Source organism: Halomonas sp. (assembly GCF_052095695.1).
GTDB lineage: Bacteria > Pseudomonadota > Gammaproteobacteria > Pseudomonadales > Halomonadaceae > Vreelandella.
In genome coordinates this window covers 3,772-55,805 of record NZ_JBQDLQ010000015.1, presented here as the reverse complement: position 1 = coordinate 55,805, position 52,034 = coordinate 3,772, and the positions used below count along the sequence as shown (strand labels likewise).

47 protein-coding genes and 2 pseudogenes are annotated in these 52,034 nt (G+C 53.8%); 29 read left to right on the top strand and 20 right to left on the bottom strand.

Features of this window, described 5'->3' with window-relative positions; genetic code table 11:
* The 6 genes from cyoE to ACTH5D_RS04945 all read right to left on the bottom strand — a co-directional run.
* Positions 1-658, bottom strand: a 658-nt coding sequence (cyoE, locus tag ACTH5D_RS04970) for a heme o synthase (RefSeq protein WP_441668940.1), incomplete at its 3' end; no start/stop codon positions are given.
* On the bottom strand, positions 616-939 hold the full coding sequence (gene cyoD / locus ACTH5D_RS04965; RefSeq protein ID WP_441668938.1) for a cytochrome o ubiquinol oxidase subunit IV: 324 nt from the start codon (positions 937-939) through the stop codon (positions 616-618). The genes cyoD and cyoE, both read right to left, overlap by 43 nt.
* Before the next feature lies 1 nt (position 940).
* Positions 941-1,552: a cytochrome o ubiquinol oxidase subunit III gene (gene cyoC / locus ACTH5D_RS04960; protein WP_441668936.1), complete on the bottom strand. Its 612-nt coding sequence runs from the start codon at positions 1,550-1,552 to the stop codon at positions 941-943.
* On the bottom strand, positions 1,552-3,528 hold the full coding sequence (cyoB, locus tag ACTH5D_RS04955) for a cytochrome o ubiquinol oxidase subunit I (RefSeq protein ID WP_441668934.1): 1,977 nt from the start codon (positions 3,526-3,528) through the stop codon (positions 1,552-1,554). The genes cyoC and cyoB overlap by 1 nt, the downstream gene beginning before the upstream one ends.
* A 3-nt stretch (positions 3,529-3,531) precedes the next feature.
* The gene (cyoA, locus tag ACTH5D_RS04950; RefSeq protein ID WP_441668932.1) at positions 3,532-4,473 is read right to left on the bottom strand and encodes a ubiquinol oxidase subunit II; all 942 of its coding nucleotides are present in this window, start codon (positions 4,471-4,473) and stop codon (positions 3,532-3,534) included.
* A 363-nt stretch (positions 4,474-4,836) separates the two neighbouring features.
* Complete coding sequence (locus ACTH5D_RS04945; protein ID WP_441668946.1) at positions 4,837-5,604, bottom strand: DeoR/GlpR family DNA-binding transcription regulator; 768 nt, start codon at positions 5,602-5,604, stop codon at positions 4,837-4,839.
* Between the two features lie 322 nt (positions 5,605-5,926).
* Here ACTH5D_RS04945 and ACTH5D_RS04940 point away from each other — a divergent pair, with 322 nt between their 5' ends.
* The 8 genes from ACTH5D_RS04940 (at position 5,927) to ACTH5D_RS04905 (ending at position 14,048) form a co-directional block, all read left to right on the top strand.
* Entirely contained in the window at positions 5,927-6,787 is an 861-nt protein-coding gene (locus ACTH5D_RS04940; RefSeq protein WP_441668930.1) for an outer membrane protein OmpK, read from the top strand.
* A 36-nt stretch (positions 6,788-6,823) separates the two neighbouring features.
* A complete protein-coding gene (locus tag ACTH5D_RS04935) occupies positions 6,824-8,107 on the top strand; it encodes a NupC/NupG family nucleoside CNT transporter (protein ID WP_441668928.1) in 1,284 nt (427 codons plus the stop codon).
* An 86-nt stretch (positions 8,108-8,193) separates the two neighbouring features.
* Positions 8,194-8,988 (top strand): deoxyribose-phosphate aldolase, encoded by a 795-nt coding sequence (gene deoC, locus ACTH5D_RS04930; RefSeq protein ID WP_441668926.1) that lies wholly within the window; start codon positions 8,194-8,196, stop codon positions 8,986-8,988.
* Positions 8,988-10,343 carry a thymidine phosphorylase gene (gene deoA, locus ACTH5D_RS04925; RefSeq protein WP_441668924.1) on the top strand — a complete coding sequence of 452 codons (1,356 nt, stop codon included), beginning with the start codon at positions 8,988-8,990 and terminating at the stop codon, positions 10,341-10,343. The genes deoC and deoA overlap by 1 nt, the downstream gene beginning before the upstream one ends.
* Entirely contained in the window at positions 10,340-11,584 is a 1,245-nt protein-coding gene (locus ACTH5D_RS04920; RefSeq protein ID WP_441668922.1) for a phosphopentomutase, read from the top strand. Before deoA ends, ACTH5D_RS04920 begins: the two co-directional genes overlap by 4 nt.
* 28 nt (positions 11,585-11,612) lie before the next feature.
* Positions 11,613-12,338 (top strand): purine-nucleoside phosphorylase, encoded by a 726-nt coding sequence (gene deoD / locus ACTH5D_RS04915; protein ID WP_441668920.1) that lies wholly within the window; start codon positions 11,613-11,615, stop codon positions 12,336-12,338.
* Between the two features lie 12 nt (positions 12,339-12,350).
* Entirely contained in the window at positions 12,351-12,788 is a 438-nt protein-coding gene (gene cdd / locus ACTH5D_RS04910; RefSeq protein ID WP_441668918.1) for a cytidine deaminase, read from the top strand.
* A 135-nt stretch (positions 12,789-12,923) separates the two neighbouring features.
* The gene (locus ACTH5D_RS04905) at positions 12,924-14,048 is read left to right on the top strand and encodes an aminotransferase class V-fold PLP-dependent enzyme (protein ID WP_441668916.1); all 1,125 of its coding nucleotides are present in this window, start codon (positions 12,924-12,926) and stop codon (positions 14,046-14,048) included.
* A gap of 67 nt (positions 14,049-14,115) precedes the next feature.
* Here ACTH5D_RS04905 and ACTH5D_RS04900 read toward each other — a convergent pair whose 3' ends face one another.
* From ACTH5D_RS04900 to ACTH5D_RS04890, 3 genes are all read right to left on the bottom strand, one after another.
* Complete coding sequence (locus tag ACTH5D_RS04900; RefSeq protein ID WP_441668914.1) at positions 14,116-14,805, bottom strand: CBS domain-containing protein; 690 nt, start codon at positions 14,803-14,805, stop codon at positions 14,116-14,118.
* 122 nt (positions 14,806-14,927) lie between these two features.
* The gene (locus ACTH5D_RS04895; RefSeq protein ID WP_441668912.1) at positions 14,928-16,397 is read right to left on the bottom strand and encodes a hypothetical protein; all 1,470 of its coding nucleotides are present in this window, start codon (positions 16,395-16,397) and stop codon (positions 14,928-14,930) included.
* Between the two features lie 102 nt (positions 16,398-16,499).
* Positions 16,500-18,818, bottom strand: coding sequence for a mechanosensitive ion channel domain-containing protein (locus ACTH5D_RS04890; RefSeq protein WP_441668944.1), 2,319 nt, complete (start codon positions 18,816-18,818; stop codon positions 16,500-16,502).
* Between the two features lie 214 nt (positions 18,819-19,032).
* Here ACTH5D_RS04890 and ACTH5D_RS04885 point away from each other — a divergent pair, with 214 nt between their 5' ends.
* Together ACTH5D_RS04885 and ACTH5D_RS04880 are read left to right on the top strand one after the other, a co-directional pair.
* Entirely contained in the window at positions 19,033-20,043 is a 1,011-nt protein-coding gene (locus ACTH5D_RS04885; protein ID WP_441668910.1) for an amidoligase family protein, read from the top strand.
* A gap of 42 nt (positions 20,044-20,085) precedes the next feature.
* Positions 20,086-20,778, top strand: coding sequence for a gamma-glutamyl-gamma-aminobutyrate hydrolase family protein (locus ACTH5D_RS04880; RefSeq protein WP_441668908.1), 693 nt, complete (start codon positions 20,086-20,088; stop codon positions 20,776-20,778).
* 6 nt (positions 20,779-20,784) lie between these two features.
* On the opposite strand, the gene tpx is transcribed toward ACTH5D_RS04880, so the two are convergent.
* Positions 20,785-21,285 (bottom strand): thiol peroxidase, encoded by a 501-nt coding sequence (gene tpx, locus ACTH5D_RS04875; protein ID WP_441668906.1) that lies wholly within the window; start codon positions 21,283-21,285, stop codon positions 20,785-20,787.
* 164 nt (positions 21,286-21,449) lie between these two features.
* Here tpx and ACTH5D_RS04870 point away from each other — a divergent pair, with 164 nt between their 5' ends.
* Positions 21,450-22,166 (top strand): glutamine amidotransferase, encoded by a 717-nt coding sequence (locus tag ACTH5D_RS04870; RefSeq protein WP_441668904.1) that lies wholly within the window; start codon positions 21,450-21,452, stop codon positions 22,164-22,166.
* A 14-nt stretch (positions 22,167-22,180) separates the two neighbouring features.
* Here the strand turns inward: ACTH5D_RS04870 and nfi are convergent, their stop codons facing one another.
* Both nfi and ACTH5D_RS04860 read right to left on the bottom strand, forming a co-directional pair.
* Positions 22,181-22,870, bottom strand: a complete 690-nt coding sequence (gene nfi / locus ACTH5D_RS04865; RefSeq protein WP_441668902.1) for a deoxyribonuclease V — start codon at positions 22,868-22,870, stop codon at positions 22,181-22,183.
* A 195-nt stretch (positions 22,871-23,065) separates the two neighbouring features.
* Positions 23,066-24,787, bottom strand: a complete 1,722-nt coding sequence (locus tag ACTH5D_RS04860; protein WP_441668900.1) for a DEAD/DEAH box helicase — start codon at positions 24,785-24,787, stop codon at positions 23,066-23,068.
* Positions 24,788-25,317: 530 nt separating this feature from the next.
* Between ACTH5D_RS04860 and ACTH5D_RS04855 the strand changes: the two genes are divergently transcribed.
* Positions 25,318-25,515, top strand: a complete 198-nt coding sequence (locus ACTH5D_RS04855; RefSeq protein ID WP_441668898.1) for a CsbD family protein — start codon at positions 25,318-25,320, stop codon at positions 25,513-25,515.
* 167 nt (positions 25,516-25,682) lie between these two features.
* Positions 25,683-26,165 carry a PRC-barrel domain-containing protein gene (locus ACTH5D_RS04850; protein WP_441668896.1) on the top strand — a complete coding sequence of 161 codons (483 nt, stop codon included), beginning with the start codon at positions 25,683-25,685 and terminating at the stop codon, positions 26,163-26,165.
* Positions 26,166-26,332: 167 nt separating this feature from the next.
* Here the strand turns inward: ACTH5D_RS04850 and ACTH5D_RS04845 are convergent, their stop codons facing one another.
* Entirely contained in the window at positions 26,333-27,325 is a 993-nt protein-coding gene (locus ACTH5D_RS04845) for a glutathione S-transferase family protein (protein WP_441668894.1), read from the bottom strand.
* 92 nt (positions 27,326-27,417) lie between these two features.
* Positions 27,418-28,341, bottom strand: a complete 924-nt coding sequence (locus ACTH5D_RS04840) for a LysR family transcriptional regulator (RefSeq protein WP_441668942.1) — start codon at positions 28,339-28,341, stop codon at positions 27,418-27,420.
* A gap of 515 nt (positions 28,342-28,856) precedes the next feature.
* Here ACTH5D_RS04840 and ACTH5D_RS04835 point away from each other — a divergent pair.
* A complete protein-coding gene (locus ACTH5D_RS04835; protein ID WP_441668892.1) occupies positions 28,857-30,560 on the top strand; it encodes a peptidoglycan DD-metalloendopeptidase family protein in 1,704 nt (567 codons plus the stop codon).
* A 143-nt stretch (positions 30,561-30,703) separates the two neighbouring features.
* On the opposite strand, the gene ACTH5D_RS04830 is transcribed toward ACTH5D_RS04835, so the two are convergent.
* On the bottom strand, positions 30,704-32,335 hold the full coding sequence (locus ACTH5D_RS04830) for a L,D-transpeptidase family protein (RefSeq protein WP_441668889.1): 1,632 nt from the start codon (positions 32,333-32,335) through the stop codon (positions 30,704-30,706).
* 105 nt (positions 32,336-32,440) lie between these two features.
* Here ACTH5D_RS04830 and ACTH5D_RS04825 point away from each other — a divergent pair, with 105 nt between their 5' ends.
* The 7 genes and pseudogenes from ACTH5D_RS04825 to ACTH5D_RS04795 all read left to right on the top strand — a co-directional run bounded on the left by ACTH5D_RS04825 (position 32,441) and on the right by ACTH5D_RS04795 (position 39,724).
* Positions 32,441-33,163 carry a murein L,D-transpeptidase catalytic domain family protein gene (locus ACTH5D_RS04825; protein ID WP_441668887.1) on the top strand — a complete coding sequence of 241 codons (723 nt, stop codon included), beginning with the start codon at positions 32,441-32,443 and terminating at the stop codon, positions 33,161-33,163.
* A 122-nt stretch (positions 33,164-33,285) separates the two neighbouring features.
* Positions 33,286-34,068: pseudogene (locus ACTH5D_RS04820) on the top strand (patatin-like phospholipase family protein); the annotation flags it as partial.
* A 354-nt stretch (positions 34,069-34,422) separates the two neighbouring features.
* Complete coding sequence (locus ACTH5D_RS04815) at positions 34,423-35,763, top strand: NarK family nitrate/nitrite MFS transporter (RefSeq protein WP_441668885.1); 1,341 nt, start codon at positions 34,423-34,425, stop codon at positions 35,761-35,763.
* A gap of 105 nt (positions 35,764-35,868) precedes the next feature.
* The gene (locus ACTH5D_RS04810) at positions 35,869-37,152 is read left to right on the top strand and encodes a nitrate- and nitrite sensing domain-containing protein (RefSeq protein WP_441668883.1); all 1,284 of its coding nucleotides are present in this window, start codon (positions 35,869-35,871) and stop codon (positions 37,150-37,152) included.
* Positions 37,153-37,262: 110 nt separating this feature from the next.
* Positions 37,263-37,949, top strand: coding sequence for an SDR family oxidoreductase (locus ACTH5D_RS04805; protein WP_441668881.1), 687 nt, complete (start codon positions 37,263-37,265; stop codon positions 37,947-37,949).
* 160 nt (positions 37,950-38,109) lie between these two features.
* On the top strand, positions 38,110-39,102 hold the full coding sequence (locus tag ACTH5D_RS04800; protein ID WP_441668879.1) for an LLM class flavin-dependent oxidoreductase: 993 nt from the start codon (positions 38,110-38,112) through the stop codon (positions 39,100-39,102).
* A 79-nt stretch (positions 39,103-39,181) separates the two neighbouring features.
* Positions 39,182-39,724 carry a GNAT family N-acetyltransferase gene (locus ACTH5D_RS04795; protein WP_441668877.1) on the top strand — a complete coding sequence of 181 codons (543 nt, stop codon included), beginning with the start codon at positions 39,182-39,184 and terminating at the stop codon, positions 39,722-39,724.
* Between the two features lie 50 nt (positions 39,725-39,774).
* On the opposite strand, the gene ACTH5D_RS04790 is transcribed toward ACTH5D_RS04795, so the two are convergent.
* Both ACTH5D_RS04790 and ACTH5D_RS04785 read right to left on the bottom strand, forming a co-directional pair.
* Positions 39,775-40,329 (bottom strand): DUF1415 domain-containing protein, encoded by a 555-nt coding sequence (locus ACTH5D_RS04790; RefSeq protein ID WP_441668875.1) that lies wholly within the window; start codon positions 40,327-40,329, stop codon positions 39,775-39,777.
* 89 nt (positions 40,330-40,418) lie between these two features.
* Positions 40,419-41,087: a GntR family transcriptional regulator gene (locus ACTH5D_RS04785; protein WP_441668873.1), complete on the bottom strand. Its 669-nt coding sequence runs from the start codon at positions 41,085-41,087 to the stop codon at positions 40,419-40,421.
* A 176-nt stretch (positions 41,088-41,263) separates the two neighbouring features.
* Between ACTH5D_RS04785 and ACTH5D_RS04780 the strand changes: the two genes are divergently transcribed.
* The 7 genes from ACTH5D_RS04780 to ACTH5D_RS04750 all read left to right on the top strand — a co-directional run bounded on the left by ACTH5D_RS04780 (position 41,264) and on the right by ACTH5D_RS04750 (position 48,964).
* Positions 41,264-41,848, top strand: coding sequence for a chromate transporter (locus tag ACTH5D_RS04780; RefSeq protein WP_441668871.1), 585 nt, complete (start codon positions 41,264-41,266; stop codon positions 41,846-41,848).
* Positions 41,845-42,375, top strand: coding sequence for a chromate transporter (locus tag ACTH5D_RS04775; protein ID WP_441668869.1), 531 nt, complete (start codon positions 41,845-41,847; stop codon positions 42,373-42,375). The genes ACTH5D_RS04780 and ACTH5D_RS04775 overlap by 4 nt, the downstream gene beginning before the upstream one ends.
* A gap of 122 nt (positions 42,376-42,497) precedes the next feature.
* On the top strand, positions 42,498-43,478 hold the full coding sequence (locus tag ACTH5D_RS04770; RefSeq protein WP_441668867.1) for a Bug family tripartite tricarboxylate transporter substrate binding protein: 981 nt from the start codon (positions 42,498-42,500) through the stop codon (positions 43,476-43,478).
* A 57-nt stretch (positions 43,479-43,535) separates the two neighbouring features.
* Positions 43,536-44,006 carry a tripartite tricarboxylate transporter TctB family protein gene (locus tag ACTH5D_RS04765; RefSeq protein WP_441668865.1) on the top strand — a complete coding sequence of 157 codons (471 nt, stop codon included), beginning with the start codon at positions 43,536-43,538 and terminating at the stop codon, positions 44,004-44,006.
* A gap of 13 nt (positions 44,007-44,019) precedes the next feature.
* Positions 44,020-45,516, top strand: coding sequence for a tripartite tricarboxylate transporter permease (locus tag ACTH5D_RS04760; RefSeq protein WP_441668863.1), 1,497 nt, complete (start codon positions 44,020-44,022; stop codon positions 45,514-45,516).
* A 1-nt stretch (position 45,517) separates the two neighbouring features.
* Positions 45,518-47,125: a gamma-glutamyltransferase family protein gene (locus tag ACTH5D_RS04755; RefSeq protein ID WP_441668861.1), complete on the top strand. Its 1,608-nt coding sequence runs from the start codon at positions 45,518-45,520 to the stop codon at positions 47,123-47,125.
* A gap of 159 nt (positions 47,126-47,284) precedes the next feature.
* Positions 47,285-48,964, top strand: coding sequence for an ABC transporter ATP-binding protein (locus tag ACTH5D_RS04750; RefSeq protein ID WP_441668859.1), 1,680 nt, complete (start codon positions 47,285-47,287; stop codon positions 48,962-48,964).
* A 120-nt stretch (positions 48,965-49,084) separates the two neighbouring features.
* Here ACTH5D_RS04750 and arfA read toward each other — a convergent pair whose 3' ends face one another.
* Positions 49,085-49,234 carry an alternative ribosome rescue factor ArfA gene (gene arfA, locus ACTH5D_RS04745; protein ID WP_441668857.1) on the bottom strand — a complete coding sequence of 50 codons (150 nt, stop codon included), beginning with the start codon at positions 49,232-49,234 and terminating at the stop codon, positions 49,085-49,087.
* 84 nt (positions 49,235-49,318) lie between these two features.
* Positions 49,319-50,137: a 2,5-didehydrogluconate reductase DkgB gene (gene dkgB, locus ACTH5D_RS04740; protein WP_441668855.1), complete on the bottom strand. Its 819-nt coding sequence runs from the start codon at positions 50,135-50,137 to the stop codon at positions 49,319-49,321.
* Positions 50,138-50,229: 92 nt separating this feature from the next.
* Between dkgB and ACTH5D_RS04735 the strand changes: the two genes are divergently transcribed.
* On the top strand, positions 50,230-51,489 hold the full coding sequence (locus ACTH5D_RS04735; protein WP_441668853.1) for an MFS transporter: 1,260 nt from the start codon (positions 50,230-50,232) through the stop codon (positions 51,487-51,489).
* 266 nt (positions 51,490-51,755) lie between these two features.
* Here the strand turns inward: ACTH5D_RS04735 and ACTH5D_RS04730 are convergent.
* A pseudogene (locus tag ACTH5D_RS04730) lies at positions 51,756-52,034 on the bottom strand (uroporphyrinogen-III C-methyltransferase); the annotation flags it as partial.

The following is a 52,034-nucleotide window of genomic DNA, read 5'->3' as shown; positions in this document are numbered from 1 at the left end:
CCCCGCGCACCACCGGCAGCACCGGAATCGATGCCCGTTGATAATCAGCGTAGCGAAAAATCGCAATCGCATAGGAGTGCGGCATCTGCCACAGGCAGAAGATCACCAGCAGCATCATCGCACCGCTGTCGAACTGCCCCATCACCGCACAGTAACCCACAACCGGCGGCATAGCCCCGGAAAGGCTACCGACTAAGGTGCCGTACTCTGAGCGACGCTTCATGTAGAGGCTATAAAGCCCTACATACACGCCCCAGCCGATCACCGCTAAGGCAACGGTTAATCCATTGGTGCCTAGCGCCAGACATACCACACCCAACACGCCCAGCAGCGCCGAAACGCCCAATGCCTGGGTGATTGAAATGCTTCCTCTCACCAGGGGGCGATGGCGCGTGCGCGCCATCAATGCATCAATATCGCGGTCAATGACGTTATTACACGCACAGCCTGAGGCGATTATTAAGGCAATTCCCACCATGACCGCGACAAGGCTCAGCCACTCAAACTCACCCTGCACGGCGAGAAAATAGCCGCCCAGGGTAGCAATTAAGTTGCCGCCAATAATGCCTGGCTTCGTTAGCTCAAGCAGGTCGCTCCAACGGCTAGGCGTTGTGATCAGCCGATCATCATGTTGAGATGCAGATGCTGCATGATCCACAACGAGCCTCCTATCACGAGGACGAGTATCGCTACGGTGAAGACGAAGGAAAGCATGTTCCAGCCGTCCTCAGACTTGAAGTTCAAATGCATGAACATAACAAGCTGTACCAATACTTGCAGAATGGCCGTTACAACGATAATACCGACGTTCATTGGCATACTGAAAGAACCCAGCATAACAGCGCCAAAAGGAATAATAGTCAGCACTAACGACAGTACAAGACCCGTAACATAGGACTTTACGGAGCCGTGATCAGACGAATGGCTAGAAGAGCTCATATCACAGCACTCCCATCAAGTAGACGAAGGAGAATACACAGATCCAAACGATATCCAGGAAGTGCCAGAACAGGCTCAAACACAGGATACGCGGACGCGTTTTGTCAGTCAGCCCTTTGGTCGACAGCTGAACCAGCATGACCAAAATCCAGATCATACCGAACGTAACGTGCAGTCCGTGCGTGCCGACTAGCGTGAAGAAGGCAGAAAGGAAGCCACTGCGATCCGGACCGTAGCCTTCGTTGATCAGGTGATGGAATTCGTAAAGCTCCATACCCAAAAAGCCAAGGCCTAGGATAAAGGTGATGACCAGCCACATTTTTACCTGGCCGACGCGGTTAGCATTCATTGCCAACACGCCCATGCCGAAGGTAAAACTACTAATCAACAGCGCAAACGTGCCGCCAAGAATTAACGGCAGCTCGAAAATATCGGCACCGGTAGGTCCACCCGCCGTGCCCCTCATGAGCACGGCGTAGGCTGCGAACAGTGACCCGAAGATCACTAGATCGCTCATTAGGTAGACCCAGAAACCAAACACTTTGGTACCAGCGGCATCGTGGTGCTCATGCTCTTCAGCATGGGCATCGAGATGTTGTGTTTCAGTAGCCATTACGCTTGGGCCTCCACACGTTGTTGATGGGCACGCTCGATCCGCTCGACCTCTGCTGCCGGTACGTAGTAATCGATATCGTCGTTGAATACCCGCATCAAGAAGCTAACCAGCATACCGATGGCACCAAAGCCTGCCAGCCACCAGATATGCCATACCATCGCAAAACCGAAGATCATCGCAAATAGGCTGATAATCGGGCCTGCGGCCGTGTTTTTCGGCATATGGATATCGGTATAAGGCGCTTCTTCTAACTGCTCGTTGCTACGCTGCTTTTGCGACCAGAAGCTATCGATATCGCCAACTTCAGGTAAGCGTGCAAAGTTATAAAACGGCGCAGGTGACGAGGTAGACCACTCAAGCGTACGGCCATGCCACGGATCACCAGTAACATCCGCATTCTTCTTACGATCACGAATACTGACAACGAACTGGATAATGGTGCATAGAATGCCTAGTGCAATAATAACCGCACCCACCCATGCAAGAATCATCCACGGCTGCCACTCGGCGTTCGGGTATGAGTTCATGCGGCGTACAGCACCGAAGAAGCTCAGTACGTAAAGCGGCATAAAGGCAACATAGAAGCCGACAAACCAGCACCAGAAAGAGCGTTTGCCCCACTTCTCGTCCAGCGTGAAGCCGTACGCTTTCGGGAACCAGTAGGTCAGACCCGCCATCATACCGAACACCACACCACCGACGATAACGTTGTGGAAGTGAGCAATAACGAACAGGCTGTTATGCAGCACGAAGTTGGCCGCAGGCACTGCCAGCATCACACCGGTCATACCACCGATAGTAAAGGTGATGATAAAGCCCAGCGTCCAAAGTACCGGTGAAGTCAATTCCAGGCTGCCACGGAACATAGTGAACAGCCAGTTGAACACTTTCACACCGGTGGGGATGGCAATAATCATCGTCATTATGCCGAAGAAGGCATTGACGTTCGCACCCGCCCCCATGGTGAAGAAGTGGTGCAGCCACACAATAAAGGACAGCAAGGTAATCGCGATTGTCGCCCACACCATCGTCATGTAGCCAAACAGCCGTTTACGGGCGAAGGTGGCGATAACTTCAGAGAACACACCAAAGGCAGGCAGAATCAAGATATAAACTTCTGGATGGCCCCATGCCCAAATGAGGTTGACGTACATCATCATGTTGCCGCCAAAATCATTGGTAAAGAAGTGCATGCCCAGATAGCGATCCAACGTCAGCATCGCAACGGTAGCCGTCAGGATCGGGAAAGAAGCAATGATCAATACGTTGGCGCACAGCGATGTCCACGTAAAGATCGGCATGCGGAACATGGTCATGCCTTTAGTGCGCATTTTAATAATGGTGACGAAGAAGTTGATACCGGTGAGCGTGGTACCCACCCCGGATATCTGCAACGCCCATATCCAATAATCCACCCCGACCCCGGGGCTAAACTCTATCCCCGATAACGGCGCGTAAGCTAACCACCCCGTTGTGGCAAACTCACCGACGAACAGTGAGATGTTAACCAGCAGCGCCGACACGGCAAACAGCCAGAAACTAAGGTTGTTCAGGAATGGGAACGCTACGTCGCGCGCACCAATTTGCAGCGGCACCACCAGGTTCATCAGACCAATCACCATCGGCATTGCGACGAAGAAGATCATAATGACGCCATGCGCGGTGAAGATCTGGTCGTAGTGATCAGGCGGCAGAATGCCCGACGACCCGCCCGCCGCAATGGCTAGCTGTGTACGCATCATGATCGCGTCGGCAAAGCCACGCAGCAGCATGATTAGCGCCACAATGAAGTACATGATACCCAGCTTTTTATGGTCGATGGAGGTGAACCATTCGTGCCATAGCCAGCCCCATTTACGGAAATAGGTCAGCGCGCCCAAGAGCGCCGCGCCGCCTAAAATCGCGATAATTCCCGATATCAACAAAATGGGTTCGTGATACGGAATTGCTTCTAAGGTTAGTTTACCGAACACGGTTTACTCTCCCGCCTCGTTGCTCAAAGATTGACGAGCTTCGTGGCTATCGATGGCTGGCGCACGATTTTCATCATGTGATGGGTTTGGGTCGGTACCTGAATGAAAGCTCGACACCAGACGCTCGTAAAATTCTGGCGTAACGCTTGAGAAGTACTCGACGGGATTAAACTCAGACTGCTCCGCTAAAGCTTCGTAGCCTTCTGGATAACTTAGCGTATTGGGTGATTGCGCAACTTCAGCAACCCAGGCATCGAAATTTTCATTTGACGTCACGTGTGCGTCGAAGACCATGCCCGAAAATCCAGCACCGCTATAGTTGGTCGAACGACCTGGATAAACACCGACTTCATTGGCGATCAAGTGAACATCGTTATCCATACCGGCCATGGCGTAGATCTGGCTGCCTAGACGTGGAATGAAAAACGCGTTCATCACTGTTCCAGAGCTCACCCGAAAACGCACGGGAGTATCAACCGGGAAAGCCAATTCATTAACGCTGGCGATGCCTTGTTCTGGATAGACGAACAGCCATTTCCAGTCCAGCGCTATGGCCTGAATTTCCATCGGCTCAACGTCGCTTTCCAGCGGCTTATGAGGATCAAGACTGTGGGACGTTTTCCAGGTTAACAGGGCGAGCACAACGATAATCGCGCAGGGCACGATCCAAATCACCGCCTCAATCAAATTGGAGTGCGCCCAGTCAGGTGTATATTTCGCAACGCTATTACTGCGTCGATAACGCCAGCCGAACAGCATCGTCATTGCAATAACGGGAATGACCACAATCAACATCAGACCAAACGATGTGAGGATCAGCGTGCGCTGCTCAGCGCCAACTTGGCCTTTCGAGTCTAACAGCGCCGAACTACAGCCAGCTAGGAAAAGGCACAGCGCAAGTAGCACCAAAGTGCCTCGCCTACGCCACAGTGAGTGTCGTTGCATGGTGTGATCTCATCAGAGGTTCAATAAACACTAGCCCACTATAAAGTAGGCTAACTATCACCCCATACTTTTCCCAAAGCATTATCCTTAAGAAACGCCCTACCGCCACGCTCTAAAAAGGCCGTACTATTCAGATCAGTACGCTAATGGCTGCTTCAACCGCCACGTTTGCAACTAAGCCGCGTAGCAGGCGGTATCGGTAGCATTGCTCCGGGAAAAATATGCGCCGTCTAATAGGAATGGCGGCGGGTCTCTTTCGTCAAACGGTTAAGATTGTAGCATTCTCTACTGGTCTGGGTCATGAAAGAAGTGGCGCTTTGACGCACCCCAAATAGTTGTTGTTTGATGCTATTGCAAAAGCGCTCATGCAATGCTAACTCTTGGTGCATCACTGTTGGGATTGGTCAGTAACTGCGGCGCGCCTTTCTCGTCGGTAACGATCACATCAAAATTTTCCAGCGCGGCAAAGTAGGCAGGCCGAATCACCCCGAACTTGCTGGCATCCACTACTAATAAGCGCTGCATGGCCGTCGAAATGGCCGCCTGCTTGGGCGCCACCTCATGAAAGTGAAAGCAGCTCACCCCGCGCGCAAGGTCCACCCCGGCGGCTGAAATGAGCGCTTTGTTAATACCCAAACGTTCAATAGCTGCCGCCATCGTGTCGCTGCCAAATGACTGTGAGGCCGCATAAAATAGCCCTCCCAATAGCACTAAACGCACGTTGGGCAATACAGCAACCGCATTAGCCACGTTGAGTGCATAGGTCACCACCGTCAGTTCTTGAAAATCGCTCAACTGACTTAATAGCGGGATAAGCGTCGAGCCACAGTCAATGAACAGCGTATCGCCCTCCTCAATAAACATAAGCGCGTGCTGGCAAAGCCGATATTTGGCTTGGTAATGACTATCCTGCTGCTCGGTTAAATCATACTTTGGGGTTGTACTAGCGTAGTTCGCCATAAAGAGGCGCCCACCCAGCAAACTAATAGCAGAGGGATGGGTAGTGAGGTCGCGGCGAATAGTCATTTCCGAGACATCGCACAGCTCTGCGGCATCGCGCAGATGCAGGGTACCGCCGCAGGTAAGCACCTCCTGGAGCTTGCTGATGCGCAACGCACTACGGCCATTAATAGTGGGCATCCTCTTACACCCCCTCTTCATTATGATGACCGCGACATCCTTATCGCACTCATTATTCACTGATGGCTTTTGATTCTATGCTGAGCGAATGTCAGCGTTATTGCCACGGCTTATTTTCACAGCCACGACGATTTTTTATGCTCCGGCGTCTTCGATAACAGAAATTCCAACGGCAGGCATTAGAACGCTTGCAAATCTACGTTATAAAAATAACACTAAATGTTATAATTTTAACATTCTACGCCAGCCCGCACGATTCTAACTTCGGATAGCCAACCTCTATGGCTCCGCACAACTTTTAGTTGAGGCTTTCATGACTACTTGTACACGCTTTTGTACACCCTCGCGCACCTTGTCTCTTATTCCGCTGGGCGCTGGCGTAGTGGGAATATTAGGCGCAACGTTTGCCACGCCGCTACTGGCAGACACCGCTCAGACTAACTCTGTTAATCCGCTCTGGTCCTTTGCTAATGTCTCCGTTAACTACCTGGACTGGTCGAACGGCACCGAAGCCCGCACGGCCTCTAACGCAGCAAAAAGCGACTTCATGTTTCTCGAAATCGAAGGCGGCGCTGGCTTTAGCTGGGGCGAGTTTTACGGTTTTTTTGATTTCGAGAACCCGACCAACGACCAGTTTGATGAGTCCAGCGGTGGTAAAGACAACTTTCGCACCGCGGGCAAGCTAACGTCGCACATTTATTTAGGCGACACCCCACTGTCAATTTACGCCCACCTTTATGACTTTCGCGACTACGGTTTTGAAAGCCGCGAGCAGGACCAGGTGCTGGGGTTAGGGTACCGCACTACGTTTGCTAACGGCCTGTGGTTTAAACCGTTTATAGGCGCTGCTCGCGTGCAAAGCGACGGTTACACCGGCATGAACGGCTACATGGCAGGTTGGGTGGCGGGTTATGATTTCACTGCGCTCAACCAGAACTTCAGCGTCACCAACTGGCATGAACAAACGTTTGGCCGCGATGACGAGTATCTAGAGCAAAACTACGTAGGTGATTCCGCCGACAGCGTAGGTACCAACGGCGCCTTAAGCCTGTGGTGGCACCCAAGTGACTTGATCACTACCGGCATTCAATATCGCTATTCAGATAATAAGCTGGGCACCCCCAACAATTATCAAAATGCGATGATTTACTCCGTCAAGCTCAACTTACTCTAAACGCGCTTAACCCTCGCGTACTCGAAGGATCCCCATATGACACTCCTTATGAGCTTGGTAGGCATGGTCACACTGGTGGCCATTGCTCTGATCTTTTCTTACGACCGTAAATCTATACGTCTGCGCACCGTGCTGGGCGCGTTCGCTATTCAAGCCGGCATTGGTGCCTTTGTACTCTACGTGCCCTTCGGCCAGACAGTACTGCAAGCTATATCGGGCGGCGTTAGCCAAATATTGGTCTACGCCAACGATGGCATTGGCTTTCTGTTTGGCGGCCTAGCTGACGTTGATAACGTTGGCTTTGTGTTTGCCATTAAAGTACTGCCAGTGATTATCTTCTTCTCTTCACTCATTGCGGTGCTGTACTACATCGGCATTATGCAGTGGGTCATCCGCATCTTGGGTGGCGCGCTACAAAAAGCGCTTGGCACCTCACGCACTGAATCTCTTTCCGCCACCGCGAATATTTTTGTTGGCCAAACGGAAGCGCCGCTTGTGGTACGCCCATTTATCGCCCGCATGACGCCTTCACAGCTATTTGCAGTGATGTGTGGCGGCCTAGCATCGGTGGCTGGCTCAGTACTGGCGGGTTATGCCGCGTTGGGCATTCCCATGGAATACCTGGTAGCAGCATCGTTCATGGCTGCCCCTGGCGGGCTGCTGTTTGCCAAGCTGATCATGCCGGAAACGCAAGCTGTAACGGATAGCGACAGCGTCTCCAAAGTGGAAGAAGAAATTGACGCTCAGGAAGACAAGCCTGCCAACGTGTTAGACGCCGCCGCCTCCGGCGCTACCTCTGGCCTGATGCTGGCCGCTAACGTGGGTGCCATGCTATTAGCCTTTATCGCGCTAATTGCCTTAATCAACGGCATCCTTGGCGGCATTGGCGGCTGGGTTGGCTTTGAATCACTTAGCCTAGAAATGATCTTAGGCTGGCTGTTCGCCCCGCTGGCTTTTTTGCTCGGCGTTCCTTGGGAAGAAGCAACGCTGGCAGGTTCATTCATCGGCCAAAAGCTGGTGGTCAACGAGTTTGTCGCCTACATCAACCTAGCGCCTTACATTAATGGGGAACAGGTCGTTGCGGCCACGGGTCAATTAATGACACCGCACACCATGGCGATTCTCTCCTTTGCGCTATGTGGCTTTGCCAACCTGTCCTCCATTGCGATTCTGCTTGGCGGCCTGGGTAGCATTGCCCCGACCCGTCGCAAAGAAATTGCTCGCTTCGGTGTCAAAGCTGTTTTGGCCGGTACGCTTTCCAACTTGATGTCGGCCACCATTGCCGGTTTCTTTATTGCGCTGAGTAGTGCCGCAAGCTAACAGTAGCAAGCACGACACCCTGTAACGGACGCTGTTGTTTTAGATCGCAGTGTCCGTTTTTTCTTTTACCAATTTGCGAGAATTCTATGACCGCGACTGCCTCCCCACAAATCGCTCAAGCCGCCCGCCAAGCGCTGACGATGATGGATTTGACAAGCCTGAATGACAATGACACCGACAGCACTATTGAAGCACTGTGCCAGCAGGTGAAAACGCCTTTCGGACATCCGGCCGCGGTATGCGTGTATCCTCAGTTTATTGTCACTGCGCAGCGCGCGCTCACTGCCCACACGCTCAATGATCAGGTCAAGATTGCCACTGTTACCAACTTTCCCCATGGCGGTGACGACATCATGGGGGCTGCCCGTGAAACCCGCGACGCCGTCGCCTCAGGTGCGCATGAAGTGGATGTGGTATTTCCCTACCGCGCGCTAATGGCAGGCGACGAAGATACAGGCCTTGAACTGGTTGAGATGTGCAAAGCCGCCTGTGCTGGCCAGGCGCTACTCAAAGTGATTATTGAGTCTGGCGAACTCAAAGAGCCTGCATTGATCAAACGCGCCAGTGAAATCGCCATTGAAGGCGGCGCCGACTTTATTAAAACGTCGACCGGCAAAGTCGCCATCAACGCAACGTTAGAAGCCGCTGAAATTATGCTCAACGCGATTAAAGCCAGCGGTAAAGACGTTGGATTCAAAGCGGCGGGTGGCGTTAAAACCGCTGAAGATGCGGCCGAATATATGGCCCTCGCCAGCGATATTATGGGAGCCGCCTGGGTGACGCCCGCACACTTTCGCTTTGGCGCCTCTAGCCTGTTAGGCAACTTATTAGACACCTTGACCGGCAACATCAATGCCGCCCCCATTGACGGAGGTTATTAATGTCAGCCAACGCAACCAAACATGCTTTACTTCCTCAGGAGTTGATTCGTCTTAAGCGCGACGGCCAACCGCTGCCCGCTGAAGAGATTAAAGGTTTCGTGCAGGGCATTGCCGATGACCGCATCAGCGATGCCCAAATTGGCGCCTTCACCATGGCCGTTTTTCTCAACGGCATGAGCCGTGAAGAAGTGGTCGCCCTGACCACCGCCACCCGCGACTCCGGCCATGTGATGCAGTGGAGCGACCTAAACCTGCCCGGCCCGATTGTTGATAAACACTCCACCGGCGGCGTAGGCGATTTAGTCTCGCTAGTACTTGGCCCGTGGGTCGCTGCCTGCGGTGCCTTTGTGCCGATGATTTCCGGGCGTGGCCTGGGCCATACCGGCGGCACACTGGATAAGCTTGAATCAATCCCCGGCTACGACCCTTACCCTGCGCCAGAGCGCTTTCGCGAGGTGGTGAAATCCACCGGCGTCGCTATTATCGGCCAAACGGGCGACTTGGCTCCCGCAGATAAACGCATTTACGGCGTGCGTGATGTGACCGCCACGGTGGAATCTATTCCGCTGATTACCGCCTCAATCCTGGGTAAAAAGCTGGCGTCAGGGCTGGATGCACTGGTTATGGATGTCAAAGTCGGCAGCGGCGCTTTTATGCCCACGCCGGAAAAATCTCGCGAGCTTGCCAAAAGTATCGCGAACGTAGCCACGCAGGCGGGCACCCCCACCACGGCCCTGCTAACCGACATGAGTCAGCCGCTGGCGCCCTGTGCCGGTAACGCTGTCGAGATTGTTGAAACACTGGCGCTGCTGCGCGGCGACCGCGCGAATAGCCGCGTGATGCAGGTAACCCGTGAGTTGGCGGTGGAAATGCTGATTGCTGGCAAACTCGCAGGCTCCCGTGAAGACGCGCTTAAACAGCTTGAAAAAGCGCTGACCTCCGGCGCTGCCGCCGAAGTATTTGCCCGCATGGTGCGCGAGCTTGGCGGCCCCAGCAATTTTATGGAACGCTCTGATCACTACCTGGCCAAGGCCGAAGTGATTAAACCGGTGTACGCCAAGCAAGCAGGCATCGTACAACGCATTGATACCCGCGCCGTGGGCATGAGCGTAGTAGAACTGGGCGGTGGCCGCCTGCGTAACGACGCCAGCGTTGACCACAGCGTAGGCTTCACGGAGATAGTCGAAATTGGCGATAGCGTGGATAGCCAGCGCCCCATCGCCATGGTTCACGCCCGTGATGACGCCGCCGCCGAGCGTGCTGCTGAACAGCTGCGCGCAGCGTTTACGATTGGCGAGGGTACGACCAGCGCCGACACCCTGCTGCAAGACACGTTTCGTGGAGAAGCCTCATGAGCCGCGCGATTGCAATCGTCCTTGATTCTTTTGGGATTGGCGCCGCCCCGGATGCCGCGACGTTTGGCGACGAGGGGGCTGACACCCTGGGCCACATCGCCGCCGCCTGCGCCCGTAATGAGGCCGATAACGCCCAGCGGTCAGGGCCACTCAAATTGCCCAACATGGCCAAGCTGGGCCTGTTTCATGCCCACCGCGATGCCACCGGCAGCGTGGCCGAAGGCGTGACGCTACCGGAAAGCCTGGAAGGTGCTTACGCCCACGCTAAAGAAATTTCCAGCGGTAAAGACACGCCCTCCGGCCACTGGGAAATTGCTGGTGTACCGGTACGCTTTGACTGGGGTTACTTCCTCGATAAAACCGACAGCTTCCCGCTGGAGCTGCTTGATGCCATCGTCCAAGAAGCGGATCTCACCGGCGTGATTGGCAACTGCCACGCGTCGGGCACCGAGATCATCGCCCGCTTGGGTGAAGAGCACATCGCCACGGACAAGCCGATCGTTTACACCTCGGCAGATTCGGTGTTCCAGATTGCTGCTCACGAAGAATATTTTGGCCTGGAACGGCTGTATAAGCTGTGCGAGACCGTGCGCGAACTGCTTGAGCCCTACAACATCGGCCGCGTCATCGCCCGCCCGTTTGTGGGTGAGGACAGCAAGACCTTTGCCCGCACCGGCAATCGCCGCGACTACAGCGTTGAACCGCCGGCCCCCACAGTGCTGCAAAAGCTCGCCGATGCCGGCGGCGAAGTAGTGTCTATTGGTAAAATCGCCGACATTTACGCTCACTGCGGCATTACCCACAAAGTAAAAGCCAGCGGCCACGATGCGCTGATGGATGCCACGCTCAGCGAGATCAAGCGCACCAGTCAGCGTGACGTCGGTGAGCGCGCCATGATCATGGCCAACTTTGTCGATTTTGACTCGGTTTACGGCCATCGCCGCGACGTGCCCGGCTACGCCGCGGCGCTTGAAGACTTTGATGCCAAGCTGCCCACACTGCTAGCGGCACTGAGTGACGATGACCTGCTGATTCTAACTGCCGATCACGGCTGCGACCCCAGCTGGCACGGCACCGAGCACACCCGCGAATACATTCCGGTTCTGGCGTATGGCCCAGGCTTCATGCCCGGCCCGCTAGGTGCGCGCGACACCTTTGCAGACATTGGCCAAACCCTGGCCGACTTTTTCCTGCTACCGGCCATGGCCGATGGCGCAAGCTTTCTTCCTAATGCTAGCTAACGCCTAGCGCCGCTTAAAGGAGACTTTTATGGCAACCCCTCACATTAACGCCGCCCCCGGTGACTTCGCTGATACGGTATTAATGCCCGGCGACCCGCTGCGCGCCAAATACATCGCCGATACCTATTTGGAAGACGTTCGTCAGGTGAACGATGTCCGCAACATGTTCGGCTACACCGGCACCTATAAAGGCCGCAAGATCTCTGTGATGGGCCACGGCATGGGCATTCCGTCTGTCTCCATCTATGCCAAAGAGCTGATCACCGACTATGGTGTGAAATCGCTGATTCGCGTGGGTTCCTGCGGCGCGGTTCGTGACGATGTAAACGTACGCGATGTGGTCATTGGCATGGGTGCCAGCACCGACTCCAAGGTCAATCGCATGCGCTTTAACGACCACGACTTCGCAGCGATTGCGGACTTTGACCTGACGCTGCACGCGGTGGCCGCAGCAAAGGCTCAGAACGTGCCGGTAAAAGTCGGCAATATGTTCTCAGCTGACCTGTTCTACAATCCTCAGACCGAGATGGCCGAAATGCTCAAGCGTTACGGTATTGTCGGCGTTGAGATGGAAGCCGCAGGCCTCTACGGCGTGGCCGCCGAGTTCGGCGCTCGCGCCATGACGATATGCACCGTGTCGGATCACATCCTGAAAGGCGACTCGCTCTCCAGCGCCGACCGCCAATCGACCTTCGACGATATGATGCTGATTGCGCTAGACACCGTGCTGCGCGACGACGCAGCGCGCGCTTAGGAGAAAGTGCACATGAGTCAACGTTCTGATGAGGTAGCTTCAGCAGAGATCGTTTCAGAAGAAATCGTTCAGCAGCTGCTAAGTGCGCAAGCCAATGCCTATGCCCCCTACTCTAACCATCCGGTAGCTTCTGTGATGGTGACCCCCGATGGCCAGCAGTTTGCGGGCACTAACGTGGAAGTCGCGCACTACAAAGGCCTGTGTGCCGAAGCATCGGCCATCTCCGCGATGATCACCGCTGGGCAGCGCCAGTTAGCCACCGTCTACGTGATAGGCCCAGGCGATCATCTATGCACGCCTTGCGGCGACTGCCGTCAGCGGATTCGCGAGTTCGCCACGCCCGGCACGCAGATCAAGGTGCTCTCCGGCAGCGGCGAGCTGCTTAAAACCTACACCATGGAAGCCCTGCTACCGGACGCCTTCGGGCCTGAGCAACTGCCGCCGCGTTAATCCAGCCTGTTTAGCAACCAAAACCAGCCCTTCCCAGGCTGGTTTTGTGCGTTTATTGCTCGTACTCTTAGTAACAGCTTATTTATCGACGATAAAATGTGCCAATGAGAGCACAGCACTTATTTGGAGAACGCCATGGCTGGTTTACTGCCCAACGTCGACCCCGACGGCTTGCTTGAATACTCAGTGGTTTATACAGACCGCTCGCTCAATCACATGTCGCAGCAGTTTCAAGGCGTGATGCGCGGCATTTCTACCACCTTGAAAGAGGTGTACAACGCCCACGCAGCAGTGATTGTGCCCGGTAGCGGGACCTTTGGCATGGAAGCGGTGGCGCGTCAGTTTGCGCTCGATCAGAAAACCCTGGTCATTCGCAACGGCTGGTTTAGCTATCGCTGGACGCAAATTATTGAGATGGGGCGTTTAACCGATCAGCAAACGGTGCTTAAAGCGCGGCGCCTCAGTGCCGATGACGCGACTGCACCTTTTCAGCCGGTGCCCATTGATGAGGCGGTGGCAAGGATTCGTAGCGAAAAGCCCGCCGTGGTCTTCGCCCCGCAGGTTGAAACCTCCGCGGGCTTGCTACTCCCAGATGACTATATCCAAGCGCTGGCAGAGGCAACTCACGAAGTGGGCGGCTTGTTTGTGTTAGACGCCATCGCCGCTGGCACGCTATGGGTAGATATGCAGACGCTCAACATTGACGTGGTGGTAAGCGCCCCGCAGAAAGGCTGGAGCGGCTCACCCTGCTGCGCGATGGTGATGCTCTCAGAGCGCGCCACGCAGCGATTAAGTGAGACGCAGAGCAACAGCTTTGCCTGCGACTTAGCAAAGTGGCACAGCATCATGCAGGCCTATGAAAACGGCGGCCACGCTTATCACGCCACCATGCCGACCGATGCCCTGCGACAGCTGCGTGGCATCATGCAGGAGACCCGCGATTATGGCTTTGCCAAGGTAAAAGAGGAGCAGCAAGCGATTGGGCATGACGTCCGCGCCATGCTGAAACGCCACGGCTTTGTTAGCGTTGCCGCAGAAGGCTTTGAAGCACCGGGCGTCGTGGTCTGCTACAACAACGATAGCGGCCTAGTGGGCAAACTGGCCCAGGCGGGCATTCAAGTAGCCGGCGGCGTACCGCTGATGTGCGATGAAGGCGATAATTTCCAGACCTTCCGCATTGGCCTGTTTGGGCTTGATAAACTTCATCATACCCAGCGTAGCGTCGATAGCTTAGAGCAAGCGATTAAATCAGTGGTCTAACACGACAATGCCCGCCGTTAAAGACGGCGGGCATGTTCTACGGCCAGTGGTATCTTGGAAAAATGTACTACGAATAACCGAAGCCGCGCGGCATCATGCCCAGGTGATTGTCAACCCGAGTCACCCCGGCAACGTTTTCTGCTGCAACGGCTGCTGCTTGCTTCTGCTCTAGCGACTCAACTAGCCCCCAAAGCTCTACCGCACCGCCGTTGACAATCACGCCAATGTTTCCCGTCTGCACACCGGCGTTATGCTCAACTTCTTTTAAAATAGCGTCTCGAATGTGTCGATCATCGGTCGGTGATTGGGTCGGTGCCACTGCCGCATTTGCAATCCCTTGTAGCAAGTTGGCACGACTGACAATGCCTATCAGCTTATCGTTGCGCACGACGGGCACGCGTTTAATGTGATTTTTTTCTAGCAATCGAGCAATATCGTGAAGGGGTGTGTTCTCTTCCACCGTGATCAGATTCGGGGTCATCACTTCATGCGCTTTACGGCCGTGCTGCTTAACGTAGTCGCCGGGATCTTTGCCCCCGCTAATCAGTGATAACCACCAGGATTGAGGGCCGTCATCATCATTTTTCAATTGGCGCATTAAATCGCCTTCGCTGACAATCCCGATCACCCGTTGCTCGCCGTCAATAACAGGAACGGCGCTAATGCGGTTATTGATCAGTAGCTGGGCAATTTCACGCACCTCAGTATCGGGACCCACACTGACCACTTTTGGCGTCATAATATCGATAGCTTGCATGGCTTTTCTCCTTGCGACAGCTCTAAGATGAACCTTAGAGACTGCGCCGCAAACGCAGATTTACCTGCCCATTCTTTGAGACTAGTTCGCTCCTCGCGATTTAGCCATGCAGTCGCTGCTGTTTAACGCTGTTCGCTGTTGTCCTTCATGGCCTTTTCCTTCATGGCCTTTTCCTTCATGACAGTGTTCTCCTCAACTTTTTCAATATCAACAATGCCTGAACGGCTGACCACAACCTTCCAGCGGGCTAGGAAGGGAGAGTCTTCGCTGCCGGTTTCTCGAACGACGAGGTTAAATAAATGGCGACGCTCAACGCTTTCACGAACCGCCTGGCCATCTTTCAAGCGATATATATGGTGCTTTCCCTTGTTCATTAATCGCGTCAGCATCGATATGTCGAGATTCAGAGTTTCACGGGTATGTTCGTAGCCGCTTAAAAAACGAGTGGGCGACATACGCGAGCTTGAACGATAGTGCAGCACCATTTCTTCACGCTGGGCGACCGTGCGGCGACGCATCTGCTGAATATCGCCGCTTAACGAGGCAAAGCGTTTGTAATCAAACCACTCTAGCTGGCGGCCTACCAGAGCATTACGAGTAGGGTCGAGATACTGACGGCGCCACTTAGGCCGCCCTTTGCGCAGCAGCCGCCAGAGGGTGTTGCGCAAATCATCTTTGAACACTTCCCGCATGGCGTAAAGAAGCGCCATGGCCAGCACAAACAACGCCGTAATATCGCCCACCACCTCACGCACGCGTAATACGCCCAACGTTACGCACGCCATCACCACCGCCGTTGCCAGCGCCTTAACCGCTTTTTGCTCACCGCCACCCAGCTCTAACGCCTGCTGCTTAAGCGTGATGGGATGCTCGATGAGACGGCGCAGCAGGCGCATTTTATTCGACATTCGGGTGGGATCAGCCATCACCCGCTCAGCGTTATACTCCTGCTCGCGACGATATTCGTCCTCGCGATGGCATACGCTAATAAAGCGCCGGCGGCTTTCGGTAAACTCACCGCCGCGAGGCAAATGCGCAACCAACGCCAACAGCTGCTGCTCAGTAAACCAAGAGAGATAATTATCAATATTAGCAAAATACTTATATAAGCTTTCATCGCTAGGCTGATTGCGCCGCAGCCGCTTAAGTATGCCATCGCTTAAATCGATCATTTCATTCAGCTGGTCGCGTAAAGCGTTAGCGCTTTCATGCACCTCACTGTTTTCTTCTCGCTCCTCTTGGCGGGCGTGACGCAGTTTATTCGCACTGACCAACATCATCTGAGTGGTGCGCTCCATCGCCACCACGTATTGATAAGCATATAAACTCAAACTCAGCCGGTAAGAGTCGCTGCCCAAACGGTTGCGACTGGCGAGACGGCTATGCACCAACGGCAAAAGATATTCGTCACTGTAGTACGTACGCGACACGTTAATCGCTGAGTGGTAAAACGCTTCCTCGGAGATTAGCTGGGTACTTAACCCAAGCTCGCTAGGTATGAAAAGATAAACATCGAGATTATGCGATGTCTCTTCCTTAAGACGCCGAGTCAGGCGCAGCTGAAAGCTATTTTTACGCTCAACGTTGATCACTTGCGCTCCCCCGACGTCCATGCTCACTACGATAATAAATGCGCGCTATCGCCGTGGCTACTCATCGCCGTGTTCGCCACTGGCGCTGGCATAGGTACTGCTCTAGGGCTCGTCTTGAGCCTGGGGCTTGTGACGATGTGACGCCGCTCGCTCAGAGGTCTTATCATTTGCACGCTCGCGCTCATCTCTTTGCGTTTCTGCCTTCGTAGGTAGTGGCGCGGGCTGGGGCGACGCGGGCTTTTTACGTGAGCTATCGGTGTCCTCTTCGTCGCTAGCTTCGATGGAAAAGTCAGTACCGGTTTCATCCTTACGACGGTCTTCAGAGCGCGCTTCCATACTAACGCTAAGACGCGGGATACCCAGATCAATCGCCTGAGATTCCATGCGCTGTTTTAGCAGCAGGTTAAATGCACGGGAAACATCCCACTGCATTTCTGGCGCAGTACGAAAACGCATACGCAGAATAGGACAGCCATCTTCGAAGCCCTGAACCCCCTGCATCTCAAGCGGCGACCAGATGTAATGGCGCATCATCGGATCTTTACGCAGCTCTTGAGCGGTCTCTTGCATCAGCGTAATCGCATCGTCGATCTTCATATCGTAGGGAATTCGGATACGCATTAATGCGATACCGAACTGGCGCGACATATTGTGAATCGATTCGATACGGCTAAAGGTGATGATATGCACAACACCATCCAGATCGCGTAAACGCACGGTGCGCAGCGTTAGTCCTTCGACCGTTCCCATATGATTATTGATCTTGACGAAGTCATCTACCGCCAGCGAATCTTCGATCAAGATAAAAATACCGGTGATCAAATCCTGAACGAGGGTTTGGGCACCAAAACCAATGGCCAAACCGATCACACCCGCACCGGCCAGTAACGGCGTCACGTTGACACCCAAGTTGGCCAACCCAGAAATCACCGCAATAATTAAAATGATGACAAAAATGACGTTGCGAATCATCGGCGTGATGGTTTGCGCTCGCGCCTGATTAACGCGCCGTCCGCGCGAACGCGAAGAGGAAGTAAGCGCGCGCTGAATTGCCGTGTCGGCCAGAATCCATACCAGCCATGCAAGTAGCAAGGTGGCGCCCAGGCTGACCAGTGCTTGACCAATTCGCGCGCTGGCCACGGCTTGCTGGCCGAGCCCAAACAACGACCCACCCCACACCTGCATGGATAGTTCGGCAAATACCATCCACGAACAGATATACGCCAATACAAAACCAAACCGCTCTAGGCGTTTACGGTACTGACTGTAGCGATGACGATGGCGACGCTTCCCCATCCGCTCCGATTGGCGACGCAGCAGCCCCGTAATGACTAGCGTGAGCACCAGCAGACTGGCTGAAATAATCGAACGCGCTAGCGCAGTCCCCACATCGCCAACGGTAATAAAAATGGCGAGCAGCGAGCCGCTCACCAGCAACAGCGCAGGAATATGCCATAAGCCGCCCAGCGAGCGAATCATTTCAACGGCCGTACTGGCATCGCGTCGCTGCTTAAACGGGCGATTGCAAATCAGATGCCGCACGGGACGTTTAAATTTGAGAATAAATCGCACGGATAGCAGCGCAGCCAGCATATTGGCAAGCACTGATACCAGGCTCGATAGCTCACTTCCGAGTAGCTCAACCAGGCGCGTTGAGTTAACGGCGTCGCCGAGCGCAATCAATGCCCCAATCACAAACAGGCCGCGCAGGGCCTGCTGTTGGAGAAGCTGAACCGCAGTAAAACGATGTCCACGGCTGAAAAATGCCACCACCGTTTCAAACACCACCGACAACGCACGACCGCACAGACAAATATACGCGACTACTAATACCATCGTGCGTCCGGGACTATCAGGCAGCACCTGGCCAATCCCTAACGTTATGGCAAAGGCTAGCGCCCAGGGCAGCATACGCCGGAAAAAATGTATCGCCAGGAGCCTGCCTTTGGGATCACGGGGTAGGTCCAACGGCCAATGACGGCGAGTTGCCAGCATGCGCCCTAACGCAATCATCACCACCAGAAGCCCGGTCCAGACAAGCGCCAGCACCGCGCCTTCAGCAACGGCTCGAATGATTTCACCTTGGTCTGCATCATCAGTCAGCGCGCGTAAATCGTCAGCGCCCTGCGCCAATTGGCGCGACCACTCATCAATGGGAGAGTTACCGGCTTGAGCCTGATCGCCAAGATCGCTTAATGTATCTGCCAGCGCGCCAAGCAGGCCTTGCCGCACGATACTATCTTCCTCGCTGGCAGCCTCGGCGGTGACCTGCAGCTCTCGCAGCGATGCCAACAGTTGAGTCCGCTGTTCCTCGTTCTCGAGCATGCCGATAACATCGTTTAACGAGCTCTGAAACTCACTTCCGCTGACGTCGGCTTTCTCCTCATTAGAGCCGCCGCCCAGGCTTGGCAGGGGTACCATCTGCGCCTGGGCCTGCGTTGCAGTTACGCTGATCAGCACAAAGAAGACGATGCTTATTATCGTTTGGATTAACCGGTACTGTCGCACGCTTTACTCCTGAAAATTAGTCTGAATAGCGTCCTGCTTATCTACTTCAGCCGCATTGAGTACGCGCGGCCTCAACGCGTGTCTATGATAGGCTAAGCACCTAAACGTTCACCTCAAGGATGCTGAGATGACGCTACAAGCTCCGCCCAATCGCTTAAACAGCCATGGAAAAAACCGGCATGTTGGCGTCGAAATTGAGTTTGCTGGCCTACCGCCCAGCGACACAGCGCTGATCGTACGCGATCTATTTGGCGGGGAGCTTAACGTGGTAAGTCCTCACCGGCTACTAGTAGAGGCTACTCGCTGGGGCCAATTTGGTATCGAGCTCGACACTCAGTACGCTCATCCTGACCAATCCTTGCTTGAAGATCCTAGCGCTCTCGACAACGAATGGACACGCCACCGGCATCAACGACGCATTGAGTTTCACCAGAAAACTCGTGAGCTGATCGGCGACATGGTCACCGGCCTAGTGCCGACGGAGATCGTTGTGCCACCCGTACCCTGGAATGAACTCGACGCGCTAGACACGCTATTTGAAGCTCTGCGCAAGCACGGTGCGAAAGGCACCGATGCAAGCCTAATGTATGGGTTTGGGCTGCATCTTAATCCGGAAGTGGCGCATTTTGACGTCAGCTATCTGCTCGCCATGCTGCGGGCCTATATGCTACTTGCCAGCTGGTTGCGCGACGACATCAAAATCGACATTACCCGGGAATTACTGCCTCACGCCAACCCTTTCCCTAAAGATTACGTGCTGAAAGTGCTTGATAGCCACTACTCACCCGATATTGACACGCTGATCAATGACTATCTGGACTACAACCCTACGCGTAATCGTGAATTGGACATGTTGCCACTCTTCGCCTATTTACGCCCAGAGCATTCGCATGCATTGCTGCATGCCAAGCTCACCAAGCCACGCCCAACCTTTCATTACCGGCTGCCTAATGCGCAGCTTTCACAGCCTGGCTGGGGCTCGGTCGTTGAATGGAACCGCTGGATCGAGGTAGAAAAACTCGCCGCCAATCCTGATGCGCTGCTGGCACGGTGCGCCGAATATATTGCCGATCAACACCGGCCGCTGCTAACGCGTGTAAAAGAGAAGCTGGGCCACTGGCTTCGCCGTAAGCATTAGAGCGCTACCTTCTTCATTATAAAATAGCGAGTAACTGTCGGCATGTCGCGACCGCTTATCGGAATCACAACCTCTGATCAAAAAAGCCAGTTAGCCTGGTGGTTTGATTGGTTTGCCATCTGGCGCCATGGCGGCAAGCCACTGCGCCTATCACCCGCGCGCGCTTTACCGGATAGCCTGGATGGCTTGATCATTGGCGGCGGTGACGACATACAGGCCCACCTTTACGGTGCAGAGGTGCAGTTGGATGTACGGCTTGATCCCGCGCGCGATGAGCTAGAACTTATGCTACTGGAGCATTTTATTCCGTTACAAACGCCGGTACTAGGCATCTGCCGGGGGGCGCAATTAATCAACGTGCATCTTGGCGGCACGCTTGATCCTGATATCTACACCACCCATGAAGGCTTAAAGCGCCGGCGTACCGTACTACCCCGCAAAACCGTCGACATTGTCGGCGCAAGCAAGCTACACCGCTTGCTGGGAGTAACATGGTGCCGCGTCAATAGCCTGCATCATCAAGCCGTTTACCAAGCCGGGCGGGGCATTGATATCGCCGCTCGCGACCGCGATGGCCTAGTGCAAGGCATCGAATCTCGTGAGCACGACTTTTTGATTGGCGTGCAGTGGCATCCCGAATGGCTGATTTTTAACCGCCCCCAGCAGCGCTTAATTCGCGCACTGGTGGCGGCATCAAAGCGCCATTCTAGGCGGTGCGGAAAACAGGGCGAGTAGCGTTAACTACTTGAGAACCGCTAGCGCAGCGCTGTAGTCAGGTTCGTTTTTCAACTCACTCACCAGCTCGCTGTGCAGCACGCGGTTGTCGGCATCCAACACGACTACCGCACGAGCGCACAGCCCTTCCATTGGACTGTTGCGCAACGCAACGCCCCAGGCTTCAAGAAACTCGGTGTGGCGGAAAGTCGACAGCGTTTCGACGTTATCTAACCCTTCAGCACCGCAAAAACGCTTCGCCGCAAAAGGCAAGTCGGCAGACACAACCAGCACCACGGTGTCAGCAAGATTAGAGGCCAGCTCATTAAAACGGCGTGTGGACATTGCGCAGGTGGGGGTGTCTACACTGGGAATAATGTTGAGCACTTTACGCTTGCCGGCGTAAGTCTCGAGCGTGACATCCTGTAAATCCGTATTGGTAAGCGCCATCACCGGTGCCGCTTGGCCTTTAGCGGGCAGCGTGCCGGCGACATCCATAGGTTCGCCTGCGCGGGTAATCTGTTGCATTGCTTACTCCTTGGGTTATTAAGCTAAATAGGGTGAGAATGTCTCGTGCTTCACTGACAAACTCACTAGAAAGCGATGATGATAAGCGCTATCGTCACGCCTTTGCAGACTTGCCGTTAGCGTATTTGTTCAACGCTGTCGGTTCATCTTACTGAGGTTTTGGCATGGCCTGTGTACTAATTGTTAAAACTGGCGACGCTTTTCCAGAAGTGATCGACCAGCACGGTGACTTTGAAACGCTGTTTGAACAACAGCTCAGCACCGCCCTGCCAGAACATTTGACGCTGCGGGCCTGGGACGCAAGGACAAACGCACCCGCGCCCTCGGTGGACACGCTGGCCGCCATCGTTATTACCGGCTCGCACAGCATGGTCAGTGACGCCGAGCCCTGGAGTGAAGCGCTCAAGCCATGGCTTGCAGAAGCGCTCGCCAACGATACGCCCATGCTCGGCGTTTGCTATGGCCATCAGCTAATGGCGGCCGCGTTTGGTGGCGTAAGTGATTATCATCCGGCTGGGCGGGAGTCCGGCACGCGCACCGTACGACTCACTCAAGCAGGTCAACTCGACCCCTTGTTCCGCCAGCTACCGGAAAGCTTTGCGGCGCACCTTACTCACGCGCAGTCCGTCATACAGGCGCCGCTTGAGTCTATCGTACTCGCCCATAACAGCCACGATGCTCATCAGGCGCTGCGCTACGGGCCACACCAGTGGAGCGTGCAATTTCATCCTGAATTTACCGCACCTGTGATGCGCGCCTATCTTGAACGCCAGCGCGCGGCGCTGCGCGACCAGGGCGAAGAGCCCGAAGCGCTATTGGAGAGCGTTGTTCACTGCCAGGCAGCCTCAAGCCTTCTCCAGCGATTCTTAGCCTTCGTATAGCTCCACACCACGCTTCACGACTTACGCTCATCGCGCCGGGAGGCTAATCGATCCGCCAGGCGTGTTGGCTCAGGCAGCTTGGTACGGCCCAAGCAGCGCATAACCCAGGCAAGCGAGGTGTCCAGCGTCACTCGGTGCCCTGGCGACACATAGACGGGTTTGACCTTGGCGCGGGAGCGCACGGCGGCACCAATCGTCTCGGCTCCCGTGTAAAGCGGCACCCAGTCGCCCCGCTGCTCGCCCACCTCGGCATGCTTTCCACACAGGCGTGACTTAGCAATACCAATCGTGGGCAAATCAAGCCACAGCCCTAAATGCGCCGCCACACCTAAGCGGCGGGGATGAGCAATTCCCTGGCCATCCACCATCACTAATTCAGGCTGCACGCTGAGCATTGCAAAGGCCCCTAGCGCCGCTGGAACCTCACGAAATGACAGTAGGCCAGGAATATACGGCATGCGCGTGGGCTCGCGATAAACCACCTGCTCAACCACGCTTAAATATGGCGCAGTGGCCGGACTCCACTTCAGCACGACCACCGCCGCGCGAGTCGTTTCACCGCCGTCTTCAAAACCGATGTCCACTCCGGCAATGTGCGAAACCGGCGCTAACCGATCTGATATTTCTAGCCGCTCAGCCAGCTGTGACTGCAGCGCCCTGGCCTCTCTTGGCGCAAGGTTCCAATCATGAAGCGGTGTCAGCATGGCCTCCTCCTGACGTGACAACAAATAGCGTGATACCGGACAGCGTAGTGAACGAGATAGTGACGTGAGATAGCGTAGTGAGAAATAGCTAAAGCAGCAAAAAAAACGCCCCCGCACCAGGAAAGGTGTGGGGGCGTTATGAGCGTCTCAATGGCCGCTTAGCAGCCGTTGATTAAGCCTTACGTTAATTAAGACTTAAGCGCGTTCGCGACGACGAACCGGCGCATCGCCTTCATCACGACGGCGGCGCGGTGCGCGCTCAGCCGGTGCGCTGTCTTCGCTGATTTCTAGAGGACGACCGGCTACACGAGCACGTGCCATCTTAGTAAGAATCGATGCAGGCAGGCCGCTTGGCAGCTCAACTACAGAGAACGCGTTGCGAATATCGATACGGCCAATACGCGCGCCTTCAATGCCACCTTCGTTAGCCAAAGCACCCACTAGCTGGCCCGGCTTAACGCCATCTTTATGACCAACGGAGACGCGGTAGCGCGTCATGCCTTCAGTCGGGGCGCTGTTGCTAGTACGCTCACGGCGTGCACCCGGCTTGCCGGCAGGTGCGCCGTCACGCGTCGGACGCTCTTTGCGTGGCGCCTGAAGACGACCAATTGGTGCTTCATCAGCACGCGCCATAGCGGCAAACGCACAGGTCAGCTCGATTGGATCATGGCCTTCTTCAATCAGACGCTCAATCAAAGCACGCTGCTCTTCGGCGCCTTTGGTCAAGGAGGCAATAACGCGATGATGGAAGACATCATCACGATGAGCACGGATAGCCGACTCATCAGGCAGCGGCATTTCAGTCATTTTTTGACCGGTTGCCTGCTCCATCCAGCCGACTTTGCGGCCTTCACGGAAACCAGCAAAGGTAATGGCGATACCGCTACGACCAGCGCGACCAGTACGGCCGATACGGTGCGTATAGGCTTCCGCATCCTGGGGCAGGTCATAGTTAATGACGTGAGTGATACGCGATACGTCTAGGCCACGAGCCGCAACGTCGGTAGCAATTAACACATCAACTTTGCCACGCTTCAAGCGTGTAATGGTACGCTCACGTAGGCTCTGATCGAGATCGCCCGAAAGCCCAGCAGCGTTAACGCCACGTGCAGTCAGTTGCTCAACCAGGGTAGTACAGGCTGCACGAGTACGCACAAAGACGATGGCCCCATCGACCGGCTCGACTTCAAGAATACGTGATAGGGCTTCAAGCTTAGCGCCGCCATCGACGCGCACAATGCGCTGCTCGATGTTTTCACCTGTCGTGGTGCCAGATTCAATCGCTACTTTGACCGGATTAACTAGGTAGCGGTTAACAATGCGCTCTATTTCTGCCGGCAGCGTAGCCGAGAAGAACACGCGCTGTGCATCTTTAGGGGTATCGGCAACCACGCGTTTTACGTCGTCGATAAAGCCCATGCGCAGCATTTCATCAGCTTCGTCCAGTACTAGAGCGGACAGGCCATCAAGCTTCAGGCTACCGCGGTCCAGGTGGTCGATAATCCGGCCTGGGGTGCCGACAACGACTTGCGCGCCACGCTTAAGGGCACCCAGCTGTTCGCGGTACTCTTGGCCGCCACATAGGGTAGCGACTTCGAGGCCTTTCAGATTTTGGCCATACTTACTAAACGAGACGGCTACTTGCTGAGCCAACTCGCGGGTCGGAGCCATTACCAGGACTTGGGGCTCGCGGCGCTGAAGATCTAAGCGCGACAAGAGCGGTAATGCAAAAGCAGCGGTTTTACCGGTACCCGTCTGAGCCTGGCCCAGCATATCGCGGCCTTCAAGCAGCGCAGGGATGGTTTGCGCCTGAATCGGTGAGGGAACTAAATAGCCCTGTGATTCAACAGCAGACAGAACGGCAGGCAAAAGAGCCAGATCGCCGAAGCTCGGCGAGGCGACAGAAGTCGAGGTCATTAATCACACCTTGGTAGGCCGGCAAGTACCGGCAAAAAACATCATAAGCGTCTCTGACTCTGTCATCGTGCAACGACATTAACAAAATGGTCGTTGTCGAAAACAGGCACCGCCGTAGCAGTCGTAGCCATCAATGGAGTCGGAGACGCCGGTCGCACCTAGCATCCGGTTAGCAAACACCGCGTTTGCGGGCCAACCGTTGTGGCGACCTTCTGCGCCGATTTCACCCGTGTGGTGAAATACTGGAGGCGCGCCATCTACACAGCAATGAACATCAGGCAATTGACTTGATGTTCCCGCAAGCGATACTGCTAATAGTACCTAACTGCTCATAGTACCTAGGCAAGTAAACGCTTATCGTCGTGATGGAGGGGTCAACACATGCGAGGAGCGCGCATCCTAACACTGCATTTTGCTCCTGACCAGCACTTTTAACTTGCACCACATTGAACCAACCACTTGCACTTGTGTACATTTCGTCTAAGATATTAAGTGTTCAGTCAAGTTCAAGACTATCAAGGAGTGAGGCGATGAACTGGGATCAGATTGAAGGTAAATGGACAGAAATAAAAGGCAAGGCTCGTTCAAGCTGGGGCGACCTTACCGACGATGAGCTCGATCAGATCGGTGGCAAGAAAGATCAACTGGTTGGCAAGCTTCAGCAGAAGTATGGTCTTGCGCGAGAAGACGCAGAACGTAAAGCCGATGAGTGGGCCGAGAAGCAATAGTCAACTGACCAAACCTGCCAGCACTTAAGAGCTGTGTTTTAAGAACGGTGTTTTAAGAATGATGCTTTAAGAGCAGTGCGTTAAGACAGTCAAATTTCTGCAACACCATTTAGAATACTAATAAGCACAGCAGCTTATTATTTATCGTAGCCACACGGAGAGATGCTATGCGTAAAACTATCCTGACAACCGTTATCGGTACCGCCCTACTGGGAAGCATTGCTATGAGCGCCCACGCTTCAAGTGAGCCACAGGGCATGTATTCTGCCGATAATATTCTTGATGCAGAAGTTTATTTTGCCGGCGGTTCCGGTGAAGAAATTGGCGACGTTGAAGACATTCTGTTTGACGAAGAAATGCGCGTCACCGCACTGGTTATTGAAAGCGGTTCCGTACTTGGATTAGGTGGCCGTGAAATCGTTGTCGATACCGACTATTTCACTCTTGAAACCGATATGGAAAATGATGGTGATACGGAACACCGCATCATGATCAGCGCCAGCCAGGAAGAAATAGAAGCATTTCCTGCTTACGACCGTGACTGGTGGGAGCAGACCAAAGCTAGCGCCCGCGATGCTTGGAAAACTACCCAGGAAGGTGCACAAAGCGCTTGGCAGAGCACACGTGAAGCAGTCAATCCTGACGAGTAATCACACCAGCACGGTTTTTCATTGGATGTGAGCAAGCAAAATATGCCTTGAGCCTCCAGTGAGAACCGTAGTGATAGCAGCTCGTTAACACTAGCTGGTTAAAAGGGCCGCCCCATTTCATTGGGGCGGCCCTTTTCTATTATTGTGCCTGTCGTCACATGACCAAGCTATTTGTGCCTGACGCCCTGCCCTGGCAAACGCTCTCGATCATGGGGTTGCTGAAAATCAAGCAGCGGGCCGGTGGGAACAATGCGAGTTGGATTAATGGTATCGTGGCTGTAATAGTAGTGGCGCTTGATATGCTCCATATTGACCGTCTCAGCCACGCCCGGCCATTGATAGATCTCGCGCACATAGTTGGCAAGATTGGGATAATCTTCGATACGTTTAAAATTGCACTTGAAGTGGCCGTAGTAAACCGCATCAAAACGCACCAGGGTGGTGAAGAGACGAATGTCAGCCTCTGTTAACCACTCCCCTGCCAAATAACGCTGCGTGCTTAAGCGTGCCTCCATCCGCTCCAGCGCTTCAAATAACGCTTTCACGTGATTTTCATAAACGTTCTGCTCGGTGGCAAAGCCTGATTTATAAACCCCATTATTGATGTGGCCGTACACATCGTCGTTGACTTCATCTATAACGCTACGCAGGTCTAGTGGATAAAAATCTAAATCATTGCCCGTTAACTCATCAAAGGCATCATTAAACATGCGCAGCAAATCCGCAGACTCATTATTGATGATGACGCTACGCTGCTTATCCCACAGTACGGGAACGGTGACTCGGCCGGTATAGCGTGGATCGGTCATCGTATAAAGCTGATGATGAAAGTCGACGCCATTGATTGGATCGCCGCTAGCCCCTTCATCCTGGCGATATGTCCAACCATCCTGAAGCATCAGCGGGCTAACATGCGACATGCCAATAAGCGGCCTCAACCCTTTTAGCGTACGCATAATTAAAGCGCGGTGCGCCCAGGGGCACGCCAGGGACACATATAAATGATAGCGATCTTTAGCTGCTGGATAGCAGCTACCATCCGTTTCAGGCTGGTCGCCCACCCAGTCACGCAGTTGGGCTGATTCGCGCACGAATTCCCCGTTATTCTTTTTGGTGTCGTACCACTGGTCGTGCCACTCGCCATTGACTAATAGTCCCATGGGACGCCTCCTAAAAGTGTCTTCAGGTAATGGGCACATTACCTTGCATCTATTCAGCATACGCCCGCATCACGGGTGCTCAAGCGGATGTTTTAGGGCTTTTCATTCGACTGAGTCGAATGCTGCATGGCGCACTCACTGATCACTGCCTGCTTTAACGCAGAGGCCATCGCATGAGCAGCAGGCCCGGCACGATCTCGGTCACGGAAAATAAGCTGAACCGGTACCTCACGCACTCCACCTGCGGGCAGAGGCAGCGGCTTCAACTGGCCGCTTCGCAACTCTTCAGTGATACGCGTTTCGGGCATCCACGCAAAACCCAAGCCACGCCGGAGCATATCCAACGACGTGTTTAGATGGGTGACCGTCCAGCGCTGCTCGGCTTTCAACCAGCCAGCGTTTGTCGATTGGCGCAGCGCTGAGTCGCGCACTACAAGTTGGCGATACTGAGCCAGGTCGCGCAAGTCAAGCAAACGACCTAGCTGATGAAGCGCATGCTGGGGATGCGCCACTGCGATAAAACGCACGGTTACCAGCGGCTCCCCCAAAAAACCCTGAGCATCAATGCCCGAGACCACAAGATCAACCCGGCCATCGTAGAGCATTTCTACACCGCCATTGAGCACGCTTTCGTGCAACTGAACACGCACTTGAGGGTAGGTTTCAGAAAAGCGCTCTAGTGCTTTGGCTTGGGCATCGGCGGGGAACACCTGGTCGATAGCGACAACGATCTCCGCCTCTAAACCAGCAGCGAGACGAATGGCAACATCCTCAAGTGAGGCCGCACTTTCAATCAATTGACGTGCACGTCGAAGGAGCAGCTCACCGGCTTCGGTTAAGCGCACTTGTCGACCAATGGGCTCTAGCACCTGAACCCCTAACTGCTCTTCTAGCTTATGGACGGCATGATTTAGCGTGGAAGGACTTTTATGCACGGCTTCTGCCGCACGCGCGAACCCACCATGATCAACCACGGCAGCCAACATTTGCCATTGTGAAAGCGTAACCCGGGACATTTCGATTTCCTCAACGCGAAACAGCGAAATACTGCGCTTAATATTCGAAAAAATATCACTAGGATGCCAGTAAACGCTCCGCAGTTCTGCCACCGATATAAAAGGCTGGCCAATCATGACGACTACTTGGCATCCGGCCCCCTTTTAAACACTCATACTTGCCCGCACAAACCTGCCTTGCAATACTGGCTGGCCCTAGCGCCGCCATCCTTTTGCTGACCTATCGGCACTAGGCTAAAAGGTGAATACTATACATTTGTTATATCAATGCTTTTAAAAAAATTGTTTTCGCATATGATTGAATAACGCTACATTCGCTAGCTTTTCTAAGTTACATTTATTTGCAAACAGCGTTCACTAATAGACTTATCGTGCACATTGCTTGCAATTTTATATTTAAGTACGCTTTATGTATAGGCATACAGTCTATGCACCCCTCTCTGCATGGGGTATGGTTTCGGGTATATATATTTTTTTGTCATCTTTTAATCACGAACTCGGCGGTCCATTTACCCATGTTGCGAATCCTCCATTCGCTGCCTCGCACGCACAAATTATTACTGTTACCCGTGGCTACTATGGTCACAGTGCTAGGCACACAGAAGTTAGTCACTACTTATCATGATCTAAACCAGTCATATACACCGTTAGAAAGCGTGCTAGTGCCGCTGCCTAGCGATTCGGCTCCGGGCGTTCCTTCATTAAGCCAAGAACGCACCCCGGTGGCTGAAGCGATCGATCGCGCCTCGCGCGCCCTCGACGCCACCCGCGGAAACACTCCCCTCAGCGAGCTAGCGGTTACTGAGATCGTTGATCTTGACGTCATCTCCAAGGCCGAAGCTGATATCGCTAGTCAGCCTACGCTGGTCAGCCATCTAGACGCCGTTAGCACCATTACACCTAACGCAGTAGCGCTGGGCATATCTTCGCTTGATAGCGGCGCCCTGCACATGGCAGTGGTCGTTGGTACATTAACGAGCGGCATGCTGGACGTAGATAGCGCATCTTCAATTGAAATTGCCGATGCCACCTCATATGAAGACTACGGCATTGAGCTATTCGATGACGTTTCGTTTCTAAATTTAGAACTAGCGGCAGAAGAGCCGTTTGTGCCCGTATGGAAAACACATATTGTTGAATCCGGCGAAACATTCGCCGTACTGGCTCAAGACCAACTAGGCCTTGGCTATAGTGAAGTGCTCGCCCTGCTTGAAGACTTACCCGATCAGCGCTTGTTAACCAACTGGCGTGCCGGGCATAGCTTTGATTACCAGTTAGATGAAGATGGCCGCTTACTGTCGCTACGCATGATGAAAAACACCCGCGAAGGTGTCATGTTAGAGCGTGATACTGGCCAGTACGCGGTTACTGCTATTGAGCGTCAGGGCGAACCTGTACAACGCCTTTATGCAGGTAGCGTAAGCGGTAGCTTTGCACGTTCGGCCCAGGCCACCGGCTTAAATAGCGGCTCAGTGACTGAATTGACTAAGATACTTGAGAAAAAACTCGATTTCCGACGCGATAGCCGTCGTGGTGACCGCTTCCAAGTATTGGTTGAGTCAGACATGATTGATGGCGAAACCCTTGAATCTCGCGTATTAGCCGTTAAGTATGACGGCGAACGCATGGATTTAACCGTAGTCCGCAATCTGAACGACAACAACTTCTATACACCTGAAGGCGGAAGTCTAGACCCTGCGTTTGCGCGCCACCCCTTTGATGGCAGCTACCGCTTAAGCTCTAATTTCAACCCCAACAGAAAGCACCCCATCACGGGGCGCGTCAGCCCACATAACGGCACCGATTTTGCTATGCCCATTGGCACGCCGGTTCTCGCCCCCGCGAACGGTCGCGTTGAGCGCGTTAGCAACCATCCTGCAGCCGGGCGCTACATTGTCGTTCGACACGACAACGGATACCGCACGCGCTACCTACACCTTTCTCGCCAGCTGGTTAACCAGGGCGACCGCGTGACCATGGGTGAGCGTATCGCGCTTTCAGGCAATACAGGCCGCAGCACCGGCCCGCACCTGCATTATGAAGTCATCGTTAATAATGCACCGGTAAACGCCATGACCGTTAGTCTTCCCGAAAACAGCAGCTTAAGCGGCGAAACACTGATTGCCTTCCAGAGCCAGGCAGAGCCAATGCTGGCCACATTGGAAAGCGGCGAAACCGGCCCGGTTAACGTTGCGAACTACCAGCAAAGCGATGATTAATGTTTATATTGATTAACAAGGCCTTGATGAACAGCAAAGGCCTCGCTAGCCACTAACTTACTAACGCTGATAATGCAAAACACCGCCCAATTGGGGCGGTGTTTTGCATTGTACTGGATACTTATATATTGCTGAGGCCATAGTTAGCTTGAGGGTAGCGCGCGCTGTAACGCCGTCAGCAGTGTCGCATCGCGGCGATAGATATCAGGCCTGAACTCTACCTCTCCCTGCTCATTCGGCCAGGCAGTTAAATAATGCAGCGCCACGGGTACCCGCTGAGTCAGGTTCACATTGCGATCACTGCCCCCACTTAGCAGGCTGCTCATTTGATAACGGCTGCCGGTATCTTGCAGCAGCATCTGCGCAAGCTCAGCCACCCCCTCGACGCGAATGCAGCCGGAGCTTAGCGCACGCTGGTCGCGCTGAAACAGGCCACGGGCAGGCGTGTCGTGTAAATAGATCATGTCGTTATTAGGAAAGCGCACAACCACGCGCCCTAGCGGGTTACCCACACCGGCCACCTGGCGCAGCATAACGCCGCCTGGGTGCTGCCAGTCAATCTCCTCAGCAATCAGCGGCATGCCCGCTGGGCTAATCACCTGAATATTTTGACGCGCCAAATAACCGATATCCGCTCGCACGCGAGGCAATACGTCCTCACGCATAATGGTGGGCGGTATTGTCCAAGAAGGGTTAATGGTTAGATGGCTGATCGCTGAGTGGATAATGGGCGTTTCACGGCGTGGCGACCCTACCACCACGCGCGCATCCCACTGCTGACCATTAGGACGCACGTAGTGCATTCGGTAGCCCGCAATGTCGACCCACACTCGCGGCTCGGCAAACTGCATTGGACGTATCCAGCGTGCGCGCTCTAAGTTGACGCGCAGCTGATCAATACGCGTGGCAACCGATGTATTTAATGCCAAGCGCGTTTGCTCACCGACCACCCCATCAGCTTGCAATAAGTGACGCCGCTGAAAGCGTCTCACGGCTGTTTCTAGCGACGCATCAAAAAGGCGCCGATTGGTTGCCGTGCCCTGCACTCCAATCAGTGGATAAACACCGCTGTCGGCTGCCAATAAATCGGTATCGCCCCAGAGTGCTAAGCGCTGGCGCAGTATAACGACATCACCTGCTTCGTCGCCTGGGCGAAGTGATTCTTCCCGCGCGGCCAAGTAAGGCGTGCTGCTCAGATTAGCCAGCTGGTAATGTTGCTTTAAGGCATCGCGCAACTGCTGATATTCAGCCGATGAGGGACGGGCCAGCGCGATAGCGTCTTCCAGCTTATTATCTTCAATGGCATGCACAACGCGCAGCAGTGAGTATCCGCGCGAGGGCCGCGGCGCGTCCCACTGGGGCTCAACATCCCGCGGGTCGACCTTACCACGCTCTACATGATCCAGCGCCAGCAGCAGCGACTGGGTTGCCTTGATATCAAATGCCGCCTGCGCCGACACCCCTAAGGTTTGGCTACGATGAAATTCATTGAGTAACGTGTCGGCGTGATAATCCATTGGCGCCAAGCCGTCACTTTCCAAGCCATTCAACGCAGCCACCAACGACTCAACCGTTAAGACAGCCTGCCAAACCGGCTGACCGTCACGCAGTTGATAAAACTCGGCAATGGGTAGATGCTGCTCTTCGGCAGTGATTAGTTGCTGCGCTAACGCTTGCTGCAATGGCGCTGAGTCTGCATATGCAGCACTGTGGGTAAGCGTTAGGCACAGGGCGGTTCCCAGCGCCCATCGTTTTAGTGGCTGCATCTCGTTCATCGCTCTCTCCTTGCGTTACTATCGCGTTCCACACTAGCCGCCCCATCTTTTTATCTTAGTCGGCTGTGGTCATCATGACTGATATTGTTTGCAGGATCGATTTATATGGCGCTTCGTTTAAAACTTATCACGCTGCTATGTTTTCCTTTTTTAGCATTATTGACATTCCCGCTATACGCCGCCGGCTTCTTTGCTCAGGTTGCCTCAACACCGCCTCCCGGCGTGCCACCGTTACAGCATCAGTTGCTGCAGCTGGCCCCTCAGGCAACGCATCAGGCGCTGCGCTTGGCTGCTCAAGCGCTTAACTGCGCGGCACCGAATGCCGAGCGTCTAGCGGTGATCGACTACTCGCTGCCGTCTACCGAGCCACGCCTGTGGGTATTTGATTTGCGCCAACATCAACTGCTCTTTGAAGAGCTGGTTTCACATGGCCAGGGCTCCGGCGATATGCAGGCGGAAACGTTCTCCAATACGCCTGATAGCCACCAGTCGAGCCTGGGGCTATTTCGTACCATGAACAGTTACTACGGCAGCAACGGCTATTCGCTACGTCTAGAAGGCCTTGAGCCCAACGTCAATGATCGAGCGTATGAGCGCGCCATTGTCATTCACGGTGCGGATTACGTGAGCGATGCCTTTATCACGCAAACGGGGCGCTTAGGACGCAGTCATGGTTGCCCAGCCGTTCGTGAAGATGTGACGTATCCGCTCATCGACAGCCTTAAAGAAGATCAGTATGTTTTCGCCTATTACCCCGACGCCGAGTGGCTGGCCACCTCTACCTTTCTAGCCTGCACAGCGGCCAACGATCAGATTGCTCGCCGCTAAGCTCGCGGCATGTCGCACCAATAGCACTTCGTTTTCGTGAGTGGCCTATGCCATGCTGCACCCACAGCAACTCTATTTTTTATCAGTTCTATTTCTTCATTCGTCGCAATGGGAAACAGCATATGGCCAGCCCCATTCGCCGCTCCCCTATGGATATGCTGACCGGCAACTGGAGCCTGGAGCAATCGCCAGGCTTTGTCGCCATGGATCTATTAAGTCGCGTAGTGTCGCCCTACCAGCTTAACCCGCTTAACATTAATCCGCTGCGCGACATTGTGGCCAGCCATATTGATTTTGAGCGGGTTCGACAATGCCAGCAGCTCAAGCTATTTATCACGGCAACCAACGTACGCACGGGAAAACAGCGCGTGTTTCGCCGCGAAGAAATGAGCGTTGATGCGGTCATGGCCTCAGCCTGCCTGCCCTTTATGTTCCAAGCCGTAGAAATCGACGGTGAGGCCTACTGGGACGGCGGCTATATGGGCAACCCCGCCCTGTTTCCGTTAATGGAAGAGTGCGGTGCGCGGGACATACTTCTCATCCAAATTAACCCCATTAGCCGCAACGAGGTACCCACCTCCGCCTCGGCGATTATGAACCGCCTTAACGAAATCACGTTTAACTCAGCGCTGATAAAAGAGGTCAGAATGATCGCGCTGCTTAAGCATGCCCTTGAGGAGCAAGGTATTACAAACTGCTATCAGCAAGCACTGTTTCATCGCATCAGCGGTGAGCAAGCGCTTGAAGAGCTCTCCGTTTCCAGTAAATCTAATTCTGAGTGGGCTTTTTTATGCCACCTTTTTGAACACGGCCAGGCCGCCGCCGAACGCTGGTTGAGCGAGAATTTCGACGCTATTGGCGACCACTCCACGCTGGATATAGATACGGTTTATCTGAATGAATAAGCAAGGTCGTGAATAGGATCACTCACCTATCTGCAGCGATAGCCTTCTGCTAAGCACCAAGATGCCGCAGAGCGGTCATCGTGCGCCCAATCATGCAGCATGCTGATGGATAAGATCGGCCTTGAACAATCTCTTAAAAAAATAAGATCATGATTTTTAAAAATAAATAGGCAACTGGCAAACTACCTGCATAACTCCTACCAGTGGTGGTAGGCGTGGACCAGGCCCAACGGGGTACGAGTGCGTCGAAACTGACCTTCAATGATGAAGGCATGTTCTCGTCAACTGTTTGCGCGACGCTTTTTTGGTGGTGTCGCATAACAGAAAACTCGTTTTATGCCCTGTGAGGCCATCATGGACATCCGCAATAAAGCCAACCGTATTCGACTGTTTAATTTTTCTACACCGCAAATGCGCGCATTCCACTTCTCATGGTTTGCGTTCCATATCTGCTTTTTCGGCTGGTTTGGCATCGCCCCCTTAATGGCGATTGTGCGTGAAGACCTTTCACTCACCCAAACACAAATTGGTAATACGATTATTGCCTCGGTCGCTATTACGGTGATTGTGCGGCTAGCGATTGGCGTCCTTTGCGATCGAATCGGTCCACGCAAAACCTATACCGGCCTGCTGCTGTTAGGCGCCATTCCTGTGATGGGCATTGGCTTCGCTAATAGCTTTGAGACATTTCTGCTGGCCCGCTTAGCCATTGGTGCCATCGGTGCTTCGTTTGTGATCACGCAATACCACACCACGATGATGTTCGCGCCTAACGTAGTGGGAACCGCTAATGCCACCAGCGCGGGCTGGGGCAATTTAGGGGGCGGCACTACACAAATTTTGATGCCTCTCATCTTCTCAGGCCTGCTGATGCTCGGCATTAACGAAGCCTTCGGCTGGCGCTTGGCAATGATGGTGCCCGGCGTGGTCATGGTGTTTACCGGCATCGGTTACTGGCTGTTCACCCAGGATGCTCCCAACGGCAACTTCAGCGAGCTGCGCGCACGGGGCGAGCTACCGGAAGCCACTGGTGAAAACGGCGCCAAACAAAGCTTTCTAGCTGCGGCTAAGGACATACGCGTATGGGCGCTATTCGTTGTCTATGGCCTCTGTTTCGGCGTCGAACTGACGATTAACAATATTGCGGCGATCTACTTCTTTGATAAATTTGATCTTACTTTAGCCACCGCGGGTCTGATCGCTGGCTTATTCGGGCTGATGAATATTTTTGCCCGCACGCTAGGCGGTGTCTTCTCGGATCTTTTCGCCAAGCAAAATGGCTTAAAAGGGCGCGTACACTGGCTGTTTATCGCCCTCATCTGCGAAGGTATTGCGCTGGTGGTGTTCTCACAAATGCATGTATTGAGCCTCGCCATTGGCATCATGTTGGTGTTTAGCCTGTTTGTACAAATGGCCGAAGGTGCCACCTTCGGCGTGGTGCCGTTTATCAATAAAAAAGCGCTGGGTGCGGTAGCGGGCATTGTCGGCGCGGGGGGTAACGTCGGCGCAGTGGGTGCGGCGTTTCTCTTTCGCAGCGAAGGCTTGAGCTATCAGCAAGGCCTGTTCTATTTAGGGCTTACGGTATTGTCACTGGCATCCTGTGTATTGCTTGTACGCTTTAGCGATGCCACCGAAGCCGAAGAGGCTAAAGCCTACCGCGATGCGGCGGGCGATGGAGTAGGCGCAGGCGCTTGATCATTGCGTTAAGCTCTTTTAACGACACTTTTAACTACACTCCCTTTACGCTTCAGAGCGGTGAGGGAGCGATGACTTTAAGCGGTAAGCGACCAGGAAAACGCTATGTCTTCAGCGCAGCAGCTGCTACTAACCGCCATCCGTTGCGATATCGACAGCCTCTCCCACCTTGCCACGACCGCTGACATTGTCGGCGACATCAGCCGCTTTATTCATATGCTGCAGCGTGAACGCGGCGCCTCCACGGTCTATCTTGCCTCTCAAGGCCGGCGCTTCAAAGCACGTCGCGATAGCTACCGCCAGCACAGCGAGCAGGCAGAAACGCTCATGCGTCAGCGGCTGGGAGCACTTAGTGAAGAGGCTCGCCCACAGGCCGCTGCTCGCTTATTGCGCCGTATCGCCGCCGTGTGGCATGCCTTAGATGAACTTGGTGCGCTGCGCCAGGCCATTGATACGTTTTCGATCTCTCCCGATGCCGCGACCCAAGCGTTTAACCAGTTGACGAGTGGGCTACTAGCCATTGTCTTTGAAGCCGCGGACACCGCCAGTGATCCTGACATTACCCGTAGCCTGGTAGCCATTTTCCACTTGATGCAAGGCAAAGAGCTGGCTGGCCAAGAACGCGCCTGCGGTGCGTTTGGTTTTACCCATGGCCACTTCGATGAAGTGCACCGACGCTTATTAAATCAGCTAGTGACTGATCAAAAGCGTTGTTTTGATACCTTTGTGGAATTTGCCTCGCATGAAGCCCAGCAGACTTGGCATACCGAGTGCTCAACACGCACGCTAGCGGACATCTGCCATTTACGCGATATCGCCTGCCTGCGCTCCTCCTCCGCTCAGCAGCCACCTAGCGACACAGCTAACACGCTGAGCGAAACCTGGTACGATCTCACGACGCTGCGTATTGACTCAATGAAAACGGTCGAAGAAGCGCTTATCGCTCAGTTAAGCACCCTTTGCCATCGTAAAATTGCTCAAACCAAAAATGCGTTAGAGAAAGCTAACGTTAAACCCTTTCACTACACGCCCGCCCCCTGCGAACAGCTGCTAGCACTAAATGATGCCCAGCCACTCGGCAATTTGACGGCCGATGCGCTAACGTCACCACTAGGACGCTCGCTGATTGAACTGACCCAAGCCCAGGCGAGCCGTCTGCAAGGGCTTAGCGACGAGCTGGAAAATACCCGTAAAGCCCTGCGTGAGCGTAAACTGATTGAACGCGCTAAAGGCCTGATCATGGCACATCAAGATATGAGTGAAGAGGAGGCATATCGGTTTTTGCGTAAAACCTCGATGGATCAAAGCAAAAGCATGGCGGACATGGCCCAAGCCATTTTGGATCTCTCAGCCATGCTCAAACGCAAAGAAGAGCACCGCTCCCGTTAAGCCGATATAAACTAGCATCGCATCACGTCGAATAAGCTTATGTTTGCAGGATGCCCTCTGCTTGGCCATGCTAAAGGCCACCTGTTTAATCCAGCAAGGAGTGCAATCCTATGCATCACAGCGTGCTATTGATTACCGGCGCATCAAGCGGCATCGGCGCAGCGACTGCTCGTGCCGCCGCCAGGGAAGGTTACAAACTGGTATTAGCGGCTCGCTCTAGTGACAAGCTCAACGCCCTCGCCCAAGAGCTAGGGCCAGAAAATGTGCTGCCCTATACGCTTGATGTGACCAACATGGAGCAGCAACAAGCGATGGTCGAACAGGCTATCGAGACCTTCGGTCGGCTAGATGCTGTCTTTGTCAACGCTGGCCGCGGCGGCTCGCCTGGTGGCTTTAGTGACGCTGACCACACCGCTTGGAGAGAGATGATCCTGACCAATGTCTATGGCGCGGGCCTCACCATTCAAGCCTGCTTACCGGCTCTAAAGCGCAACAAGGGGCAAGTAGTGTTAACAGGCTCCTCAGCCGGTCGCACCACCATTCCCGGTTCGATGTACAGTGCGACCAAATGGGCGATAACAGGCATTGGTTATAATCTGCGTGAAGAACTTCGTGGCACCGGCATGCGCGTCACGTTGATTGAGCCAGGAATGGTCGACACACCGTTTTTTGACGAGCCGCCGGAGCATGCTCTTGAAGATCGCGATGTCGCCAATGCTGTCATCTATGCGCTGTCACAGCCTGCTCATGTGGACGTTAATGAAATACTCATTCGACCAACGCCACCCGTCGAGTAAGCACTATTCGTGCAGCAACGTTGCAAATGGGATGCTGATCGGGACTCAGCAATGAATCATGCCTTGTAATTGGTCGGCACTGACCGCATAACGTGGTATTACCAAGCGCGCTAAGTAATTTTTCACTCCACGCGCCCACGACGTCATATGCAGGTGAACCATGAGCCAACTCGCCAACACCGCCCTCTCCGTGCTGGACTTAGCCCCGATACGCCAAGGCGGCAGCGCTGCTGAGACTTTTCGTGATAGCGTTGCGCTAGCGCAACTAACCGAACGGCTGGGCTATACCCGTTATTGGTTAGCCGAGCATCACAACATCGCCGGTATCGCCAGTGCCGCCACCGCGGTACTCATCGGCCATATCGCCGGGCAAACCTCGACGATCCGCGTAGGCAGCGGCGGCATCATGCTGCCAAATCATCCACCGCTGGTGATTGCCGAGCAGTTTGGCACGCTGGAAACGCTGTATCCTGGCCGTATTGACTTGGGCTTAGGGCGTGCCCCTGGCTCTGATGGCGCCACGATGCAGGCCATGCGCCGTAATGCCCATGCCGGCGTCGATGACTTTCCCCAATTACTCAACGAACTAAGCAGCTACTTAGCTGACGCCGATCCTCGTCAGCGCGTCAAGGCTGTTCCCGGCCAGGGAACACATGTGCCGATATGGCTGCTAGGGTCTAGCGGCTACAGTGCGCAGCTAGCAGCGAAGCTGGGCTTACCTTTTGCGTTTGCCGCCCAGTTTGCACCAGGCTATTTATTTGAGGCTTTGCGGCTGTATCGCGACAACTTCCTCCCCTCCGAACATCTTGCCAAGCCCCATGCCATGGTTGGCCTGCCGGTGATGGCGGCTGAGAGCGATGCGATGGCACACTACCTAGCCACCACCGCGCAGCAGAAGTTTCTTAACCTAATTCGGGGCAAGCCTACTCAGTCGCAGCCACCGGTTGAGCAACTAGACTGGTCACCGGCAGAGCAGGCCCAGGTCAGCCAGTTTTTAGGCGCGGCGATTATTGGCGGGCCGGAAACAGTAAAAGCCGAGCTGGAAGAGTTTCAAGCGCGCACCGGTGCTGATGAACTCATGATTAATAGTGACTTTTTTAATCATTCGGATCGCTTGCGCAGCTATGAAATTGTCGCTGAGGTCGCTCGCTGATCGCTTAGCCGATGTTTAGGTATGCGCTAGACATTCGATAACCAATAGGCTCAAACCATAGGGCACCGCTAGAAAGCTTATGACATCACTCACTTTCACGCCGATGACGGAAGATGATTTCGCCGTTTTTTGGCCAACGTTTCAAGCGATTGTCGCGGCACAAGAAACCTATGCGATTGAGCCCAACATTAGCATCGAGTCGGCGCGCCAGCTATGGCTTAAGACACCTAAAGCCAGTTTGGTCGCCAAGGATGCCGGCGGCCAACTGCTGGGAGCGTACTACCTAAAAGCCAATGCTGCAGGCCCCGGCGATCACGTATGCAACTGTGGTTACATGGTCGCCCCAGCCGCGCGCGGCAAAGGCGTCGCTCGCGCCATGTGCGAGCATTCCCAGCAGCAGGCACGGCAGCTAGGTTTTCTAGCAATGCAATACAATGCGGTGGTGGCGACTAATGAGGTTGCTGTCGCGCTATGGCAAAACCTTGGGTTTAGCATTGTCGGCACGGTTCCCAATGCCTTTCGCCATGCGCAGCACGGTTTTGTCGATACCCACGTAATGCATAAAGCGCTGCCAGGCCACGAAGGTCTGCCTCTTCTTGGCGATTCTTTACCCAGTCAATAGTAATGAGGAGATCTAAGCCAAGGCAAACATCAGTTAGTAATTCACACCCCTTAAATATCCACTCCAAAGCAGCGCTGCAGTTGCTGCTCAGCGGCATCGCTGCCCATAGCCGTCAATTTGGCGATATTGCGCTCGGGGATAGCATCGGTATCACCGTAAAACTCAATTGCCTTTTCGACGCTTTCCTCACGCAATAGGTGAACCATCGCGTAGGGGGAGCGGTTGGTATAATTAGCAGCATCCTCAGGCTCAGCGCCATCAAAGCAGTAATCAGGATGAAAGGTCGCGAGCTGATAGATGCCTTCATAGCCCTGATCGAGCAAAATATGCTCAGCCAACTCAACAAAGTCGAGATAATGGTCAAAGCTTTTAAACAACGTTGGAAATACCAGCAGCGTTGTTTCCGTCTCCAGATGCTCATCCAACCACTGCACTTCAATCATCAGCTCTTCAAGCGCCACTTCCATTTTTTTGGAGCGTACGACCTCAACGCGAATGGATTCACGCTCTAACTCCCGCTGCGCAAATGGGCAAATATCCTGCGCCACAATGAAGGTGCGCACCCAGCTTAGCGTTTGCGCCACTATTCGATTATCCGCGTGCATAGCACCCTCTTTAGCATTAGCCCGACAATGGCCGATAGACAGATCGCGGCAGTTTAAGAGTTGCCGTCAGTTGCCACTATGTGGCCCTATCAGGCGTGGTCTTGGTAGCGCTTTAAAGCGACTTCATGGGATTTATGAATATGGTCGTTCATTAGCTCTCGCGCCGCCCTGACATCGCGCTGTAACGCTAGCTCGACGAGCTGGTGATGCTGCTCGTCAAGCTCTTGACGAATCGTCGGCATTTTCGGACCCAAGCGCCGATAGCGATCAAACTGGTCGTGTAACTGCTCAATAAAGCGCAATAGCCAAACGGAACCACACGGCGCCACCAGCGTGCGATGAAATTGAGTATGCAAGTGCTCCCATGGCTCGCCTTTATCCAAACTGATATCCGCGCGTTTCAGGCGGTGCGCGGCGGCCAGCAAGTCGGCCTCCCAAAGCGAATCGCCATGGCTGATTGCACGCTCCAACGCCATGCCCTCCATTTCCAGACGCATCTGGACAATATCTTCCAATTCCTCGCGCGACAGTTTTGGAACCCGAAAACCACGCTGATTTTCCTGAATCAACAAGCCATAGGCCGCCAACTTATTGAGCGCTTCTCGTAACGGGCTCAAGCCTACGTCATAGCGCTCTTTGAGCGCATTGATAGCAAGCTTTTCACCTGCAATAAAGCGCCCCCCCACTAAGTCTTTACGCAAGTGATCAAATACGCAGCTTGATGCTGTTGCAGCTGATTTAGGTAAAAAATCACTCATAATGCTGTCCTTTTATTATTTCGCACTTGTGATCATTCTTCGCTTCAGTATTGACGCTACACCGAGCACTGCCTATAGTCTATTTTATATAAAATAATCGATTTTTTAACCTACGTACGATAAATAAGGCAGGATATGCTTTCTATCTCATTGTCAGCCCTGCAGGCTCACTGTCCATGAAAACACGAAGCATGAAAGTGCAATCCGTCTCCTGGCAATTGTTTTGGGCATTTTTCCGCGTTGGCATCTTCGGCTTTGGCGGTGGCCCGTCCATGATACCGCTTGTACGTGCCGAGGTTGTCACCCGTTACCAATGGCTCACCGATGAAGAATTCGCCGACGTATTAGCGATCGGCAATACCTTGCCTGGCCCCATCGCCACCAAAATGCCCGGTTATATTGGTTACCGAGTAGGCGGCACAATGGGCTGCATTGCCTCAGTTATTGCCGTCATTTTTCCTATGATAGTGGCAATGATAGTCATGTTAGGCATTTTTAGTCGATATCGCGATGTCGCTTGGATTCGAGGCATGGGCCAAGCAGTGGTTCCCGTGGTGATGGTAATGATGGCGCAGCTAACCTGGGACTTTTTTGATAAATCCAAAGCATCGCTTGGCTGGCTAGTCAGCATAGCCATGGTGATTATTTCTGCTGGACTCATCTATTGGCTCGACATTCATCCTGGCTGGGTCATTGGCGCCATATTACTGACCGCCCTGCTTCGACCCGCCAGCAAGAAAAAAACGGAGGAGACCGCGTGATTTACTGGGATCTCTTCTTAGCCTTTTTTATTCCCAATATTATCGGCTACGGCGGCGGCCCGGCGATTATTCCTTTAATTGAAGCAGAGGTCGTCGGCCGCTACGGCTGGATGACGTCTCAAGCCTTTGCTGAAACGCTTGCCTTAGGCAACGCTTTACCCAGCCCTATCGCAACCAAAATGGCGGGCTACGTTGGCTATGAAGTCGCTGGCGTTGGAGGCGCTTTCGTTTCGATCGCGGCCACCGTCATTCCCTCCTTGCTGTTAATGCTTGGCGCATTGGGGTTGCTGTATCGGCACCGCGAATCACCACGCGTGAAGCGTATGAGCCAATGGGTTCGCCCAGTCATCGCCATGATGATGGCATGGTTGACCTTGGGCTTTCTGCTTGAAGGTATTAACACCAGCGGCGTCATTCACACATTGATTATTGGAATCATTGCCGCCATTGCTCTGATTCGCTTTAAAACACACCCAGCCTTTGTCGTCATGGGCGCCTTGATTTATGGGGCTCTCCTGCTGGGTTAACACTGACGAAAACACCGCATTTTTATAACAAGAACCCGATAACGGAACCACGCGCTCACCACGTCGCTGCATTTAGAGCGACTTCCCAGAACACCAAACTCAACCTATAAAGGTGTACAAGAATGACGCGTTCAAAATTGACTCTAAGTACGACCCTCGCTGCCATCGGACTTGCATCTAGCTTGGCAATCGCTACCACTGCACAGGCTGACTATCCTGAACAGGATGTACGCTTAATCATTCCTTACGGCCCTGGCGGAGCAACCGACATTCTGTTCCGCTTAATTTCCCAGGAAGCCGAAAAGACGCTGGGTGAATCCATTGTTCCTGTCAATATGGCCGGCGCGGGTGCAACGCTGGGATCACGCAATGTTAAAGATGCCAATCCCGATGGCTACACCCTGCTTGGTAGCCACGACACCATTGCACTTTCAAAGCTAGCAGGAACTGTCGACTACTCGTTTGATGCCTTTGAGCCCATCGCATTACTCACTCAAACCATCAACATTCCCACCACCTATTCCAATCATCCGGTACAAAATGCCGATGCAATCGCTGACTACGTCAGTGAGCACCCTGGCCAAGTACGCTTTAGCATGATCCCTAGCTCAACCGATCACTTCTTCTGGTCACAGTTTTTTCAGGAAGCAGGCATCGATATGGCGGACGTGCGCTTAGTGGGCTACCCAGACACCGGCCAGCAGGTATCGGCTCTGTTAGCCGAAGAAGTTGACTTCGCAATGTTTAACCTACCCTCAGGCAGAGCATTCTTTGAAGATGGCTCCTTTCGCGCATTAGGCATCGCCCATTCCGAACGCCTTGATAGCATGCCCGATGTGCCGACGCTGCGTGAGCAGGGCATCAACATGGATCACTCTACAAGCCGTGGCATTTTCGCGCCTAAAGGCACACCGCAAGAAATTATCGACACCCTCTCTGATGCTTACGGCAATGCTCTTGAAAATAAAGAAGTACGTAGCCGTATCGAAAATGAGTTCGGCTCTGTAGTGAGATTCCTTGCGGGCGATGATTATCAAACGTTCCTGGATGAAAACGAAGCTGCATTAAGTGCTGCTGCAGAAAACATCGATTTCCAGAACTGATAACGCACCCTCTGGCCCACGTAGTTGCGCGGACCAGAGCTGCCTGAGGCATCGCTAATGCTGACGCTAACTAAAGACCGCGCCTTGGCGCTGGCACTGCTGCTAATTGTGGCTGTCATGTGGATAGAATCGGGTGACATTCGCCCCCCTACCAGTTGGCAACCATATGGATCAGCGCTTTTCCCACGCATCTTGTTGGTAGTGATTGGACTGTTATCACTCATGATCTTGGTACGCTCGCTATTGATAAAAGTGCCTGAACGCGCGAGTGCAAAACAGCTCATCAAAGAGTGGTTTCAGAGCCGGCGTACTATCGTCGCTCTATTTCTACTGTTTGGGCTTTATGCAGCACTACTTCCACTGGTGGGGTATATCGCAGCCACTATTGGCTTCTTAATCACCTCTCTTGCACTCCTGATGGGCACTAATACGCTTCGTAAGTGGCTTATTAATCTCACCCTTAGCTGCTCCCTAGCCATCGTGATATTTGTGATATTCCGCTATGGCCTGAATGTCTGGCTACCTTAACCTGGAGTAAATAATGACTAATTTTTTTCTCCAAGCGCTTGCTGAAGTGGGTACGCCATCTGTTTTAGGCTTGATCACCATCGGCGTCTTGTTCGGAATTGTAGGCGGCAGTATCCCTGGATTCACCGTCACTATGGCCATCCTAGTGGTCTTCCCTTTCACCTTTGCCATGGATCCGGTAAGCGGCGTCTCACTCATGGTCGGTGTCTTTGTGGGTGGCTATTCAGGCGGGATAGTATCGGGCGTTATGCTCGGCATCCCCGGTACGCCCTCCTCCATTACCACTGTATACGATGGCTACCCGATGGCCCAGCGAGGCGAGCCTGGTCGCGCACTGGGCATTGGCGTTGCCTCATCGTTTCTAGGCACCATTATCAGCGTAGCAGTACTGGTCTTTTTCGGACCATTGATTGCTAGCTTCAGCATGAACTTTCGCCCCTGGGAGATCACTGCGCTGATTATTTTCGCGCTAACGCTGGTGGCAGGACTTTCAAGTGGCGCGCTGCTTAAAGGTTTAATGGCCGCTGCGCTGGGGCTGTTAATTACCACCGTTGGTTATGACCGCAATAGCAATCTACGCTTTGATTTCGGGCTACCTGCTTTGGGCTCAGGGTTTGAAATCTTACCGGTAATGATTGGTATTTTTGCGTTCTCTCAGCTTCTTGGCAATATCGAAAAACTTAAAGACGATGGCAGCGGTAGCAAAAAAATTGATACCAATGTCACGATCCCTTACGGCCAAATTATTAAAGATATGGCGGGGCAAAAGCTCAATATCATACGCTCGTCTTTAATTGGCAGCTTAGTCGGTGCGCTGCCAGGCACTGGCGGCACCGTTGCTAACTTTCTAAGTTACGATCAGGCTAAAAAATTCTCCCGACGCCCGGAAGAGTTTGGCACGGGGACTCCTAGCGGCATCGTCGCCTCAGAAGCTTCTAATAGTGCAGTAGCCGGCGGCGCCTTTGTCCCCACGCTTGCACTAGGCATACCTGGCGATTTGCCTATGGCCATCATGATGGGGGTACTCATTTTGCATGGTATTACGCCGGGGCCGATGATGTTTGAGCAGAACCCAGTCCTCGTGGGAGCCATTTACGCCAGTCTGCTGATAGGTGCGCTGGTGATGGTGCTTTGCAACCTGCTGCTAGTGCGTTGGTTCGCCAAAATATCGTTGATCCCACAGCAAATCCTCATTCCTGTAGTACTGATGCTATGTGCGATTGGCGCCTACGCACTCAATAACAACCTGTTCGATATTTGGGTGTTATTTATCTTTGGCATCATTGGCTACCTACTTTGGAAAGCTGAAGTACCGCTCACCCCGCTGATACTGGGCGTAGTGCTTGGTGACAACCTTGAGCGCCAGCTATTCCGTGCCCTTGAACTTAATGAAAGTTGGTTAACTTTTTTAACTCGGCCTCTCTCTGCGCTTTTCTTAGCATTAGCCGTCGCTTCTATTCTATTTTCGCTTTATCAAGAGCGTAAGATTCGGCGCTTAAAAGGACTCTAATATGCAACAAGATGCACTCTACTATCCTAGCGCTTCACGTCGTATGTCTACGTTCGGAAAACGTGGCATGGTTGCCACCTCTCAGCCATTAGCCGCTCAGGTGGGCATCAGTATTTTACAGCAAGGCGGCAATGCTATTGATGCCGCTATTGCAACGGCGGCGGCGTTGACTGTCGTCGAGCCCACCTCCAACGGTATCGGCAGCGATGCTTTTGCCATTGTGTGGGTCGACGGCAAGTTACATGGCCTAAATGCCAGCGGCCCGGCGCCACAAGCGGCGACCATTGAAGCATTAAAAGCACTCGGTCACGATACAGTTCCCGCCCACGGCATGCTGCCGGTTACGGTACCGGGTGCTCCCGCTGCCTGGGCGGCGCTCTCCGAGCGCTTCGGTAAACTACCTTTTGCCGAGCTGTTAGCGCCAGCCATTGCACTCGCCGATGAAGGTTTCCCTGTATCACCCGTCATTCATCAAATGTGGAAGGCTGCCTTTACCAATTACTCGGCATACAGCGAGGCTTCTTTCAAACCCTGGTTGGATACTTTCGCGCCCGAAGAACGAGCACCAAACGCCGGTGAACTGTGGCGCTCTGAAGGCCATGCAAAAAGTCTACAGGCAATTGCTGACACTCACGCCAAAGCGTTTTATGAGGGTGAACTGGCAGAGGCCATCGACGCATTTTCGCGCCAACACGGTGGACTCTTGCGTAAAGAAGATCTAGCGGCTTACCAGCCAGAATGGGTCGACCCCATCAGTGTGCGCTACAAAGGCCATGATATTTGGGAAATCCCCCCCAACGGCAGCGGCATAGTCGTGCTGCAAGCGCTGGGTATACTTGAACAGCTGGGTGAAGAGAGCTGTGATCAGGTTGAAACGCTGCACCGCCGTATTGAGGCTACCAAACTAGCCTACGTCGATGGCTTCGCGCATGTTACTGATCTGGATGCTATGCGTCCCACCATTGACCAGATGTTAAACGACGACTATTTGGAAGCGCGGGCAGCGCTCATTGGCGAGCAGGCCGTTGACCCTGTACATGGTAATCCAATTAAGGGCGGCACAGTCTACCTGGCAACAGCGGACAGCGATGGCAATATGGTGTCGCTGATTCAAAGCAATTTCAAAGGCTTTGGTTCGGGCATGGTGGTACCAGACACCGGCATTAGCCTGCAGAACCGCGGCTGGTCGTTCTCACTTGATCCGCAGCACCCTAATGCCTTAGCGCCAGGAAAACGCACCTATCACACCATCATCCCAGGCTTTATCACCAAAGATAATCAAGCCGTTGGACCCTTTGGCGTGATGGGCGGTTATATGCAACCGCAGGGCCATGTGCAGGTGGTGACGGCCATGCTTGAAGATCAACTCAATCCCCAGGCAGCGCTCGATATGCCGCGCTGGAAATGGACCAAAGGCAAAACCATCGAAGTCGAGGCTGACTTCCCCAACCATTTAGCCCTAGCGCTGGCCCGCCGTGGGCACGACATTGTTAAGGTGGCCGATTCAATCAGCTTTGGCCGTGGTCAAATTATCCTGCGCGACGCTGAAACCGGTGTACTGCAAGGTGGCACCGAGCCGCGCACCGATGGGGCGGTATTACCCTGGTAGGCCGCTTTCCTGCTCACATGCTCTCCGCCGCGTTGCCGTTTCAGGCAACCGGCGGTTGAACTAGCTATCCACGCTTAACCCCCGCATCATGGCACTACTTTTTTTACTCAGTGTTTTGCCTCTTCAGCTATTCCGTCATCACGTCAGCCTTCATCTTCGGTGCCCTCTTCTCCAGCGGCCACTTCACCGCTAAGCGGCTTTTTGGGCGTCTTTCGCTATAGCCGTCGCGCGCTTGGCTTGGTGTGGCAAACCTCGTGCTGGATGATGTTGGGATTAGCGCTATGCACGCTGGTCGCGGGCGTCTTACCGGCCGTGGCGGCATGGGTTGGCCAATTGATCGTAGATGGCGTCGTGAGTGCCATGGATGCCCATCAGGCAGCGTCAAACCCCAACCTGCTGGCGTCCATTGCGCCGGTACTCAAGCTAGTAGGGGTGGAGGCGCTCATCATTGGTTTAATCGCGTTGGCCCAGCGCGGCCTTTCGGCTCAGCAGTCACTTTTGCGTGCCATGCTGGGGCAAAAAGTGAACGTCATGATTCTGGAGAAGGCGGGCACGCTGTCACTCAGCCAGTTTGAAGACTCCGAGTTATACGACCAGCTGACGCGTGCGCGGCGTGAAGCATCTACGCGCCCCCTAGCGCTGGTCAACAAAACCTTTGGACTGATGCAAAATGCAATCTCGCTAGGTAGCTTCAGTGTCCTGTTAGTGCAGTTTTCCCCCTGGGCGATACTGATTTTAGTGGTAGGCGCACTGCCGGTGTTTATCTCGGAAGCTAAGTTTTCGGGCGACGCTTTCCGGCTGTTTCGCTGGCGTTCGCCGCAAAACCGTATGCAGATCTATTTAGAGACGCTACTTACCCGGGAAGACAGCATTAAAGAGGTCAAATTGTTTGGCCTTGAAGGGTTATTTCTCAAACGCTACCGCGCTATTTTCACCCAGCTATTTTCCGAAGATCGCCGCTTAACCCTACGCCGGGAAAGCTGGGGATTTTTGTTAGGCTTGCTGGGCACCCTAACGTTTTACCTTGCCTACGGCTGGGTCGTGGTTGAAACAATTGTCGGCACGCTAACCCAGGGTGTTGTCCCCGGAGATGGCCTGCGCTTTGAACACGTCAGTTTCTCTTATCCTGGCGGCGCCGATGTTTTACACGATATCTCATTGCACCTTGCCCCTGGCCAAAGCTTAGCCTTAGTGGGTGAAAACGGGTCGGGGAAAACCACGCTTATTAAGCTGTTAACGCGGCTTTATCGCCCCACGCAAGGGCGTATTCTGCTCGATGGTAGCGACCTGCAGAAATGGAGTACCCAGGCGTTACGTGAACGTACCGGCGCCATTTTTCAGGACTTCGTACGCTATCAGCTCAGGGTGGGTGAAAATCTTGGCGTCGGCGATACTCGCGCGTTTGACGACGAACAGCGCTGGCAGCAGGCCGCGCGCCATGGCATGGCCGATGACTTTATTGGCCGCATGGCCAGCGGCTACCACACTCAGCTTGGCCGTTGGTTTAAGAATGGGCAGGAGCTCTCTGGCGGGCAATGGCAAAAAATTGCCTTATCACGTGCTTACATGCGCAAAAACGCCGATATTTTGGTGCTAGATGAGCCCACGGCGGCCATGGACGCCGCCGCAGAGGCCGACATATTCGCCCGCTTTCGCGAGCATAGTCAGCAGAAAATGACGATTCTGATCTCCCACCGCTTCTCAACCGTTCGCAGCGCTGATCTCATTTTAGTCATCGACCAAGGCCGTATTATTGAGCACGGCACTCATGAAGAGCTATTAACAGCACAGGGTCGCTATGCAATGCTGTTTCAACTACAGGCAGAAGGCTATCGCTAGATAGATCACGGTAACAGCACATCAAATTGCTGCTTAATACAACGCGCCAGGCTGGCGATGAGGTACGGTTTAGAGATGCCAGAGGAGATATTGCCAAAACGCTGAGCTTAAACGCTTCGCTCAAGCGGCTTGGCGATACCCCCTCAGACCCTTTTGATCTTTACGCGAGTAGCTTCCTTTGCCTTTTTTCGGGGCCTGCTGCTGCATTTTAAACATGGGCGTTCGCAGCTGCGCTTTTAATGCGTTGTCTTGAATCTTGCGCTGTTTCATCGTTTTATCCTTACGTTAAAAGATACCTGCTCAAAGCAGGCATCCCATCAGACATCGGCTATCTTTTAGTGTTCAACCGCCCGCTTACTCATCCCATGCCGGTGCAAAGCCGGGGTTAGCAATACGCTCTTGGCGATCCAACATCGCAATATCGTCCATCTCACTATCGCTTAGCACCAAATCAAAAGCGGCAATGTTGCTTTGAATATTACGCGCCTTAGTGGAAGAAGGAATGGTAATCATCTTACGCTGATTGACCCAGGCCAGGGCAACTTGCGCTGGGGTTACTTTATGCGCGTCGGCAATTTGCTTGAGAGTTGGATCGTCCATCACCTTACCTACCGCCAGCGGCATAAATGCAGTCACCTGAATACCCAGGTGCTCGCAGTGCTCTGCTAGCTTACGGTTCTGCAGGAAGGGGTGAACCTCGATCTGATTGGTCAGAATTTCATCTTTACCCAGGATACCAACCGCCTCGTCCACCTGATTGCAGGTAAAGTTAGAAATACCAATATGGCGCGCTTTACCCTCCGCTTTGACTTCCTTCAGAGCTGTCAAATAATCGGCCATAGGCACCTCACCCTCTGGTGATGGCCAGTGTATCAGCAGCAGGTCAACGTACCCTGTGCCCAGTTTCTGGAGACTTTCGTCTACGCTGGCCTTCAGCCTTGATGGCTCCAAGTTGTCAAACCACACCTTGGTGGTGAGGAAAATATCGCTGCGGTGCACGTCACTGTCGTGAATAGCCTCGCCAACTTCCGCTTCATTGCCATAAAACTGCGCCGTGTCGATATGCCGATACCCAGCCTCAAGCGCGGCATGAATGCTATGCTTGAGCGTTTCGCCCTCCAGGCGAAAAGTACCGAATCCGGGATTAGGAATTACACTTTGCATCATTAACATCCTTTTCTATTGATAGCGTGTTAACTAACATGGGGCAGCCACCCGCGCACTTCAACCCATGCACCCAAATCTTCGCCTACCATGATGATGCTATGACCTCTGCTACCCATTCACTGCCCAGCTCTTCGGAACCGTTAGTACCGCTGCATCGCCAGTCCGGCTTTTTAAGCTTTTTGCTATCGCGATTAGCGGCGGTATTTGCCATGCAGATTCAGGCTATTGTGGTGGCCTGGCAGGTGTATGACATCACCCGAGACCCGATGGCCCTGGCCTATGTGGGCCTGGCTCAGTTTCTACCCATGGTGCTATTGCTACTGCCGGCCGGCGATTTTGTCGACCGCTTTTCGCGCAAGCGTATCTTGCAACTTAGCTGGCTCGTTCAGGGCCTGTGTAGCGCGCTGCTGCTGACGCTTTCGCTGAATGGAAGTCAGAGCGTTAGCGGCTTTTACGCGGTATTGGCATTGTTCGGCGCCGCACGGGCTTTTACCGGCCCGGCCTTACAAAGCCTGCTGCCCAATATCGTTCCTCGCGCGCAGCTTGCCTCAGCGATCGCGTTAAATAGCTCTATCATGAAAGTGGCGGTCATTCTTGGCCCGCTATTAGGCGGTATTCTGTATGGGCTAGGGGGTGGCAGCCTGGCCTATAGCGTCTGCTTAGGATGTTTTATAACCGCATTATTTCTGCTGCTCCCGGTGCCCATACGCTATGTTGAACCGGCTAAAACGTTGGAAAGCACCGCCATTAAGCGTTTTACCGCGGGCATTCGCTACATACGCTATCAGCCGATTATTTTAGGGGCGATTTCGCTGGACCTTTTTGCCGTGCTGCTAGGCGGGGTGGTGGCATTGCTGCCTATCTATGCACAAGAGGTGCTGCACGTGGGGCCCGAAGGATTAGGTGCACTGCGAAGCGCGATTGCTGTCGGCGCATTGCTTATGGGGCTGTACTTGGGCATCCGCGGCATCAAGCGGCGCGCCGGGCTGGTGATGTTTGTGGCGGTCACTGTTTTCGGCATTGCCAATTTGGTGTTCGCTTTCTCAACGTTCTTTTGGCTTTCGATGGTGGCCATGCTCGTGGCTGGCGCTGCCGATATGATTAGCGTGTATGTACGTACCACGCTGATTCAGCTCGCGACTCCCGATGAAATGCGCGGGCGCGTCAACGCAGTCAATATGCTGTTTATTGGTTCCAGCAATGAGCTGGGTGAGTTTCGCGCAGGCAGTATGGCGGCATGGTTTGGCGCCGTACCGGCAGCCATCATTGGTGGCGTAGGCACATTAGCGGTCGTTGGCGCCTGGATGAAGCTATTCCCTACCCTGCGCCAGGTCGACCGCTTTGACGACGCCCGTTGATACAAAGCACATATTAACGCGCCAGCAACGTGATAACGGTAATCGCCAGCGCCAAAATCGATCAGCATCACCGTGCCATGGCTTTCGATCATGATATTGTCGGGGCGCACATATTGATTCAGCATTTCGAGCCGATGGAACGCGCGTAGCCCTTTGGCTGCACGCTGAGGCTCACTGGGCAAATAAACGTCATAAAAATCCTGATTGCTCGGCTTACGCACTTTATCCGAATGCTGGCCGAGCAAAATGGTCAGCGCTGACATCGGCTAACGAGCGCCTTCGCTGGAGCGGCATACGGCGGCTACGTTAACGGGCGACGTGGTGACCCTTTGCACAACGCTACCCACCACAATCAAGCAGGGTGATGGCAACGGTTGAGCGGCAAGCTTTGCAGGCATGTCTGCTAATGTGCCGATCAACGACCGCTGCTCACACTGGCTGGCATTGGCCACTAGCATGATCGACCATTCATCGGGCAGACCTGCCTGGCGTAAGCCTTGGCAAATAGCGGCTACTTTGGAGAGGCCCATATAAAACACCAGGGT

Coding starts and splice junctions, on each gene's coding strand:
- cyoD (WP_441668938.1), bottom strand. CDS start 939: ATGAGCTCTTCTAGCCATTCGTCTGATCACGGCTCCGTAAAGTCCTAT.
- cyoC (WP_441668936.1), bottom strand. CDS start 1,552: ATGGCTACTGAAACACAACATCTCGATGCCCATGCTGAAGAGCATGAG.
- cyoA (WP_441668932.1), bottom strand. CDS start 4,473: ATGCAACGACACTCACTGTGGCGTAGGCGAGGCACTTTGGTGCTACTT.
- ACTH5D_RS04940 (WP_441668930.1), top strand. CDS start 5,927: ATGACTACTTGTACACGCTTTTGTACACCCTCGCGCACCTTGTCTCTT.
- ACTH5D_RS04935 (WP_441668928.1), top strand. CDS start 6,824: ATGACACTCCTTATGAGCTTGGTAGGCATGGTCACACTGGTGGCCATT.
- deoC (WP_441668926.1), top strand. CDS start 8,194: ATGACCGCGACTGCCTCCCCACAAATCGCTCAAGCCGCCCGCCAAGCG.
- deoA (WP_441668924.1), top strand. CDS start 8,988: ATGTCAGCCAACGCAACCAAACATGCTTTACTTCCTCAGGAGTTGATT.
- ACTH5D_RS04920 (WP_441668922.1), top strand. CDS start 10,340: ATGAGCCGCGCGATTGCAATCGTCCTTGATTCTTTTGGGATTGGCGCC.
- deoD (WP_441668920.1), top strand. CDS start 11,613: ATGGCAACCCCTCACATTAACGCCGCCCCCGGTGACTTCGCTGATACG.
- cdd (WP_441668918.1), top strand. CDS start 12,351: ATGAGTCAACGTTCTGATGAGGTAGCTTCAGCAGAGATCGTTTCAGAA.
- ACTH5D_RS04905 (WP_441668916.1), top strand. CDS start 12,924: ATGGCTGGTTTACTGCCCAACGTCGACCCCGACGGCTTGCTTGAATAC.
- ACTH5D_RS04900 (WP_441668914.1), bottom strand. CDS start 14,805: ATGCAAGCTATCGATATTATGACGCCAAAAGTGGTCAGTGTGGGTCCC.
- ACTH5D_RS04890 (WP_441668944.1), bottom strand. CDS start 18,818: ATGGTACCCCTGCCAAGCCTGGGCGGCGGCTCTAATGAGGAGAAAGCC.
- ACTH5D_RS04885 (WP_441668910.1), top strand. CDS start 19,033: ATGACGCTACAAGCTCCGCCCAATCGCTTAAACAGCCATGGAAAAAAC.
- ACTH5D_RS04880 (WP_441668908.1), top strand. CDS start 20,086: ATGTCGCGACCGCTTATCGGAATCACAACCTCTGATCAAAAAAGCCAG.
- tpx (WP_441668906.1), bottom strand. CDS start 21,285: ATGCAACAGATTACCCGCGCAGGCGAACCTATGGATGTCGCCGGCACG.
- ACTH5D_RS04870 (WP_441668904.1), top strand. CDS start 21,450: ATGGCCTGTGTACTAATTGTTAAAACTGGCGACGCTTTTCCAGAAGTG.
- nfi (WP_441668902.1), bottom strand. CDS start 22,870: ATGCTGACACCGCTTCATGATTGGAACCTTGCGCCAAGAGAGGCCAGG.
- ACTH5D_RS04860 (WP_441668900.1), bottom strand. CDS start 24,787: ATGACCTCGACTTCTGTCGCCTCGCCGAGCTTCGGCGATCTGGCTCTT.
- ACTH5D_RS04855 (WP_441668898.1), top strand. CDS start 25,318: ATGAACTGGGATCAGATTGAAGGTAAATGGACAGAAATAAAAGGCAAG.
- ACTH5D_RS04850 (WP_441668896.1), top strand. CDS start 25,683: ATGCGTAAAACTATCCTGACAACCGTTATCGGTACCGCCCTACTGGGA.
- ACTH5D_RS04845 (WP_441668894.1), bottom strand. CDS start 27,325: ATGGGACTATTAGTCAATGGCGAGTGGCACGACCAGTGGTACGACACC.
- ACTH5D_RS04840 (WP_441668942.1), bottom strand. CDS start 28,341: ATGTCCCGGGTTACGCTTTCACAATGGCAAATGTTGGCTGCCGTGGTT.
- ACTH5D_RS04835 (WP_441668892.1), top strand. CDS start 28,857: ATGTTGCGAATCCTCCATTCGCTGCCTCGCACGCACAAATTATTACTG.
- ACTH5D_RS04830 (WP_441668889.1), bottom strand. CDS start 32,335: ATGAACGAGATGCAGCCACTAAAACGATGGGCGCTGGGAACCGCCCTG.
- ACTH5D_RS04825 (WP_441668887.1), top strand. CDS start 32,441: ATGGCGCTTCGTTTAAAACTTATCACGCTGCTATGTTTTCCTTTTTTA.
- ACTH5D_RS04815 (WP_441668885.1), top strand. CDS start 34,423: ATGGACATCCGCAATAAAGCCAACCGTATTCGACTGTTTAATTTTTCT.
- ACTH5D_RS04810 (WP_441668883.1), top strand. CDS start 35,869: ATGTCTTCAGCGCAGCAGCTGCTACTAACCGCCATCCGTTGCGATATC.
- ACTH5D_RS04805 (WP_441668881.1), top strand. CDS start 37,263: ATGCATCACAGCGTGCTATTGATTACCGGCGCATCAAGCGGCATCGGC.
- ACTH5D_RS04800 (WP_441668879.1), top strand. CDS start 38,110: ATGAGCCAACTCGCCAACACCGCCCTCTCCGTGCTGGACTTAGCCCCG.
- ACTH5D_RS04795 (WP_441668877.1), top strand. CDS start 39,182: ATGACATCACTCACTTTCACGCCGATGACGGAAGATGATTTCGCCGTT.
- ACTH5D_RS04790 (WP_441668875.1), bottom strand. CDS start 40,329: ATGCACGCGGATAATCGAATAGTGGCGCAAACGCTAAGCTGGGTGCGC.
- ACTH5D_RS04785 (WP_441668873.1), bottom strand. CDS start 41,087: ATGAGTGATTTTTTACCTAAATCAGCTGCAACAGCATCAAGCTGCGTA.
- ACTH5D_RS04780 (WP_441668871.1), top strand. CDS start 41,264: ATGAAAACACGAAGCATGAAAGTGCAATCCGTCTCCTGGCAATTGTTT.
- ACTH5D_RS04770 (WP_441668867.1), top strand. CDS start 42,498: ATGACGCGTTCAAAATTGACTCTAAGTACGACCCTCGCTGCCATCGGA.
- ACTH5D_RS04765 (WP_441668865.1), top strand. CDS start 43,536: ATGCTGACGCTAACTAAAGACCGCGCCTTGGCGCTGGCACTGCTGCTA.
- ACTH5D_RS04760 (WP_441668863.1), top strand. CDS start 44,020: ATGACTAATTTTTTTCTCCAAGCGCTTGCTGAAGTGGGTACGCCATCT.
- ACTH5D_RS04755 (WP_441668861.1), top strand. CDS start 45,518: ATGCAACAAGATGCACTCTACTATCCTAGCGCTTCACGTCGTATGTCT.
- arfA (WP_441668857.1), bottom strand. CDS start 49,234: ATGAAACAGCGCAAGATTCAAGACAACGCATTAAAAGCGCAGCTGCGA.
- dkgB (WP_441668855.1), bottom strand. CDS start 50,137: ATGTTAATGATGCAAAGTGTAATTCCTAATCCCGGATTCGGTACTTTT.
- ACTH5D_RS04735 (WP_441668853.1), top strand. CDS start 50,230: ATGACCTCTGCTACCCATTCACTGCCCAGCTCTTCGGAACCGTTAGTA.